Annotated in this window: 56 protein-coding genes, 2 pseudogenes and 1 other annotated feature (1 of these 59 only partly in view); of the genes and pseudogenes, 45 read left to right on the top strand and 13 right to left on the bottom strand. The window is 46.7% G+C overall.

The window, feature by feature from the left end; genetic code table 11:
- A protein-coding gene (gene coaE / locus H7F26_RS21565; protein WP_003184302.1) for a dephospho-CoA kinase crosses the window boundary here: on the top strand, positions 1-271 show its 3' portion. The gene continues 335 nt to the left of window position 1, outside the view; 271 of the gene's 606 nt are visible here — the last part of the coding sequence; its start codon lies beyond the left edge, outside the window; the stop codon is at positions 269-271.
- A gap of 26 nt (positions 272-297) precedes the next feature.
- Here the strand turns inward: coaE and H7F26_RS21560 are convergent, their stop codons facing one another.
- The gene (locus tag H7F26_RS21560) at positions 298-1,518 is read right to left on the bottom strand and encodes a pectate lyase family protein (protein ID WP_229107162.1); all 1,221 of its coding nucleotides are present in this window, start codon (positions 1,516-1,518) and stop codon (positions 298-300) included.
- A gap of 515 nt (positions 1,519-2,033) precedes the next feature.
- Here H7F26_RS21560 and H7F26_RS21555 point away from each other — a divergent pair.
- The 9 genes from H7F26_RS21555 (at position 2,034) to thrS (ending at position 11,084) form a co-directional block, all read left to right on the top strand.
- Positions 2,034-3,056: a glyceraldehyde-3-phosphate dehydrogenase gene (locus H7F26_RS21555; protein WP_003184298.1), complete on the top strand. Its 1,023-nt coding sequence runs from the start codon at positions 2,034-2,036 to the stop codon at positions 3,054-3,056.
- Positions 3,057-3,292: 236 nt separating this feature from the next.
- Positions 3,293-3,679, top strand: coding sequence for an adenosylmethionine decarboxylase (speD, locus tag H7F26_RS21550; protein ID WP_003184296.1), 387 nt, complete (start codon positions 3,293-3,295; stop codon positions 3,677-3,679).
- A gap of 181 nt (positions 3,680-3,860) precedes the next feature.
- The gene (locus H7F26_RS21545) at positions 3,861-4,253 is read left to right on the top strand and encodes a hypothetical protein (RefSeq protein ID WP_003184295.1); all 393 of its coding nucleotides are present in this window, start codon (positions 3,861-3,863) and stop codon (positions 4,251-4,253) included.
- A 15-nt stretch (positions 4,254-4,268) separates the two neighbouring features.
- Complete coding sequence (gene nrdR / locus H7F26_RS21540; RefSeq protein WP_003184292.1) at positions 4,269-4,727, top strand: transcriptional regulator NrdR; 459 nt, start codon at positions 4,269-4,271, stop codon at positions 4,725-4,727.
- Between the two features lie 116 nt (positions 4,728-4,843).
- Positions 4,844-6,268, top strand: coding sequence for a replicative helicase loading/DNA remodeling protein DnaB (locus H7F26_RS21535; RefSeq protein WP_003184290.1), 1,425 nt, complete (start codon positions 4,844-4,846; stop codon positions 6,266-6,268).
- Between the two features lie 17 nt (positions 6,269-6,285).
- A complete protein-coding gene (dnaI, locus tag H7F26_RS21530; RefSeq protein WP_011198187.1) occupies positions 6,286-7,218 on the top strand; it encodes a primosomal protein DnaI in 933 nt (310 codons plus the stop codon).
- Between the two features lie 38 nt (positions 7,219-7,256).
- Positions 7,257-7,889 carry a TVP38/TMEM64 family protein gene (locus H7F26_RS21525; protein ID WP_016885583.1) on the top strand — a complete coding sequence of 211 codons (633 nt, stop codon included), beginning with the start codon at positions 7,257-7,259 and terminating at the stop codon, positions 7,887-7,889.
- Positions 7,890-7,966: 77 nt separating this feature from the next.
- Entirely contained in the window at positions 7,967-8,809 is an 843-nt protein-coding gene (ytxC, locus tag H7F26_RS21520; protein ID WP_009329355.1) for a putative sporulation protein YtxC, read from the top strand.
- A gap of 343 nt (positions 8,810-9,152) precedes the next feature.
- On the top strand, positions 9,153-11,084 hold the full coding sequence (gene thrS / locus H7F26_RS21515) for a threonine--tRNA ligase (protein WP_003184282.1): 1,932 nt from the start codon (positions 9,153-9,155) through the stop codon (positions 11,082-11,084).
- A gap of 31 nt (positions 11,085-11,115) precedes the next feature.
- Here the strand turns inward: thrS and H7F26_RS21510 are convergent, their stop codons facing one another.
- Complete coding sequence (locus H7F26_RS21510) at positions 11,116-11,928, bottom strand: HAD family hydrolase (RefSeq protein WP_025807586.1); 813 nt, start codon at positions 11,926-11,928, stop codon at positions 11,116-11,118.
- A 252-nt stretch (positions 11,929-12,180) separates the two neighbouring features.
- Between H7F26_RS21510 and H7F26_RS21505 the strand changes: the two genes are divergently transcribed.
- The 3 genes from H7F26_RS21505 to H7F26_RS21495 all read left to right on the top strand — a co-directional run bounded on the left by H7F26_RS21505 (position 12,181) and on the right by H7F26_RS21495 (position 15,049).
- Complete coding sequence (locus H7F26_RS21505; protein ID WP_003184279.1) at positions 12,181-12,408, top strand: DUF3923 family protein; 228 nt, start codon at positions 12,181-12,183, stop codon at positions 12,406-12,408.
- 159 nt (positions 12,409-12,567) lie between these two features.
- Positions 12,568-14,352 (top strand): sensor histidine kinase, encoded by a 1,785-nt coding sequence (locus H7F26_RS21500; RefSeq protein WP_003184277.1) that lies wholly within the window; start codon positions 12,568-12,570, stop codon positions 14,350-14,352.
- The gene (locus H7F26_RS21495; protein ID WP_003184275.1) at positions 14,327-15,049 is read left to right on the top strand and encodes a LytR/AlgR family response regulator transcription factor; all 723 of its coding nucleotides are present in this window, start codon (positions 14,327-14,329) and stop codon (positions 15,047-15,049) included. The genes H7F26_RS21500 and H7F26_RS21495 overlap by 26 nt, the downstream gene beginning before the upstream one ends.
- 55 nt (positions 15,050-15,104) lie before the next feature.
- Here H7F26_RS21495 and H7F26_RS21490 read toward each other — a convergent pair whose 3' ends face one another.
- A complete protein-coding gene (locus H7F26_RS21490) occupies positions 15,105-16,661 on the bottom strand; it encodes an alkaline phosphatase D family protein (RefSeq protein WP_017474651.1) in 1,557 nt (518 codons plus the stop codon).
- 236 nt (positions 16,662-16,897) lie between these two features.
- Here H7F26_RS21490 and lrgA point away from each other — a divergent pair, with 236 nt between their 5' ends.
- From lrgA to H7F26_RS21460, 6 genes are all read left to right on the top strand, one after another.
- Positions 16,898-17,311 carry an antiholin-like murein hydrolase modulator LrgA gene (gene lrgA, locus H7F26_RS21485; protein WP_003184272.1) on the top strand — a complete coding sequence of 138 codons (414 nt, stop codon included), beginning with the start codon at positions 16,898-16,900 and terminating at the stop codon, positions 17,309-17,311.
- Positions 17,312-17,334: 23 nt separating this feature from the next.
- Positions 17,335-18,018 (top strand): antiholin-like protein LrgB, encoded by a 684-nt coding sequence (gene lrgB / locus H7F26_RS21480; RefSeq protein ID WP_003184270.1) that lies wholly within the window; start codon positions 17,335-17,337, stop codon positions 18,016-18,018.
- 135 nt (positions 18,019-18,153) lie between these two features.
- Positions 18,154-18,286, top strand: a sequence feature (ribosomal protein L20 leader region).
- Positions 18,287-18,353: 67 nt separating this feature from the next.
- A complete protein-coding gene (gene infC / locus H7F26_RS21475) occupies positions 18,354-18,872 on the top strand; it encodes a translation initiation factor IF-3 (protein ID WP_111304963.1) in 519 nt (172 codons plus the stop codon).
- A 17-nt stretch (positions 18,873-18,889) separates the two neighbouring features.
- Positions 18,890-19,090 (top strand): 50S ribosomal protein L35, encoded by a 201-nt coding sequence (gene rpmI / locus H7F26_RS21470; RefSeq protein WP_003184267.1) that lies wholly within the window; start codon positions 18,890-18,892, stop codon positions 19,088-19,090.
- Between the two features lie 33 nt (positions 19,091-19,123).
- Positions 19,124-19,483 (top strand): 50S ribosomal protein L20, encoded by a 360-nt coding sequence (gene rplT / locus H7F26_RS21465; RefSeq protein ID WP_003184266.1) that lies wholly within the window; start codon positions 19,124-19,126, stop codon positions 19,481-19,483.
- 116 nt (positions 19,484-19,599) lie between these two features.
- The gene (locus tag H7F26_RS21460; protein WP_003184264.1) at positions 19,600-19,863 is read left to right on the top strand and encodes a DUF1294 domain-containing protein; all 264 of its coding nucleotides are present in this window, start codon (positions 19,600-19,602) and stop codon (positions 19,861-19,863) included.
- A gap of 16 nt (positions 19,864-19,879) precedes the next feature.
- On the opposite strand, the gene H7F26_RS21455 is transcribed toward H7F26_RS21460, so the two are convergent.
- Positions 19,880-20,281: a hypothetical protein gene (locus H7F26_RS21455; protein ID WP_009329349.1), complete on the bottom strand. Its 402-nt coding sequence runs from the start codon at positions 20,279-20,281 to the stop codon at positions 19,880-19,882.
- A 173-nt stretch (positions 20,282-20,454) separates the two neighbouring features.
- Here H7F26_RS21455 and H7F26_RS21450 point away from each other — a divergent pair, with 173 nt between their 5' ends.
- The 12 genes from H7F26_RS21450 to cstA all read left to right on the top strand — a co-directional run bounded on the left by H7F26_RS21450 (position 20,455) and on the right by cstA (position 35,069).
- A complete protein-coding gene (locus H7F26_RS21450) occupies positions 20,455-21,540 on the top strand; it encodes a M42 family metallopeptidase (protein ID WP_061876390.1) in 1,086 nt (361 codons plus the stop codon).
- A gap of 157 nt (positions 21,541-21,697) precedes the next feature.
- Positions 21,698-22,660, top strand: coding sequence for an arabinan endo-1,5-alpha-L-arabinosidase AbnA (locus H7F26_RS21445; RefSeq protein ID WP_003184259.1), 963 nt, complete (start codon positions 21,698-21,700; stop codon positions 22,658-22,660).
- Positions 22,661-22,924: 264 nt separating this feature from the next.
- The gene (gene araA, locus H7F26_RS21440; RefSeq protein WP_185855203.1) at positions 22,925-24,406 is read left to right on the top strand and encodes an L-arabinose isomerase; all 1,482 of its coding nucleotides are present in this window, start codon (positions 22,925-22,927) and stop codon (positions 24,404-24,406) included.
- A 14-nt stretch (positions 24,407-24,420) separates the two neighbouring features.
- Positions 24,421-26,112, top strand: coding sequence for a ribulokinase (gene araB / locus H7F26_RS21435; RefSeq protein ID WP_025805113.1), 1,692 nt, complete (start codon positions 24,421-24,423; stop codon positions 26,110-26,112).
- 15 nt (positions 26,113-26,127) lie between these two features.
- A complete protein-coding gene (araD, locus tag H7F26_RS21430; RefSeq protein WP_009329345.1) occupies positions 26,128-26,814 on the top strand; it encodes an L-ribulose-5-phosphate 4-epimerase in 687 nt (228 codons plus the stop codon).
- A gap of 16 nt (positions 26,815-26,830) precedes the next feature.
- Positions 26,831-28,030, top strand: coding sequence for a sn-glycerol-1-phosphate dehydrogenase (locus H7F26_RS21425; RefSeq protein ID WP_003184251.1), 1,200 nt, complete (start codon positions 26,831-26,833; stop codon positions 28,028-28,030).
- A gap of 30 nt (positions 28,031-28,060) precedes the next feature.
- Positions 28,061-29,338, top strand: coding sequence for an arabinooligosaccharides ABC transporter substrate-binding protein AraN (locus tag H7F26_RS21420; protein ID WP_061576903.1), 1,278 nt, complete (start codon positions 28,061-28,063; stop codon positions 29,336-29,338).
- Positions 29,339-29,368: 30 nt separating this feature from the next.
- Positions 29,369-30,313, top strand: a complete 945-nt coding sequence (locus H7F26_RS21415; protein WP_003184249.1) for an arabinooligosaccharides ABC transporter permease AraP — start codon at positions 29,369-29,371, stop codon at positions 30,311-30,313.
- The gene (locus tag H7F26_RS21410) at positions 30,313-31,155 is read left to right on the top strand and encodes a carbohydrate ABC transporter permease (protein ID WP_009329343.1); all 843 of its coding nucleotides are present in this window, start codon (positions 30,313-30,315) and stop codon (positions 31,153-31,155) included. The genes H7F26_RS21415 and H7F26_RS21410 overlap by 1 nt, the downstream gene beginning before the upstream one ends.
- Before the next feature lie 35 nt (positions 31,156-31,190).
- On the top strand, positions 31,191-32,699 hold the full coding sequence (locus tag H7F26_RS21405; protein ID WP_003184245.1) for an arabinosylfuranosidase ArfA: 1,509 nt from the start codon (positions 31,191-31,193) through the stop codon (positions 32,697-32,699).
- A 93-nt stretch (positions 32,700-32,792) separates the two neighbouring features.
- The gene (locus tag H7F26_RS21400; RefSeq protein ID WP_003184237.1) at positions 32,793-33,068 is read left to right on the top strand and encodes a hypothetical protein; all 276 of its coding nucleotides are present in this window, start codon (positions 32,793-32,795) and stop codon (positions 33,066-33,068) included.
- A gap of 204 nt (positions 33,069-33,272) precedes the next feature.
- A complete protein-coding gene (gene cstA / locus H7F26_RS21395) occupies positions 33,273-35,069 on the top strand; it encodes a carbon starvation protein CstA (RefSeq protein WP_003184236.1) in 1,797 nt (598 codons plus the stop codon).
- Positions 35,070-35,100: 31 nt separating this feature from the next.
- Here cstA and sspI read toward each other — a convergent pair whose 3' ends face one another.
- Positions 35,101-35,313 carry a small acid-soluble spore protein SspI gene (sspI, locus tag H7F26_RS21390; protein WP_011198181.1) on the bottom strand — a complete coding sequence of 71 codons (213 nt, stop codon included), beginning with the start codon at positions 35,311-35,313 and terminating at the stop codon, positions 35,101-35,103.
- A 117-nt stretch (positions 35,314-35,430) separates the two neighbouring features.
- Between sspI and H7F26_RS21385 the strand changes: the two genes are divergently transcribed.
- The 3 genes from H7F26_RS21385 (at position 35,431) to pheT (ending at position 40,003) form a co-directional block, all read left to right on the top strand.
- Positions 35,431-36,177 (top strand): TrmH family RNA methyltransferase, encoded by a 747-nt coding sequence (locus H7F26_RS21385; protein WP_003184231.1) that lies wholly within the window; start codon positions 35,431-35,433, stop codon positions 36,175-36,177.
- Positions 36,178-36,538: 361 nt separating this feature from the next.
- On the top strand, positions 36,539-37,573 hold the full coding sequence (pheS, locus tag H7F26_RS21380; RefSeq protein ID WP_003184229.1) for a phenylalanine--tRNA ligase subunit alpha: 1,035 nt from the start codon (positions 36,539-36,541) through the stop codon (positions 37,571-37,573).
- Between the two features lie 15 nt (positions 37,574-37,588).
- Complete coding sequence (gene pheT / locus H7F26_RS21375; protein WP_021837637.1) at positions 37,589-40,003, top strand: phenylalanine--tRNA ligase subunit beta; 2,415 nt, start codon at positions 37,589-37,591, stop codon at positions 40,001-40,003.
- Positions 40,004-40,174: 171 nt separating this feature from the next.
- Here pheT and H7F26_RS21370 read toward each other — a convergent pair whose 3' ends face one another.
- The 5 genes from H7F26_RS21370 to H7F26_RS21350 all read right to left on the bottom strand — a co-directional run bounded on the left by H7F26_RS21370 (position 40,175) and on the right by H7F26_RS21350 (position 43,741).
- Positions 40,175-40,723 (bottom strand): hypothetical protein, encoded by a 549-nt coding sequence (locus tag H7F26_RS21370; RefSeq protein ID WP_003184223.1) that lies wholly within the window; start codon positions 40,721-40,723, stop codon positions 40,175-40,177.
- Between the two features lie 10 nt (positions 40,724-40,733).
- The gene (locus H7F26_RS21365) at positions 40,734-41,270 is read right to left on the bottom strand and encodes a stage II sporulation protein M (protein ID WP_003184221.1); all 537 of its coding nucleotides are present in this window, start codon (positions 41,268-41,270) and stop codon (positions 40,734-40,736) included.
- The gene (locus H7F26_RS21360) at positions 41,227-41,919 is read right to left on the bottom strand and encodes an ABC transporter ATP-binding protein (protein WP_009329341.1); all 693 of its coding nucleotides are present in this window, start codon (positions 41,917-41,919) and stop codon (positions 41,227-41,229) included. The genes H7F26_RS21365 and H7F26_RS21360 overlap by 44 nt, the downstream gene beginning before the upstream one ends.
- A gap of 8 nt (positions 41,920-41,927) precedes the next feature.
- Complete coding sequence (locus tag H7F26_RS21355; RefSeq protein WP_003184216.1) at positions 41,928-43,370, bottom strand: hypothetical protein; 1,443 nt, start codon at positions 43,368-43,370, stop codon at positions 41,928-41,930.
- 71 nt (positions 43,371-43,441) lie between these two features.
- The gene (locus H7F26_RS21350; protein WP_003184214.1) at positions 43,442-43,741 is read right to left on the bottom strand and encodes a hypothetical protein; all 300 of its coding nucleotides are present in this window, start codon (positions 43,739-43,741) and stop codon (positions 43,442-43,444) included.
- A gap of 306 nt (positions 43,742-44,047) precedes the next feature.
- Here H7F26_RS21350 and H7F26_RS22320 point away from each other — a divergent pair.
- A pseudogene (locus tag H7F26_RS22320) lies at positions 44,048-44,131 on the top strand (hypothetical protein); the annotation flags it as partial.
- Between the two features lie 59 nt (positions 44,132-44,190).
- Here the strand turns inward: H7F26_RS22320 and H7F26_RS21345 are convergent.
- From H7F26_RS21345 to rnhC, 3 genes and pseudogenes are all read right to left on the bottom strand, one after another.
- Entirely contained in the window at positions 44,191-44,994 is an 804-nt protein-coding gene (locus H7F26_RS21345; RefSeq protein WP_009329340.1) for a hypothetical protein, read from the bottom strand.
- Between the two features lie 205 nt (positions 44,995-45,199).
- A pseudogene (locus H7F26_RS22315) lies at positions 45,200-45,406 on the bottom strand (hypothetical protein).
- 334 nt (positions 45,407-45,740) lie between these two features.
- A complete protein-coding gene (rnhC, locus tag H7F26_RS21340) occupies positions 45,741-46,682 on the bottom strand; it encodes a ribonuclease HIII (protein WP_003184208.1) in 942 nt (313 codons plus the stop codon).
- Between the two features lie 149 nt (positions 46,683-46,831).
- On the opposite strand from rnhC, the gene zapA reads away from it, so the two are divergent.
- The 10 genes from zapA to H7F26_RS21290 all read left to right on the top strand — a co-directional run bounded on the left by zapA (position 46,832) and on the right by H7F26_RS21290 (position 57,529).
- The gene (gene zapA, locus H7F26_RS21335) at positions 46,832-47,089 is read left to right on the top strand and encodes a cell division protein ZapA (protein WP_003184205.1); all 258 of its coding nucleotides are present in this window, start codon (positions 46,832-46,834) and stop codon (positions 47,087-47,089) included.
- A gap of 8 nt (positions 47,090-47,097) precedes the next feature.
- Entirely contained in the window at positions 47,098-47,634 is a 537-nt protein-coding gene (locus H7F26_RS21330; protein WP_003184204.1) for a CvpA family protein, read from the top strand.
- 143 nt (positions 47,635-47,777) lie between these two features.
- Positions 47,778-49,493 carry a DNA polymerase/3'-5' exonuclease PolX gene (polX, locus tag H7F26_RS21325; RefSeq protein ID WP_003184202.1) on the top strand — a complete coding sequence of 572 codons (1,716 nt, stop codon included), beginning with the start codon at positions 47,778-47,780 and terminating at the stop codon, positions 49,491-49,493.
- A 16-nt stretch (positions 49,494-49,509) separates the two neighbouring features.
- Positions 49,510-51,867 (top strand): endonuclease MutS2, encoded by a 2,358-nt coding sequence (locus H7F26_RS21320; RefSeq protein WP_009329338.1) that lies wholly within the window; start codon positions 49,510-49,512, stop codon positions 51,865-51,867.
- Positions 51,868-51,885: 18 nt separating this feature from the next.
- Positions 51,886-52,290: a DUF350 domain-containing protein gene (locus tag H7F26_RS21315; RefSeq protein WP_003184198.1), complete on the top strand. Its 405-nt coding sequence runs from the start codon at positions 51,886-51,888 to the stop codon at positions 52,288-52,290.
- Positions 52,291-52,499: 209 nt separating this feature from the next.
- Positions 52,500-54,179, top strand: coding sequence for an AMP-binding protein (locus tag H7F26_RS21310; protein ID WP_003184197.1), 1,680 nt, complete (start codon positions 52,500-52,502; stop codon positions 54,177-54,179).
- A 136-nt stretch (positions 54,180-54,315) separates the two neighbouring features.
- Entirely contained in the window at positions 54,316-54,918 is a 603-nt protein-coding gene (locus tag H7F26_RS21305; RefSeq protein ID WP_003184196.1) for a fatty acid metabolism transcriptional regulator FadR, read from the top strand.
- Between the two features lie 2 nt (positions 54,919-54,920).
- Positions 54,921-55,697 carry an enoyl-CoA hydratase gene (locus H7F26_RS21300; RefSeq protein WP_003184194.1) on the top strand — a complete coding sequence of 259 codons (777 nt, stop codon included), beginning with the start codon at positions 54,921-54,923 and terminating at the stop codon, positions 55,695-55,697.
- A 31-nt stretch (positions 55,698-55,728) separates the two neighbouring features.
- Complete coding sequence (locus H7F26_RS21295) at positions 55,729-56,502, top strand: electron transfer flavoprotein subunit beta/FixA family protein (RefSeq protein ID WP_003184191.1); 774 nt, start codon at positions 55,729-55,731, stop codon at positions 56,500-56,502.
- Between the two features lie 49 nt (positions 56,503-56,551).
- Complete coding sequence (locus H7F26_RS21290) at positions 56,552-57,529, top strand: electron transfer flavoprotein subunit alpha/FixB family protein (protein ID WP_003184190.1); 978 nt, start codon at positions 56,552-56,554, stop codon at positions 57,527-57,529.
- Positions 57,530-57,671: the final 142 nt, after the last annotated feature.

Below are 57,671 nucleotides of genomic sequence, written 5' to 3'. Positions count from 1 at the left end.
TCTCGATATTCCGCTTTTATATGAAAGCGGGCTCGAACATTTGACAGATAAAGTGATCGTTGTCTGGGTTCCGATGGAGCTTCAGCTTGAGCGGCTGATGAAAAGAAACCGGCTTAATAAAGACGAGGCGCTGAACAGAATTCACGCCCAGCAATCTCTTGACGAAAAAAAGAAAAGGGCAGACGCGGTGATCGATAACAGCGGCAGTCTGAAAGATACAGAAGCGCAGCTTCATCAGCTGCTTGATACATGGTCAAATATTGAAAAGTGAGCGCAATGTCGCGCTCACTTTTTTGATTAGTCTTTTTTAAACTGGCTGTAATTCGCATAGTACAGAGCGGTGCGCTGCGCACCTGCGTACCGTTTGGCAAAAGCTTTGGCATTGCCGGCCTTCATCGTCCGATAGCTGTAGTTGGATGAAGGTGTCCAGCTTGTCTCAGGCGATTTCTGCCCCTTTATCGCCGGATATGACCCGACATCTTTAAACGCGCCGTCTCCGTAATCATCCAGTATGCCTTTCTCATTGCCCGTGCCGAAGTAATTGGCTTCAGAATATATTTTCGCCAATGTCGTAATCGTGAAGCCAAGGTGGTAATTGTTGATATAATTGCTTTTCACGTGATAATAGCCGTAACGCATCAACCCGGGCGCCCTGACATAGAGATTCTCAAAGCGATTGTGGCTGATTGTCATCCGCGGATAGCCATTATATATACTGTGGTATTGCTTGTCATCTTGAGGCCAGCCGAGAATCAGGCCGTACCTGTGGTCTGTGAATGTGCTGTGCGACAGTGTGACGTAATCGGCTTTAGCGCCGACGTATAAGAGCTTGTCGAGATCGTGGCCGTTTGCCGTATAGCTGTGGCCTTGGAATGTGACGTGGTCAATCCAGTAGTTTCTCGAATCGGTAATGTAAACAGGGATGTCATTGTTTTCATTTATGGATGCATCATGTGCAATGACCAGATTTTTGAAAATAACGTTGCCAGAGTCCGCTTTTGTTTTAAAGTAAATGTTATTCAGCTTATGTTTTTCATACGAGCCGATGATTGTTTTATTGGCGCCCACCGTTAATACCGTTTTGGCTGAAGCGCCGATATTGCTGGAGACGACAATCGTGCGCGGCGTTGAATCTTCAATATTGGCCTTCAGTTCGCCCAGATTATTGACATAGACGACTTTTCCAAGCAGGCCGCCGGTTGTGCCTGTTTTCTGCTTGCCGTTCGTTTCCCTTGCATAGCCTGCGAAACCTTCGAGCCCGTCGCTTGGAAGCTTCCACTTTTGGACGGAGCTGCCCGTATATTTGGCAAGCTTCACTCCGCTGCCGTCCAGTGTCAGTGCAAGGCTGCTGTTTTGTGCACTGACGATTTTATACGTGATAAAATCTCCGTTTCCGTCTTTGTCGGCCCCGATGATATTCCACAACTCTTCCTTCCGTGAATTGTCATAGTAGACCACAGCCGGATTATTGTCTGACAGTGCGTAATGGGCAGGGATGATAATTTTGCCGCTATCCATATTTCTGATTTTGAATTGTTTGCCGTCAGACGTATCAAGCCTCCATCTTTCTTCTTTTTCTCCGCTCGTCTGTTTTGCTGTTAGCGGTGCGTTGTCTTGATTCCCGGCGGGCGTAATATTTAAGCCTGATGAGCTTTCCAGCCTGATCATCTGTTCCGGATAATCTTCGTTTGCCGCAGAAGCAGCGACTGTACCTAATAAAAAATAAATGCCGGCCTCAGCCAAAAAAGAAATGATAAAAGATGCGTTTTTGATCAGTTTCATGGTTGTCCTTCCTTGAAGACACTGCCTTCTGTCGGTGAAAATTTAGCGCTGTTGCAAATTGTAGCACCAAAGGTGTATTTGAAATATATGCTTTAGGGCCGATTTTTTTTAGTCTTTTGTTCACGATTTCACAAAAGTGCGTAAATTTGCTGTGAAAGCAACAAATGGTATGGCTAATTAAAAATAATGTGTTATACTTATTTTGAATAAATCATGATGTGGAATGACATAAAATAAGGGGTGCATATTTGATGAAAGTGAAAGTTGCGATAAACGGATTCGGCCGAATCGGCAGAATGGTGTTTAGAAAAGCGATGCTTGATGAACAGATTGACATTGCGGTGATCAATGCGAGCTATCCTCCGGAAACGCTCGCTCATTTAATAAAGTATGACACAAATCACGGCCGTTATGAACTTGATGTAAAGGCTGGAGACGACTGCCTGTTCGTTAACGGTAAAAAGGTCATGCTGACCAATCAGAGGGACCCTAAGCTTCTTCCATGGGGACAATACGGGATCGACATCGTCGTGGAAGCGACGGGGAAATTCAACTCAAAGGAAAAAGCGGAAGCACATATTGAAGCCGGCGCGAAAAAAGTTATTTTGACGGCGCCGGGCAAAAATGAAGACATCACAATTGTAATGGGTGTCAACGAACGCGATTTTGATGCGGAGCGTCATACGATTATTTCAAACGCTTCCTGTACGACGAATTGTCTCGCTCCAGTCGCAAAAGTGCTTGATGATGCATTCGGCATTGAAAACGGCCTGGTGACAACCGTACACGCTTTTACAAATGATCAAAAAAATATTGATAATCCGCACAAAGACTTGAGGAGGGCGCGCGCCTGCGGATCTTCGATCATTCCGACAACGACAGGCGCCGCGAAAGCGCTGTCACTTGTCATGCCCCATTTAAAGGGTAGAATGCACGGCCTGGCCCTGCGCGTTCCCGTCTCAAATGTGTCGCTCGTTGACCTTGTGGCTGATTTGAAAAGCGATGTGACGTCGGAGGATATTAATGAGGCGTTCCGCATGGCGGCGGCAGGCTCCATGTCCGGGATCATCGATGTATGCGATGAACCGCTCGTTTCATCCGATTTTAATACGAATCCATACTCGGCGGTGATCGACAGTCTTTCGACAATGGTGCTTGAAAACAGAAAGGTGAAAGTGCTCGCATGGTATGACAATGAATGGGGATATTCGTGCAGGGTTGTCGATTTGATCAGATACGCGGCTTCAAGAATGAAACACCCCTCAGCTGTATAAAATAAGAGCATGGACGGATAAAAAAATAAATACCCCTTAACCATCAAATGATAAAACCGCCTTGCAAAAAATATTCAAACAAAGTATACTATTTTTCGTGAACTTCTAGTTCGTGAGCGCTTCGGCATTACTTAAAGGGTTAGGACCTCTCCGGACTAACTTTCCCCCGTGGTAATTGACCGGTTCAGTTGCTTGGAAATTCACTTTTTTAATTCTTGTTAAGGGGGGTCCATGCTATGGAAACAATGGGGCGTCACGTTATCTCCGAACTGTGGGGATGCGATTTTGATAAGCTGAATGACATGGATTTTATTGAAAAAACGTTTGTAAATGCGGCACTGAAGTCAGGTGCTGAGGTACGTGAGGTAGCCTTTCATAAGTTTGCGCCTCAAGGTGTAAGCGGAGTCGTGATTATTTCAGAATCTCACTTGACCATTCACAGTTTTCCTGAACACGGATATGCCAGCATTGATGTTTATACTTGCGGAGATTTAGATCCGAACGTAGCTGCCGATTATATCGCAGAAGAGTTAAGAGCGGAAACAAGAGAGAACATTGAAATACCGAGAGGCATGGGACCTGTTCAGGTGAAACAGGCCAAAGCCAAAGCACAGGCACTTTAATGCCGATAGAGGAGCTGGATGAAAAAGCGGACACCGCTTTTAAAATCCGCTCCTTTTTCTTTCCTCTCCCGAAAATCCCCAAACCATATTCCCCGGCATTCTCTTGCTGTTTTGTTTTCCCTTGGAAATCAACCATTTTTTTAATAAAATATAGAGAAGAAAGACAAAGGGGACAGGGGATATGAGTCTTTTTCAAAACATTCAACGGTTTTTTTCTACACACGCCGAAACGTCTGACCGCCATCCTTCGGAAGAGCTGAAGAGCCGCTATTATAAAGCGGCGTCAAAAGAAGCGCTCAATGCTGTAAAGGAAGTGCTGGAAGGCCTTGACGGCTGCAAGGTGACGTCAGTGTCGGAGGAAAGAGGAGAAATCAGCGCCGAAGTTAAAAAAACGAGAAAAGCTTTTGTGGTGGCGACAGTCGTTTCGATTCGGCCTTTTGATACAGCGGTGGACTTTAATGTGTCAACTGAAACGTTTTTGCCGACCGATTTTGGCTACAGCCGCGGGCTTGTCTCGACGCTATACAGCGAACTGGACGGAAAGCTGCAGGAATCTGTACATTCAAACAATTGAATAGGAGCTGAAAAAATGAAATGTCCAGCATGTCAGCATAATGGGACGAGGGTTTTGGACTCCCGTCCGGTTGACGAAGGCAGATCGATTCGCAGAAGACGCGAATGCGAATCGTGCAACTATCGATTTACTACATTTGAAAAAGTGGAAGAAATTCCGCTCATCGTCGTAAAAAAAGAAGGAATCCGGGAAGAATTCAGCCGCGAGAAAATGCTCCGCGGTTTGATCAAAGCGTGCGAAAAGCGCCCTGTCGCCTTGAAGCAGCTTGAGGATATTTGCTTTGAAATTGAAAAAGAGCTTAGAAATCAAGGCGTTTCTGAAGTGAAAAGCGACATGATCGGAGAAATGGTGATGGACAGGCTTGCGAAAATCGACGAAGTCGCATATGTACGGTTTGCTTCAGTATACCGCCAATTTAAAGATATTAACGTATTTATCGACGAGCTGAAAGATTTAATAAAGAAAGAACGGTAAAGAGCTGTAAATTGATCCAGCTCTTTTCTCATGACAAAAACACAGTCGTGTGACATGAAAGCCTGAAAAAGGTGTAAAATGAGGACAAGAAACAAAGTGGAAGGTTGACAAAAGATATGAGTAATTATTGGAAAGATTTGCTTCCTGTCGATCCGTATGTTGTCAAAAGCAGCGGATTGCTGCAGGACTTGGACCGGCAAATTGTCACGCTATTGTATCAGCCTTTAATCGGCTCTTTTTCGTTCAGCTTGTTTCTCACGCTGTGGGGAGAGCTGGAGCAAAACAGAGTCTGGGGAAAAAGCTCGACTCACAGACAGCTGATGGCGGCGATGCAGACCAGCCTGAAGACGATTCACTCAGAAAAGGAAAAGCTTGAGGGGATCGGACTGTTGAAAACTTATATAAAAGAAACGGAACACGAACGTTTGTTTATATATGAATTGATTCCGCCGCTCAGACCGGACGAGTTCTTTCAGGACGGCATGCTGAATGTCTTCTTGTACAACCGCGTCGGAAAGGCGAGGTTTCAGCAGCTGAAAGAATATTTTTCCCACCCGTCTGTTCCTGAAGAAGCACGGGACATCACCCGTTCTTTCAATGAAGTTTTTGCATCTGTCCAGCCGAGCGAATGGAAGATGTCCGACGATATGATCGAAGCGATGGAGCTTCGCGAAGATCATGAATGGATGAAAGAAGGGAATAGCCAACCGGCAGCAGTCACAGACGGCGCCTTTGACTTTCAACTGTTTCTCGCCGGTTTATCTGACACGCTTATCCCGAGAAAAGCGCTGACAGACCAAGTAAAGGAAACGATTAAAAAGCTGGCCTTTCTCTACGGTATCGAACCGCTTCAGATGCAAAACGTCGTCATGTCAGCCGTTGACGAACACGATATGATCACGACAGAGGCGCTCAGAAAAGCGGCGAGCGACTGGTATCAGATCGAGCGCGGCGGCCCGCTTCCGGAACTCGTCGACAAAGTGCAGCCGATGAATCTCCGCGAACAGCCGAATCAACAGTCGTCCACAAACGCCAAGGAAGACAATTTGATCGCTTTGCTTGAGCAAGTATCGCCAAGAAAGCTGCTGCAGGATATTGGCGGCGGAGCGGAACCATCCAAAGCCGATCTGAAAATTATAGAAGAAATTATGCTTGACCAAAAATTAGAGCCCGGCGTCATCAATGTTCTGATTTATTATGTCATGCTGAAAACCGATATGAAGCTTTCGAAAAATTACACGCAAAAAATCGCTTCCCACTGGGCCAGAAAAAAAGTTCGTACGGTTAGAGAGGCCATGAAGCTTGCGAAAGAAGAAAACCGCCAATATCTTGAATGGGCGGAAGGGAAGAAAAAGACTTCCCGGAACAAGAAAGTCATCAGAGAAGAAAAGCTGCCTGATTGGCTTCGGGAAAGTGACGATGCTGACAGCAAACCGCTGGAAACAGAGCAGGCTGGTCCTGCAACCAGAGAAGGCTTTGACCAGCAGAAACAGAAGCTGCTCGAAGAAGTAAAAAAACTGAAAAACCATTCCGCTCTTTAATGTGAGGTGACAAGATGATGGAGCCGATTAAACGCGCTTTGCAAGGCGTGACGACGAGACCCGATTTTAAAAAACGCCTTGAAGATATGAAAGAAAAAGTGCTCTCTGACAAGGATGTTCAGGCGTTTTTAAACAGCCGCCAGTCAGAAGTGGATCAAGGAATGATCGACAGGAGCCTTAACAAGCTTTATGAATATACACAGCAAAGCAAAGCATGCCAAGACTGCCCGGGTCTGAAAGAATGCAAAAACCTGATACAGGGTTATCATCCAAAGCTTGTGCTGAACGGAAAAACAATCGATGTTCAATACGATAGGTGTCCGGAAAAAAAGAAAGCGGACGAGAGGGAAAGACAGAGGTCGCTGATTAAAAGCATCTATATTCAACAGGATCTTCTGAATGCTACGTTTGCCGATATTGACGGAGATGACCCGAGCAGATTGAAGGTCCTTCAGCTTGTGACGGGATTCTTGCATGACTATAACGAAACGGGAAAGGGAAAAGGCATTTACGTCTACGGGAAGTTCGGGGTCGGAAAGACCTTTATGCTGGCCGCCATTGCAAATGAGCTTGCCGCAAAGGATCATCCGTCCATTCTCGTCTATGTTCCTGAATTTGTCAGGGAGCTGAAAAATGCGATACATGATCAGTCGCTTGAGGAAAAGCTTGATATGGTCAAGTCTACGCCGATTCTGATGCTCGATGACATCGGTGCGGAGTCCATGTCAAGCTGGGTGAGGGATGAGGTGCTCGGCGCCATCCTTCAGCACAGAATGTCCCAGCAGCTGCCGACGTTTTTCTCTTCAAACTTTGATCCTGATGAACTGAAACACCATTTCACCTATTCGCAAAGGGGAGAAAAAGAAGAAGTAAAAGCGGCAAGGCTGATGGAAAGGGTGCTGTATTTAGCGACGCCTGTCCGGCTGGACGGGAAAAACCGGCGTCAGTAATCATTTGACACCGAGCTTCAATCACGGAGATGAAGAAGATGCGAAAAAGAACCTTGGCCAAATGGACGGTAATCGCCGTAATCGCGGCGGCCGGACTATGGCTGAATGCGAAATACCTGAATCTGAGCCCTGCTCATATAAGAGAAGGCGTCTTATCCTTTGGGATTTTCGCCCCGTTGATCTATATCGGACTATTGATGATCCGGCCGTTTTTGCTGCTTCCTGCTTCCGTTTTCGCCGTCAGCGGCGGCCTCGCATTCGGTCCGCTGTTTGGCTCTTTGTATTCTTTTATCGGTGCGGCAGGCGGTGCATTTTTATCATTCGCTCTTGCATACAGGCTCGGCGGATACTTTCAGCACATGCCGCTGAAGCTCGACAGCCTGCGGACGCTTTTGCGGAAAAACGGCTTTTTCTGCATTTTGCTCTTGAGGCTGGCGCCGATTCATTTTGACGCGGTCAGCTATGCGGCAGGCGTTTCCAAAGTGAAGCCTCTGTCGTTTGCCCTGGCGACGGCCGCGGGTATCATACCGGGCACCATTATTTTAAACGTGCTCGGGTCAAGCCTCTTGACCGGCGACATCATAGCGATTGCGGTTACAGCCGCAATTTACCTGATATTCATTACAGTGCCGCTTTTGTTCAGAAAAAAAGTGCAGGCGCTCCTCGATTAAGGGCTCATCCTTTTTTTACGTCTATTTTATTTGTCACCCCCATATACATGTAACAGATGTTGTTAGGGGGGACAAACATGCTTGAAATTACATTTGAAGATGATTATGATACAGCCGCGTTTTTGCATCTCCTTCGCAATGCGGATGCGAATCGGCATATCAGGATTCACGAAGCGCCAGGGAAGATCGGAATTGAAAAGACCCATTCCTCTGTCAGTATTCAGGCCTATATTGAGCCGGTTCTGACGAGATTTTTTACAGAATGCAAAGAAGATGAATACATGCTTTCGGTCATTGAAGGCGATTATTACTTTTTGGACCGGGATGAACAGCAGCAGATTCTTCAATTGGCCCACAGCATTATGGAGGGCGAACTTGAAGGGCTTCCTCTCAACAAGGACGACACCCCTCGCGAACATTACATCATTCAGGAGCTCCAAGCGATCTGTCTTGAGGAAAACGTCTTTTCGATTCGGTCATTTATGACGTTTCGCCTTGCGAAGTATTATGAACGCCTCAGATCTTATGTGGAGGCGGCGATCGACGAGTATAAAATGGAGCAGGAATATCAGACATTCATTCAATCGCTGAGAGACTACGTCATGTCGAAAGAGCCGATGCTTGACCATGTCCACATTGTGCACGACGGTTACTTTGTATTGTGGGAATTAAAGTATATTTCTGAACGGGAACAAAAAAAATACATAGACAGGCGGTTCGTAAGAGAACACCCAATGTATATTGATTCCCATCTCCTGGCTCCGCTCGTATCGATTGCGCCGGAAAAAATAGACCTCTATACAGAAGACCGGGAACACGCCATGGTTCAGACCATTCAAAATATTTTTCAGGAGAGGGTGCGGATTCTTCCGCTTGGCGCCTTTCATCCGCGGGAAAACATTTTGGAAGAGCATTCTTGATTTTGCGTGAAAAACAATTTATAATACGGTATAAACTTAAAGATATCATGTATTGATAAGGACATGAAAAGATGAACACCGGTTTGACAGAGAGGGAGACCATGGCTGAAAGTCTCTTATGCCAAGGATCATTTTTTTACCGCCTTTGAACATCAGTTGTGAACGGCAATTTGTCTAGTAATGACTGACGGGACTTCCCGTTACAGAACCGAAAGCCGAGAGCGCGCCGGGTTTTTTGCGTTTTCGGGAAAAAGGGTGGAACCACGAATTCCGTTTATTAATCCTCGTCCCTTTCTTAGGGGGACGGGGATTTTTTATTTTGTAAAAAAAAGGAGTGACTAGGATGTCAGATATGGTAAAAATCAAATTTCCTGACGGAGCGGTTAAGGAGTTTGCAAAAGCGACGACAACAGAAGATATCGCGGCATCAATCAGTCCCGGCTTAAAGAAAAAAGCGATAGCGGGGAAATTAAACGGCAAAGAAATCGATCTGCGCGCACCGATCCTTGAGGACGGCGCCATCGAAATCATTACAGAAGGCAGCGAAGAAGCGCTTGAAATCATGCGCCACAGTACTGCACACTTAATGGCCCAGGCGATCAAGCGCCTGTATAAAAACGTGAAGCTCGGGGTCGGCCCGGTTATCGAAAACGGCTTCTACTACGACGTGGATTTGGAAGAAGCGCTGACTCCGGAAGACCTTCCGAAGATTGAGAAGGAAATGAAAAAAATCGTCGGGGAAAATCTGCCGATCGTAAGAAAAGAAGTCAGCCGAGAGGAAGCCAGAGCCCTGTTTGCCGAAATCGGCGATGATCTGAAATTGGAACTGCTTGATGCGATTCCGGAAGGCGAGACGGTATCGATCTATGAGCAGGGCGAATTCTTCGATCTGTGCCGCGGTGTTCACGTTCCTTCGACGGGCAAAATCAAGGAGTTCAAGCTGCTGAGCCTTGCGGGGGCATACTGGCGCGGAGACAGCAACAACAAGATGCTCCAGCGCATCTATGGGACGGCTTTCTTCAAAAAAGCCGAGCTTGAAGAGCATCTTCGCCTCCTTGAGGAAGCGAAAGAACGCGACCACAGAAAACTCGGAAAAGAACTGAAGCTGTTCGCCAATTCGCAAAAAGTCGGCCAGGGTCTGCCGCTTTGGCTGCCAAAGGGTGCGACCATCAGACGCGTCATCGAGCGCTATATCGTTGACAAAGAGCTCGCGCTCGGCTATGAGCACGTGTACACCCCTGTCCTCGGCAGCAAAGACCTGTATGAAACATCAGGCCACTGGGATCATTATCAAGACGGCATGTTCCCGCCGATGGAGATGGACAATGAAACACTTGTGCTTCGTCCGATGAACTGTCCGCACCATATGATGATTTATAAAAACGACATTCACAGCTACCGTGAGCTTCCGATCCGGATCGCCGAGCTCGGAACGATGCACCGCTATGAAATGTCAGGGGCTCTTTCAGGGCTGCAGCGCGTCCGCGGAATGACGCTGAATGACGCCCACATTTTCGTCCGTCCAGATCAAATCAAAGACGAGTTCATTCGAACTGTCCGCCTGATTCAGGATGTATACGAAGACTTCGGACTGGAAGAGTATTCATTCCGCTTGTCTTACCGCGACCCTGAAGATACAGAGAAATACTACGATGACGATGAAATGTGGAACAAAGCGCAATCGATGCTGAAGGAGGCGATGGACGAGATCGGCCATGATTATTACGAAGCTGAAGGGGAAGCGGCCTTCTACGGACCGAAGCTTGACGTTCAGGTCAAAACAGCAATCGGCAAAGAGGAAACTCTGTCAACTGTTCAGCTGGACTTCCTTCTTCCTGAAAAATTCGATCTGACATATGTCGGGGAAGACGGAAAACCTCATCGTCCGGTCGTCATTCACAGAGGTGTCGTATCGACAATGGAACGCTTTGTCGCTTTCTTAATTGAGGAGCATAAAGGCGCATTGCCGACATGGCTTGCCCCTGTTCAGTTCCAGGTCATCCCTGTATCGCCGTCTGTGCATCTTGACTACGCCAAAAAAGTTCAAGAGCGCCTGCAGCGTGAAGGGCTTCGCGTTGAAGTCGATACCCGCGACGAGAAAATCGGCTATAAAATCCGTGAAGCGCAGATGCAAAAAATCCCTTACATGCTTGTCGTCGGCGACCAGGAAGTTGAAAACGAAGCCGTCAACGTCCGCAAATACGGAGAGCAAAAATCAGAAACGGTTGCAATTGCAGACTTTATCAAAAAAGCCGTTGCTGAAGCAAAGAAATAAACAAGAAAAAAGCATGATTCCCGCCCGGGAGTCATGCTTTTTTGCTTAGCTTGTCCGCTGCTTGTCCGCGGAGGATATCGAACAGTTCGCTTAAATGGCTGATTTCGTGATCAGGTGCAACATCAGTTTCATTCTTTTTGCCTTTGCGGTTGACCCAGACGGTTTGGATGCCTGCTCTGGAAGCCCCGAGAATGTCGGTGTTCAAGTTGTCTCCGACCATCACGGCATCATCTTTTGTCATGCCGAGGAGGGTGAGGCAGTGTTCAAATATGCTTGGATCAGGCTTTCCTTTTCCGAATTCACCGGAAATCACGATTTCATTAAAATAAGGAGCAAGTTCCGGTACGCCTGCCAACTTTTCTTTCTGCAGGCTCGGATCGCCGTTTGTCAGCAAAAGAAGCTCTACTTTTCCTTTCAGCTCATCTAAAACGGCAAATGTTTCTTCATAAACAAAAGGGCTCTTTCGGCGCACTGCCGCAAAATATTCGCCGAGTTCTTCCCCGAAGGCGGGATCGTCGATGCCAAACGCCTTCAATCCGTTTGTCCATGCGTTTCTTCTGTATTCGGGAACAATTTTGTTCAGTTTTTGAAACCCTTCGCTGATCGGCTCGCTGAAGTTTGACCACAGGCCTTCAAATGGGTTGATGCCGATCATGACGGTGTATGGATATGTTTCATAAGACGTGTAAAGCTTTCGCGCTTCTTCGCGCACGGCTGCTTCAAATTCTTCCGCATGGATTCCGTATTTTTCTTCAGCTTTAAGGCACGTTTTGGAAAATGCTGTACTGACGCTTTTTTCATCCCAGAGCAATGTATCGTCTAAATCAAAAAATACGGCTTTCATCATCTTCTCCTCTGCCAATAATTTATAGAATTCTCTCATTTATTTTACAATAGATCAAAGGGATGTGAAAGAAATGATTTAAGAATGTGATGTAATGCAGTATCAAAGTATGAAAGCTTCTTGAATATGATAAAATGAAACGAAATCTATTGTTTGGAAAACGTTTCTAAGATCTATTTGATGATGGTGATGCTGGCCCATGCGCGGGAGGAAGAATCGTTTTATAGTTGAGGAGATGGAAGGAATGGTATTGTGAAAAAACGCTGGGTATTTTGGTGGATTTGCAACATATTGTGGACGGCCGTTTTTGTAATCGGAGCAGCTGTTGTTTGGCTGAGAGATGTTGATGGCGCTGGTGTTGCTCAAACACCTGAACTTAAATTAATAGCATTTATCGTTTTGTTAATTGCATTTATATTTCCATTCATCATTCAAGTTGTGTGGCTGATTGTTAATTTCAAAGTGGGAAGCAGCAAATAAGTAAACGGCGGCAGACAATTGCTGCCTTTTTTATTTTGCTCATGAAGCGGTTTTGGCCGTTAAAAGGTTTTAAAGCCATGCCGTCTCAAAGAGTGAATAAAGAGAGGTATGATAGAATAAGAGCAGATTCCGATTCAGAAAGAAAGCAAGGGGAAGTACATGGTCCAACTCATGATTATGATGCTGGAGAGAGTGGGGATCATCGTCATTCTGGGCTTTATGTTGGCCCATATGAAGGTGTTCCGTCAGCACCTACAGCATCCGGAAGGGTATAAGGGCAAGGGAGTTCTCATCTTTATTTTTTCCTTGTTCAGCATCATCAGCAACTATACAGGCATTGAAATCCGGGAGCGCGAGATTTTGAACAATGACTGGATTTTCGCAATCGACCCGTCAAGCTCGATTGCCAATACGAGAATTCTCGGCGTCGAAATCGGCGGCTTGATCGGAGGGCCGTTTGTCGGAGCGGGTGTCGGACTGCTCTCAGGCATTCACCGTTTTTCACTGGGAGGGACGACGGCTTTGAGCTGCGCGGTTTCTTCACTGCTGGCAGGTGTCATTGCGGGTTATATCGGCAGCTTTTTCAGGAATCGGCACCAGATGGTGACACCGCGGGTAGCCGCTCTTGCGGGCATTTGTATGGAGGGCCTGCAGATGCTTATGATTCTCGTGCTTGCAAAACCGCAGGCTGAGGCACTTGCGCTTGTTCAGATGATCGGCATTCCAATGACGATTGTCAACGGGACGGGCAGCTTTATTTTTCTATCGATCATTCAGTCTATTATCCGCAAAGAGGAACAGGCGCGGGCCGTTCAGACCCATAAGGTATTTTCGATAGCGGATCAGACGCTTCCTTTTTTCCGCCGGGGACTGAATGAGGATTCCTGCAAAAGCGCCGCTCTCATTATACACCGCATGACAGGGACGGATGCCGTATCGATTACGGATAGAGAGAACATTCTCGCTCATGTCGGAGATGGAGCAGATCATCATATTCCTTCGAAAAATCTGATCACCGGTTTATCGAAAAAAGTCATTCAAACCGGAAAGGTCATGAAAGTGAAGTCGCGCGATGAAATCGAGTGTGCGCACCGTTCCTGTCCGCTGCAGGCGGCGATCGTACTGCCGCTCTTCTCCAACCGCGAAACAATCGGCACGCTGAAGCTGTACTTCAAGCACCCGTCCGGTCTTAACCGTGTGACGGAAGAGCTGGCCGAAGGGCTTGCCATGCTTTTTTCCACTCAGCTAGAACTCGGTGAGGCTGAGCTGCAAAGCAAGCTTTTGAAAGATGCCGAAATCAAGGCGCTTCAGGCGCAGGTCAATCCGCACTTTTTATTTAATGCCATCCATACGATTTCTGCTCTGTGCAGGACAGATCCGGAAAAAACGCGAAAACTTCTCTTGCAGCTGAGCGTTTATTTTCGTTCCAATCTGCAGGGAGCCAGGCAGCTGATGATTCCGCTTTCAAAAGAGCTGAACCATCTGGAAGCCTATTTATCATTGGAGCAGGCCCGATTTCCGGGCAAGTATCATATTGATTTTCATATCGAGGACGGCCTTGAAAATATGGAAATCCCTCCTTTTATCTTGCAGCTGCTCGTTGAAAATGCGCTTCGCCATGCATTTCCGAGAAAACAAAAGGTATGCACGGTAAAAGTATGCGCTGTGAGAGAGCGGGACGGCGTTTTGATGAAGGTGTCAGACAACGGCAGGGGAATTAATCCGGAGATGCTTGGACAGCTGGGGCAGGCGCCCGCCCCTTCAAAGGAAGGAAATGGGACGGCGCTTTACAATGTGAACCAGCGGCTCACCGGTTTGTTCGGGCACCAGGCTGCTCTGCAGATTGCCAGCGAACTTGATAAAGGAACAGAGATATCCTTCAAGATTCCTTTTCAAACCGAAAGAGAGGGGAACAGAGATGCTCAAGGTATTAATCGTGGATGATGAAATGTTTGCGCGGGACGAGCTGAGATATTTACTAGAGCAGACTGAAGAAGTGGATGCGATTGACGAAGCTGAACATATCGAAGAAGCGTTTGACAAAATGGCGGATCGCAAACCCGATATCCTCTTCCTGGACATCGATCTGTCAGGGGAGAACGGTTTTGACATTGCGCAGCGGCTGAAAAAAATGTCGGCGCCTCCGGCTGTCGTTTTTGCGACCGCTTATGATGAATATGCGCTGAAAGCATTTGAAGTGGATGCGATTGATTATTTGACAAAGCCGTTTGATGAGGAGCGAATCAGACAGACAATCCACAAATATAAAAGGATGCGCCCCGGCAAACAGGAGGAGCGGCAGCTTGCAGGCCACCACAGGCTGGCTCTCAGCATTGACGAATCGATCGTCGTGCTCGATCCCGATGAAATCGTATACGCCGGGTTAGAAGGCGGACACGTCACAGTGAAGACTTTTGATCAGGCATACACGGTTCACGATACATTGGTTGTACTCGAACAAAAGCTTTCGCAGACGGCATTGATCAGGGTGCACAGAAGTTTTCTCGCAAATATGGATCATATTAAACAGGTCAAACCCTGGTTCAATTCGACATACAACCTCCTGATGAAAGACGGCTCCACGATCCCTGTCAGCCGTACATACGCGAAAGAGCTGAAAAAACGGCTGCATATGGTGTGAAAAAATGATCAGCGGCGGTGAAGGGCTTAATTCGTCTTTCACCGCCGTTTTTTAGCTAAAACATGCGCTGGAGCCCGGGGCGTCCTGCTTCAACGGCGAACTTGGCATAAGTTGAGGCTGGAGCGCCGGGACGTGTGATATAAGGAAGAACCTGAAAGTCGGCTTCGAGCTGCCGGGGCGTCAAGCGGCAGCGAACATAGCCGCGCTGTGCATTGTACAGTTTGACATGCGGGTTTCCGAGCCAGATCGGCGCCAAAGAATCGGTCTCGCTGCCGTCAGCGTCCGAAGATATCGAAGTTGTGATCAGCTCGGTTCCGATTGTCGCTGACCCCGCATCATCGAAGTCCGCTTTTAAGTCGGCGGCGGCATGTCTGTGGATATCCCCTGTCAGTACAACGGGGTTTTGGATGCCGTATGCCTTGTATGCGGAAAAAAGCCTGTCGCGGCAAGCGGGAAAGCCGTCCCACTGGTCTGTGCTGTACTCAACTCCAGGACCTGTGTCGCGGTCGATTTGAGCCAGCACGACTTGCTGGACTAAAAAGTTCCAAATCGTGTCAGACCGGCTCAAGCCGTGAAAAAGCCAGCGCTCCTGGTCAAATCCGAGTATGGAGCGGGATGGCTCAAGCCGTTCAGCCTCATTTGCCGGAAAATTATTGCGGTACTGCCGGGTGTCCAAAACATTGAATTCAGCCAGGTTTCCATAGCGGAACCGCCTGTACATCAGCATGTCAGGCCCCTTTGGAATCGATGTGCTGCGGATCGGGATATTTTCATAGAAAGCTTGATACGCCGCTGCGCGCAGCCGGAGAAAATCGTCCGGAAAAGCGTTGTATTGCGAATGGATGCCGGCATAATTGTTTTCAACCTCATGGTCATCCATCGTCACAACCCAGGGAGCCAGCGCATGAATGGCCTGAAGGTCCGGATCTGTCTTAAAAAGAGAATATCTGAGTCTGTATTGGCTGAGGGTAACGGTTTTTGCGTTGTGGGTAGCGGATAAAGTCACATCGCGGAAAAGATTTTTAGCATTAATGGCATATTCATAAATATAGTCTCCGAGGAAAAAAACAACGTCCGGATGGTCTTCGGCCATATGCCGGTAAGCCGTAAAATACCCGTGGTACCAAGCTTGGCACGAGGCGAGGGCGAACGACATCCCCTTGATGTCGGCGTGCGGGGCAGGCGCGGTTTTTGTACGGCCTGTCCGGCTGATTTCCCTGCCCGCTTTAAACCTGTACCAATAATAGCTTCCCGGCTTTAAACCGTGCACTTCAACATGAACGGAGTGGGCAAGCTCAGCGAGCGCAGAGGACGTCCCGCGCTTCACCACTTTGTGAAAATGTTCATCTTCAGCTACTTCCCACTGAACAGGGACAGCTTTGTCAGGCATTCCCCCTAATCCGTCTTCGGCAAGCGGATCGGGGGCAAGCCTCGTCCAGATGACAAACCCGTCGGGATGCGGGTCTCCTGAAGCCACTCCAAGCTTGAATGGATAATCTGCAAATCGGGGCGCGCCTGCGGCGATTGAAGCGTCTTCAGGCATCAAGCCGCGCCTTGCCAAAGATGCAAATTCGCCAGACGGAACAAAGCGGCCTCCTCTTGAATGGTCCATGGGTCAGGGCCTCCTCATCAATTTCTCATTAACCACTATACGATCAGCTTAGCTTCATTAGCACATTCTGGAATTTAAATAATTGTGAAGAATTTGCAAAGCCGGAAGAGTGATTTGCATTTCAGCTTCCCATTTCTGCAATTGAGGGGCCGTATCCGGCAAGTTATTTTGAAAACGCTTTTTTGGGGAGGCTCTTTTTATATAATGAACCCAACACAGCCAAAGAGGTGAACGAAATGAAGGGTAAAAAAGAATACGGCTTTTTAACTCAGGCATTTATTTTTGCTGTTATGATGTTTATTTCAAACGGAATCGCCGCGGTTCTGCCCATCCCGATTCCTCCATCTGTCATCGGTTTGGTGCTGTTGTTTGCATTGCTGTGTACGAAAGTGCTGAAGCTTGAACAAGTTGAATCGCTCGGCACGGCGCTCACTTCGCTGATCGGCTTTTTGTTCGTTCCGTCGGGAATATCAGTGATGAATTCGCTCGGCGTCATGGAGAAATACGGATTGCCGATCGTCCTCGTGATTTTCCTGGCCACCGTCATTCTGCTTGCAGCGACAGGATTGTTTTCACAGTTCATTCTGTCTGTCGGCAAAAAGGACCGTCAAGACACACGAGTTGAACCAGCCAAAAAAACAGCATCTTGAATCAATAGGAGGTTCTTTACGCTATGACACCTTATTTCGGTATCGTCGTTTCACTGGCCGCATTTGGCACCGGCACTTTTTTATTTAAAAAATCAAATGGTTTTTTCTTATTCACGCCTCTGTTTGTCGCGATGATTCTTGGGATCGCGTTTTTAAAAATCGGCGGTTTTTCATATGAGGACTACAAGAGCGGCGGAGACATCATTAAGTTCTTTTTGGAGCCCGCCACAATTGCGTTCGCCATTCCTTTATATAAACAGGCGGACAAGTTGAAAAAGTATTGGCTGCAAATCCTTGGTGCCATTATTGCAGGCTCCGTCTGCTCGGTTGCCGTCGTCTATCTGATCGCAAACGCGCTCCATCTTGACGGAGCCGTCATGAAAAGCATGCTGCCCCAGGCCGCCACAACGGCGATTGCTCTTCCTTTATCAAAAGGGATCGGCGGGATTCAAGATATTACGGCCTTCGCCGTCATCTTTAACGCAGTGATCGTCTATGCGCTCGGCGCGCTTTTTTTGAAAATCTTCAAAGTGCAGCATCCGATCGCCAAAGGGTTGGCGCTCGGAACATCAGGACATGCCCTCGGCGTCGCCGTCGGAATTGAAATGGGGGAAGTCGAAGCGGCAATGGCGAGTATTGCAGTTGTCGTCGTCGGCGTCGTGACCGTGTTTGTCGTTCCGTTATGTGTTCAAATGATCGGCGGATAGAGCGGCTGAAAGAAAAATAAAAAAATAGCATTGCTATTTGAAATGTGTCCTGATATAATAGCAAATGTTGTGATAAATTTTATATCTTGACTTGCAGGATTTGTTTATGTAAGATGGATAATGAATTGAATATATATCAACAAGCAGAAGCACCCGCTTCTCACCTGATTGACACATTCTTGTAGTTGGCAGGTTAAACGTACATTTCTTATTTTTCTATGCAATGTTCGCAGTGTGGGTGTTTCGATGCCCGCACTTTTTGTTTGCCTGTGGAATGCAAAGAAACGGTCAAAATGAGTTGTGAAATCAATTCAAAGATTCTATGGAGGTGGCTCATTATTAGCAAAGATCAATTGGTTAATGAGGGTATCCGTGCGCGTGAAGTTCGTTTGATCGGACAAAATGGCGATCAGCTTGGGATCAAATCCCGCCAGGAAGCACTGGAAATTGCGGGTCGCGCAAATCTTGACCTTGTGTTGGTTGCAGCGAATGCAAAACCGCCTGTCTGCCGGATCATGGACTATGGAAAGTACAGATTCGAGCAGCAGAAGAAGGAAAAGGAAGCACGCAAAAATCAAAAAATCATTAACTTAAAAGAAGTTCGGCTGAGCCCTGGTATTGAAGAACACGACTTCAATACAAAGCTTCGCAACGCCATCAAGTTCCTGCAAAAAGGGGACAAAGTGAAAGCGTCCATCCGCTTTAAAGGCCGTGCGATCACGCATAAAGAAATCGGGCAGCGCGTGCTGGACCGTTTTTCAGAAGCCTGCGCGGAAGTGGCGACTGTTGAAACGAAGCCGAAAATGGACGGCCGCAGCATGTTCCTGGTGCTCGCGCCTAAAACTGAAAAGTAATTAAGGAGGAAACATCCATGCCAAAAATGAAAACTCACCGCGGATCTGCGAAACGTTTTAAAAAGACAGGTTCCGGGAAACTGAAACGTTCTCATGCATATACAAGTCACTTGTTCGCAAATAAATCTCAAAAACAAAAGCGCAAGCTTCGCAAAAGCGCAGTCGTAAGCGCCGGCGATTTCAAACGCATCAAGCAGCAGCTTGCCAACATTAAGTAATTTCGGAAAAGGTATAATTAGGAGGGAAATCTAATGCCAAGAGTAAAAGGCGGAACTGTTACACGCAAACGTCGTAAAAAGGTTCTCAAATTAGCAAAAGGTTATTTTGGTTCAAAACATACATTATATAAAGTAGCTAACCAGCAGGTTATGAAATCAGGAAACTACGCTTTCCGCGACCGTCGTCAGAAAAAGCGCGATTTCCGCAAACTTTGGATCACTCGTATCAATGCTGCAGCGCGCATGAACGGTCTTTCTTACAGCCGTTTAATGCACGGTCTTAAGCTTTCCGGTATCGAAGTAAACCGCAAAATGCTTGCTGACCTTGCTGTAAACGATCTGAACGCATTCAATCAGCTTGCAGACGCTGCTAAAGCGCAATTGAATAAATAATTGAAAAAAGGCCGGGCTCCGGCCTTTTTCTTTTGTTCTTCGAGCAGGATGTAAAACGATTCGGGGAGGCCGGCCGCAGCAGGCGCCCAAACCGAAAAACAAGGGGAAATGAACAATTGACTCTCATATGGATATACATGATCCTCATAAACGGATACGGTTTTTTCTTAATGAAAGCCGATAAGCAAAAAGCGGTCAGAGGCAAATGGAGGGTGTCTGAGCGCCGCATCTGGCTCGTTGCGGCTGCTTTTGGCTCCGCAGGCGTCTGGTTCGGGATGATGCGGTTCAGACATAAGACAAAACACCTTTCCTTCAGGCTCGGCATTCCTTTTTTGCTCGGCGTGCAAGCTGTTTTGACCGGCTTTTATATGATGAATTAAAAAAGCAGACGAGGCTTTATTGCTCTTCTGCTTTTTTGTTTTTCCACTTTTGGATGTTCGAATCCCAGTCGATTTTGCAATCGGGATAGTGCTCTTTAATATTTTCTTCAAGTTCCGCGAAGTCTTCTTCCGTAAAAGAGCTGAGCTTTTCTTCAGGCGCTTCCGTCCATACAAAAATCGTATGGATGAACAGCGGATGGTCTTTTGAAGGAATGTGTTTTTCTCCTTCGAAAAGCACGCCTTTAAATGTCAGCTTGAGATTTTTGCGTGTATTCTTTTGTTCGTCCAAAACATAAAAGTGCTTTTTTGCCTGTGCTGATTTCAGCCTTCTGTCCGGGCTCCCCAAAAATTGAACGGCCCTGTACACGACGTAGACCAAAAGCGCCAGCAAAGCCAGTCTCAATATGATGACAATCATGTTAAAACAGAACCTCCCTTGAAAGTAATTTTGAGTATATCCCAATATATACGAACCAGTTCCCGCAAGGTTTCATTTTTTAACCAAAAAAGCTGTAAACGATATTGGTCGTATTGAAAAGGGATGTTTCTGTATAATAGTAAATGAGGGTTAATTAAGGAGGCTGTATAGAGATGGCAAAGCTTGATGAAACATTGATGATGCTAAAGGAATTAACTGATGCAAAAGGAATTCCGGCGAATGAAAAAGAACCCAGACAAGTCATGAAATCGTACATAGAACCGTTTGCCGACGAGGTTACGACAGACAGACTGGGAAGCTTAATCGCAAAAAAGACCGGACAGGCTGACGGACCGAAGATTATGATTGCCGGCCATCTTGATGAGGTCGGTTTTATGGTTACGCGGATCGATGACAGGGGCTATCTCCGCTTTCAGACGGTCGGAGGCTGGTGGAGCCAGGTCATGCTGGCGCAGCGTGTGACGGTCGTGACAAAGAAAGGCGACATCACCGGTATCATCGGTTCAAAGCCTCCTCATGTCCTGTCTCAGGAGGCGAGAAAAAAATCGGTCGATATTAAAGATATGTTTATCGACATCGGGGCGTCGAGCAGGGAGGAAGCGATGGAATGGGGTGTTCTTCCGGGAGAACAGGTCGTCCCTTACTTTGAGTTTACGGTGATGAATAATGAAAAAATGCTGCTTGCCAAAGCATGGGACAACCGTATCGGCTGCGCGATCGCAATCGACGTGCTGAAAAACCTGAAAGGAGCCGATCATCCGAATGTCGTCTACGGCGTCGGAACCGTACAAGAGGAAGTAGGGCTGAGAGGCGCGAAAACAGCCGCGCATACGATCAAGCCTGATATCGCTTTCGGTGTCGACGTGGGAATTGCGGGTGATACGCCTGGTATTACCGAAAAAGAGTCGGCAAGCAAAATGGGAAAAGGCCCGCAGATCATACTTTATGATGCATCAATGGTGTCCCATAAAGGGCTTCGCGACTTTGTAACGAATGTGGCAGATGAAGCCGGCATTCCGTATCAATTTGACGCCCTCTCAGGCGGAGGAACAGATTCAGGATCAATCCACCTTACCGCGAACGGAGTGCCTGCCCTGTCGATCACGATCGCGACGAGGTATATCCATACGCACGCGGCCATGCTTCACCGGGATGACTATGAACATGCGGTAAAATTAATTACCGAAGTCATTAAACGACTGGATAAAGAGACGGTTCAAAACATTACGTTTGACTGATGAAAGAGCAGGCTGACAGCTTATCTTACAAGCTGTCAGCTTTTTTTGTTTTTTGGAATGTTAAAGACAGCGCTTACATATATAAACATTGTTCGAAAAATTGACAAAGAAAGGGAGGCATTGTTTTTTTCATTACAAGAACAGGAGTGTGAGCTGAATGAAAAATGTGTTGCGGAAAATGTCTTTGGCGGCCTTGATATTCGGACTGCTGCTGTCTTTTTCGATGCCTGAATCAGGCAAAGCGGCGTTTTGGGACACAAAAGGGGACAATTTCATCCATGACCCTTCTATCATTAAAGAGGGAAATACATGGTATACATTTGGAACAGGGCTCGGCACAGGGCTGCGTGTCATTAAGTCAACAGACGGGAGAAACTGGAGTGCTGCCCCGAGTATTTTTCCAACTCCATTGTCATGGTGGAAGATGTACGTACCAAATCATGAACCGCATCAATGGGCACCGGATATCAGCTACTATAACGGCCGGTATTGGCTGTACTACTCGGTTTCGTCTTTCGGTTCAAACACATCAGCGATAGGGCTCGCATCGACAGACCGGATTTCATCCGGCCAATGGCGGGATGACGGGCTGGTCATCAGGTCGACATCCGGCGATCAGTTTAATGCCATTGACCCTGATCTGGTCATTGACAAAGACGGAAACCCCTGGCTCTCATTCGGTTCCTTCTGGAGCGGCATTAAGCTGACAAGGCTTGATAAAAACACGATGAAACCGACGGGAAGCCTGTATTCGATCGCCTCAAGGCCGAATAACGGAGGAGCGGTTGAAGCCCCGAACATTACCTACAAAGACGGCTACTATTACTTATTTGTCTCGTTTGACAGCTGCTGCAAAGGGGTGGACAGCACATATAAAATAGCCTATGGCCGTTCAACGAGCATTACGGGACCCTATTATGATAAAAGCGGCAAAAATATGATGAACGGCGGAGGGACGATCCTGGACTCCGGCAATGACCGCTGGAAAGGGCCGGGACATCAGGATGTTCTGAACAACTCGATCCTTGTCAGGCATGCTTACGACGCGCTGGACAATGGTGTATCAAAGCTGCTCATCAATGACTTGTACTGGGATTCCCAAGGGTGGCCGACTTATTAACAGCAGATGACGGGCGGTTTCCGCCCGGTTTTTTTGTTCTGAAATCTGTCAAAAAAAATAAAAAACATACCGGAAATTAAATTGACAGTTTTTTTCATAATGATATAATGAAGTTGTTCGTACAAATATGTTTTTGATGTTAGTTGTACGTACATATAATCGCGATACAGTTTGAGATCAAGGTATGATTTATGTTTTTTTGTAAGCGTTTTAATAGTTTGCTATTCTACACAGACACCATAAAGACGAGGAGGAGGAAGCTATTTGATTCAGGCAAAGACGCATGTGTTTTGGTTTGTGACAGGCAGCCAGCATTTATATGGCGAAGAGGCGGTACAAGAGGTAGAAGAGCATTCCAAAATGATCTGCAACGGATTAAATGACGGAGATTTAAGGTTTCAAGTCGAGTACAAAGCGGTGGCCACTTCGCTGGACGGCGTCAGAAAACTGTTTGAAGAGGCGAACCGGGACGAAGAGTGCGCAGGCATCATCACCTGGATGCATACGTTTTCACCGGCCAAAATGTGGATTCCCGGCCTTTCCGAGCTGAATAAGCCGCTGCTCCATTTTCATACCCAGTTTAACCGGGACATTCCGTGGGATAAAATCGACATGGATTTCATGAATATTAATCAGTCTGCCCACGGCGACCGCGAATACGGTTTTATCGGAGCGAGATTGGGCATTCCTCGAAAAGTAATCGCCGGATATTGGGAAGACAGAGAAGTAAAGCGCTCGATCGACAAATGGATGAGCGCAGCGGTCGCATATATTGAAAGCCGCCATATCAAAGTCGCCCGATTTGGGGACAACATGCGGAATGTGGCGGTAACAGAAGGAGATAAGATTGAAGCGCAGATTCAGCTTGGCTGGTCTGTCGACGGATATGGAATCGGCGATCTCGTCACGGAGATCAATGCTGTATCAGAACAGAGTCTAAGCGAGCTCATCTCCGAATATGAGGAGCTTTATGAGTGGCCGGAAGGCGAAGCGGCAAGGGAATCCGTCAAGGAGCAGGCGGGGATTGAGCTTGGATTAAAGCGCTTTCTTTCGAGCGGAGGCTATACGGCCTTTACGACAACCTTTGAAGACCTCCACGGCATGAAGCAGCTTCCGGGTTTGGCTGTTCAGCGGCTGATGGCTGAAGGCTATGGCTTCGGAGGAGAAGGAGATTGGAAAACGGCTGCGCTTGTCAGGATGATGAAAATGATGGCCGGCGGAAAAGAAACGTCATTTATGGAGGATTACACGTACCATTTTGAACCGGGCAATGAAATGATCCTCGGCTCCCACATGCTTGAAGTGTGCCCTTCGATTGCCGAACACAAACCGAGAATTGAAGTCCATCCGCTGTCAATGGGTGCAAAGGATGATCCGGCGCGGCTCGTGTTTGACGGAATTGCAGGTCCTGCGGTCAATGTCTCCCTTATTGATTTGGGCGGACGTTTCAGGCTTGTCATCAATAAAGTGGAAGCTGTGAAGGTTCCGCATGATATGCCGAATCTTCCGGTGGCGCGCGTACTTTGGAAGCCTCAGCCGTCTCTGAGAACATCGGCTGAAGCGTGGATTTTGGCTGGCGGTGCTCACCATACATGCCTTTCGTACCAGCTGACAGCCGAGCAGATGCTCGATTGGGCCGAAATGTCGGGCATTGAAGCGGTGTTGATCAATCGTGATACAACGATTTTAAATCTTCGCAATGAACTCAAATGGAGTGAAGCTGCATATCGGCTTCGCAAGTTTTAAGGGGGTGAGGACTTATCCCTTACACAATCGGAGTTGACTTTGGAACATTGTCAGGGCGTGCAGTTCTCGTCGATGTCCGGACAGGTGAGGAAATCGCGACAGCTGTCAAAGAGTACACGCACGGGGTGATAGACCGGGAGCTTCCGGTCTCAAAGCGAAAGCTTCCGAGAGACTGGGCGCTCCAGCATCCGGCCGATTACATTGAAGTGCTGGAGGAAACGATTCCGAGCCTTTTGAAACAGTCAAAAGCGGATCCGAAAGAAATCATCGGAATCGGAATCGATTTCACGGCTTGCACGATTTTGCCCGTTGACGAGAACGGGACTCCTCTTTGTATGAGGGAAGAGTATGCGTCGGAACCGCACAGCTATGTGAAGCTTTGGAAGCACCATGCTGCACAGGAGCAGGCGAATCGCTTAAATCAAATCGCGGAAGAAAGAAATGAACCTTTTCTTCAAACATACGGCGGGAAAATTTCTTCCGAGTGGCTCGTTCCAAAAGTGATGCAAATCGCGGAAGAAGCGCCTGACATTTATGATGCCGCAGCCGAGATCATGGAAGCGGCCGACTGGATCGTCTATATGCTGTGCGGAACCAGAAAGCGCAACAATTGCACAGCGGGTTATAAAGCGATTTGGAACAATAAGAGCGGCTATCCTTCCGACGATTTCTTCGCAAGCCTGCATCCGAAGCTGAAAAATATCGTTCGGGAAAAACTAACGGAGGATATTTATTCTGTAGGCGAAAAAGCGGGCGGACTGACTGAAGAAATGGCCGGGAAGACAGGGCTTCTGGCAGGTACGGCGGTCGCTGTCGCAAATGTTGATGCTCATGTGTCGGTTCCGGCGGTCGGCATCACAGAGCCGGGCAAGATGCTGATGATCATGGGAACGTCTACCTGTCACATGCTGCTCGGCGAGGATGTCAGGATGGTGCCGGGAATGTGCGGCGTCGTTGAAGACGGGATTCTGCCGGGCTATGTCGGCTATGAAGCGGGCCAATCGTGCGTTGGCGACCATTTTCATTGGCTGATTCAACACTTTGTTCCAGAAGCGTATTTGAAAGAAGCTGAAGCCGAAGGGATTTCCATTTACGAACTGCTGTCTCAAAAGGCCGGCAGTCTCCAAATCGGTGAAAGCGGTTTGCTTGCATTGGATTGGTGGAACGGAAACCGTTCAACACTCGTTGATGCCGATCTGACGGGAATGCTGCTCGGTATGACCCTTGCCACTAAGCCTGAAGAGATATACCGTGCATTGGTTGAAGCGACTGCCTACGGGACGAGGATCATTATTGAAACGTTCAGACAAAGCGGCGTGCCGATCGAGGAGCTGTATGCCGCAGGAGGAATCGCCGAAAAAAATCCGTTTATCATGCAGGTTTACGCGGATGTCACCAACATGGAAATCAAAATTTCCGGATCTCCGCAGGCGCCGGCTTTAGGTTCAGCGATATTCGGAGCGCTCGCGGCCGGAAGCATGAACGGCGGTTACGACCATATCGAAGAAGCAGTCGCACATATGGGCAAGATCAAGGATAAAACGTACAAACCAATTCCTGAAAACGTTTCCTTATACGATCAGCTTTATGCGGAATATAAGGAGCTTTACACGTACTTCGGAAAGCAAAACAATGTGATGAAACGCCTTAAAAAATTGAAAAACATCCAGTCCCTTAGTTCTGACACCGGTAAAGCGATGGCTTAGAGGGAGGAGAAAACTGTGCTGGAATCTTTGAAAGAACAAGCATTAAAAGCGAATTTGCAGCTTGAAGAATACCGGCTTGTCACCTTTACATGGGGAAATGTCAGCGGTATTGACCGGGAGAATAAGCTGGTCGTCATCAAGCCGAGCGGTGTCAAATACAGCGATTTGAAAGCCGAAGATTTAGTGGTTCTGAATATGGACGGCGAGATTGTGGAAGGGGATCTGAAGCCATCTTCCGATACGCCGACACACCTCTATCTTTACCGGCAGTTTCAATCGATCGGCGGGATCGTCCATACGCATTCCCCGTGGGCGACAAGCTGGGCTCAGTCAGGGAAGGACATTCCGTCGCTCGGAACGACTCATGCCGACTACTACCACGGCGACATTCCGTGTACACGGGAAATGGATCCCGATGAAATCAGGAGTCAATACGAGCTGAATACAGGAAAAGTGATTGTAGAGACGTTCCGGCATCTTGACCCCCTGGCGGTGCCCGCCGTTCTCGTGAACAATCACGGGCCGTTTTGCTGGGGAAAAGACGCCTTAACTGCCGTACACAATGCCGTCGTCCTAGAAGAAGTCGCCAAGATGGCGTACCGCTCCCTGATGCTGAATCCGTCTCTTAAGCGGATTAAGAGCGCTTTGCAGGATAAGCATTATTTTCGAAAGCACGGGGCAGACGCCTATTACGGCCAATAGAGGAGGGAAGCTGCCAATGAATGACTTGATCTCTTATGTGAAAAAAACTTTGGGCGCATGCGAATGCGGAACCGTCCACCACCCGCTTACAGTCGAAAAAATCGCGATCGGCGACAATGCTGTTGAGCAAGAGCTGCCCGCTTTCGTGAAATCGGCTTCCTATAAAAAAGCCGCTGTCATTTATGATGAAACGACCGGACGGTTAGCCGGCAAGCGGATTGCCTCTCTTCTTGAGGAAACGGCTGAAACGGTTCCGGTGCTGCTGGAAGCTAATGAAGCGGGCGATGTGACGGCGGATGAGCAAACATTGGTGAGTGCATTGATCGGTGTACCGATTGATGCGGATGTACTAATTGCGGCCGGAGCGGGCACGATTCACGACATCGTCAGGTTTTGCGCCTATCAGCGCGGCATTCCGTTTATTTCAGTTCCTACGGCTCCGTCGGTTGACGGTTTTACTTCAGCCGGCGCACCGCTGATTTTAAAAGGAAAGAAACAGACGGTTCAAACGACAGCGCCGATCGCGCTTTTTGCCGATTTGGAGCTCTTGTGTCAAGCGCCGCAGAACATGGTAGCCGCAGGTTTTGGCGATATGCTCGGCAAGGTGACGTCGCTTGCGGATTGGGAGATTTCCCGCTTGCTTGCCGGCGAGCCGTATTGTCCGGCCGCCAGCCGGCTCACGAGGGAAGCGCTTGATCAATGTCTTGACCGAAAAGATGACATCGCCGCCAAGATGCGGGATGGGATTGAGAAATTGATGGAATCGCTGATCCTTTCTGGCCTAGTCATGCTGGTTCTCGACCATTCAAGGCCGGCTTCCGGCGGCGAGCACCATCTTTCCCACTACCTTGAAATGAAAGCGCTGGAGAACAATAAGCGGCAAGTGCTCCACGGTGCTAAAGTCGGCTGCAGCGCGATTATGCTGACTGACATTTACCGATCTCTTATCGGTGCAAGCCTGGGTGATCAACACGCTGAGCAAGCGATTCGCTCCGTTTATGAAAAGCTCCCTGACGGTAAGAAAATGGCAGAGTGGATGAGGCGTATCGGCGGGCCTGTATCATTCAAAGAACTCGATGTTGAAGAAGAGCTGGTGAGAGAAGCGCTCGCATACGCCCATCAGCTCAGAGACCGGTATACGGGACTGAAAATCATCAATCAATACGGCCTTTTGCCGGGGCTTTTAGGCAAAGGACCAGGCGTGAAAGGGGGTTAAAATGTGAAAAGGTTCCTTTCATCTATCTTTATGGTCACGGTCGCTGTATGTTTGCTTTTATCGGGGTGCAAGGCGAGTCCTGCCTCCGATCAAGCGGACGGCACCGAACTGACATTTTGGACATTCAACGGCCTTCATGAACAGTTTTATGCTGAGATGGTGAAAGAATGGAACAAAAAGTATCCCGAGCGAAAAATCAAATTAAATACAGTGGTGTATCCGTATGGACAGATGCATGACAATTTATCTATCTCGCTTTTAGCCGGGAAAGGGGTTCCAGATATTGCCGATGTTGAGCTGGGGCGCTATTCGAACTTTTTGAAGGGCTCTGACATTCCTCTTACCGATTTAACGCCGCTTGTGGAGGACGAACGCGACAAGTTTGTTGAAGCGAGGCTGACGCTCTACAGCAAGAACGGCAAGCTTTACGGACTTGACACACATGTCGGAACAACCGTGATGTATTACAACATGGAAATGATGAATAAAGCAGGCGTTGATCCGGACGACATCAAAACATGGGAAGATTACAGGGAAGCGGGCAAAAAGGTCGTCAAAGCTCTCGGAAAGCCGATGACGACGATTGAAACGACCGACCCGAATTCATTTCTGCCGCTGGTTTCCCAGCAGGGATCCGGTTACTTTGATGAGCAGGGGCGGTTGACATTAAACAATGAGACAAACGTGAAAACGCTCGAATTTTTAAAGACTTTAATTGAGAAAGACAAAATTGCCGTCACAACGCCCGGAGGCAATCATCACAGTGAAGAGTATTACGGATTTATGAACCAAGGCGGCGCGGCGTCTGTCTTAATGCCGATCTGGTATATGGGCCGTTTTTTGGATTATATGCCTGACTTGAAAGGGAAAATCGCGATCAGACCGCTGCCGGCATGGGAAGAAGGGGGAGACCGCTCAGCGGGAATGGGCGGAACGGCCACCGTGATTCCAAAACAGGCGAAACAGGTCGATCTGGCCAAGGATTTCTTGAAATTTGCCAAAGCGTCAAAAGAAGGCAACATCAAGCTGTGGACCGTGCTCGGGTTCGATCCGCTCAGATGGGATGTGTGGGACTCGGACGAATTGAAAAAACCAAATCAATATACAGAATACTTTCAAAACGGACAACACATCTTTTCCGTGCTTCTTGACATAAAGGATGAGATCAATCCGCTTTACCTTACTGAGGATTATGCGAAGACTTCCGATCTCGTCAACAGAAACATACTGTACGAAGCGCTCAAAACGAAGAGCAAAACACCGAAAGAAGCATTGGACAAAGCAGCAGCTGAAGTGAAAGGGCAATAGTCTTTCATTACTGTAAAGCGAGGCGATAACTTGAAGACTGTTAAAACAGATACAGTGCATTCGTTTCCGCCGGTGAGCAGAAAAAGAAAGATCAGACGTTTATTATATTCAGCAAAAGCCGCACCCTACATTTTTACAGCACCTTTTGTACTCTCCTTTTGCATATTTTTTCTTTATCCGCTTATCAGCGTCGTCATCATGAGTTTTCAAAGCATTCTCCCCGGGGAAGTCCGCTTCATCGGGACGGAGAACTATAAAGCATTAAACAATCCTACATTTTATACCGCACTATTCAACACCGTAAAATACACCTTTTGGACATTGCTGATTTTAATACCTGTTCCTCTTATTCTGGCAGTCTTTTTAGATTCTAAACTCGTAAAGGTTAAAAACGTGTTCAAATCGGCTTTATTCATCCCGGCTCTGACTTCAACCATTGTGGCGGGGATTATTTTCAGGCTGATTTTTGGAGAAATGGATACATCCCTGGCGAATTCGATATTGGCTAAGCTCGGAGGTTCGCCGTACAACTGGCTGAACAATGAACATACCGGCATGTTTTTAATGGTGATGCTCGCATCTTGGAGATGGATGGGGATCAATGTCCTGTACTTTTTGGCGGGCTTGCAGAACGTTCCGAAAGAATTGTATGAAGCTGCCGAAATCGACGGGGCAGGCACGTTCAAGAAGTTTTACCATATTACGCTTCCGTTTTTAAAGCCCGTCAGCGTCTACGTGCTGACGATCAGCATCATCGGCGGCTTCCGGATGTTTGAAGAAAGCTACGTGCTGTGGCAGAACAACTCTCCGGGCAACATCGGCCTGACGATGGTCGGATACATTTATCAGCAGGGGCTTGCCTATAACAACATGGGCTACGGATCGGCGCTCGGCATCGTGCTCTTGATCATCATTTTCATCTGCAGCCTCATTTCATTAAAGCTGTCTGGATCTTTTAAAAAGGAGGGCTATTAATGCGTCCTGCCGGAGGCCTCAACATTGCGAAAGTAGCTCTGTTTCTGCTGTTTGCGATATTAAGCTTTTTGTTTGTGTTTCCGCTCTTCTGCCTTGTACTCGGCTCGCTCAAGCCATCTTCGGAATTGCTGCGCTTCGGCCTGAATTTAAAGCTGAGCCCTGAAATCCTGAGCCTTGACAATTACACTTACTTGTTTAACGGAGGCAGCATTTATTTTCAATGGTTTTCGAACAGCTTGATTCTCGTGGTGATATCCACCGTGCTGACGCTCTTGTTTTCTTCAATGGTCGGATACGGGCTTGCCGTCTACGACTTTAAAGGAAAAAATCTCTTGTTCGTAGCCGTGCTCCTGATCATGATGGTGCCGATCGAAATTCTCATGCTGCCTTTATTTAAAATGACGGTTTCTCTTCATATTGTCGACACATACGCCGGTGTGATCCTGCCGTTTATCGTCTCGCCTGTAGCCGTGTTTTTCTTCAGACAGTATGCGCTCGGCCTGCCGAGAGATTTGCTTGATTCCGCGAGAATGGACGGCTGCACAGAGTTCGGCATTTACTTCAGGATCATGGCGCCCTTGATGAAGCCGGCATTTGGAGCGATGATCATTCTTCAATCCTTAAACAGCTGGAACAACTTCTTATGGCCGCTGATCGTTTTGCGATCGAAAGAAATGTTTACGCTCCCAATCGGACTGTCCGCTTTGCTCAGTCCGTACGGGAACAATTATGACATGTTGATTTCGGGTTCTGTGCTGGCGATTCTGCCCGTGATTCTCATCTTCCTGTTCTTCCAGAAGTACTTTATATCAGGTTTGACGGCGGGCGGAATCAAAGGCTGATCCACTATATATCATCTTGAAAGGAATGATTTAACATGACTGTACACAAAGCGAAGATGACGATTGACAAGGAATATAAGGTGGCAGAGATTGATAAGCGAATTTACGGCTCCTTTATCGAGCATCTCGGCAGAGCCGTTTATGAAGGCATTTATGAGCCTGATCATCCTGAAGCTGACGAATCAGGCTTTCGGAAAGATGTCATTAAACTAGTCAGAGAACTAAAGGTGCCGTTTATCAGGTATCCCGGCGGAAACTTTGTATCTGGATATAACTGGGAGGATGGAGTCGGACCTGTCGAACAGCGGCCGACAAGACTTGATTTGGCGTGGGCGACAACCGAGCCGAACTTAATCGGTACGAACGAATTTATGGATTGGGCAAAGCTTGTCGGGGCAGAGGTGAATATGGCCGTCAACCTCGGAACGAGAGGAATTGATGCCGCACGCAACCTAGTAGAATATTGCAACCATCCGTCAGGATCGTACTACAGCGACTTGAGAAAATCCCACGGATATAAGGAACCGCATAAAATTAAAACATGGTGCCTCGGCAATGAAATGGACGGTCCATGGCAAATCGGCCATAAAACAGCGGCCGAATACGGAAGACTTGCTGCTGAAGCCGCGAAGGTGATGAAATGGACGGACCCGTCGATCGAGCTTGTCGCCTGCGGAAGTTCGGGAAGCGGAATGCCGACATTCATCGACTGGGAAACGACCGTGCTTGACCATACGTACGAACACGTCGAGTACATCTCGCTTCACTCGTATTACGGCAACCGCGACAATGATCTTCCAAACTATTTGGCGAGATCGCTAGACATGGATCACTTTATCAAAACGGTCATCTCAGTCTGCGACTATATGAAAGCGAAAAAGAAAAGCAAGAAAACGATTCACCTTTCATATGATGAGTGGAATGTCTGGTATCACTCGAATGAAAAAGACAAAGAAGCTGAACGCTGGGCGAAAGCGCCGCACCTTCTTGAAGACATCTACAACTTTGAGGATGCGCTTCTCGTCGGCTGTATGCTGATTACGATGCTCAAGCATGCCGACCGCGTGAAAATCGCCTGTCTGGCTCAGCTTGTCAATGTCATCGCGCCGATTATGACAGACAAAGGGGGAGAAGCATGGCGTCAGACCATTTTCTATCCGTTTATGCACGCTTCCGTCTACGGCAGAGGAACGGTACTGCAGACGGCGGTATCGTCTCCAAAGTATGATGCGAAAGACTTTACGGATGTGCCGTACTTGGAGTCCGTGTCTGTTTTCAATGAAGAAGCCGAGGAATTAACCGTTTTTGCCGTCAACCGCGCAACAGACGCCGGCCTTGAAATGGAAGCCGATATGAGAAGCTTTGAAGGGTACAGTGTCTCTGAGCACATCGTTCTGGAACACGAAGATCATAAAGCGACGAATGAAAAAGACCGCAACAACGTCGTTCCGCACAGCGGCGGAGACGCCAAAGTATGTGACGGCAGGCTGACGGCTCACCTTCCGAAGCTTTCCTGGAATGTGATCAGAATGAAGAAACAATGATTGAAAAACCGGCCCGAAGAGGCCGGTTTTTTCAGATGAAAAAAAGGCTTCAGCAAATATGCCGAAGAATAAGTTAAAACGGGAAGAGGATTTATGAAGACGTTTTTTTCGGCTGCGTACTGTTTTTTGATGTACGCATTTTTAGCATACCTTTGGCTTCTGTTTATCACGGCGATCCTTGACCGGCCCCGGTTTCTTAATCACTCACTTTTAGAGGCGGGCGTCATCTTGATCGGCACCATTTTGTTTTTTTCGCTGTCCCACCATTTCTCAGCTTCGCTTGTCAAAACAAATGTCAATCGAATCGCGGGGACCGCCGCTTTTTGTCTAGTGATGGCCGTTCATTTTTTTATCGTTCCGTTATGCTGACAGAAAAAAGGCGGATATCCGATGATACCCGCCAATTACGCCTTAAAAAAGGCAGCAGATGAAGCTTGTGTCTATTTTATTCTTATTATTCCTATTAGTCAACTATGTTTTAATTATCGGGACTGAAAAAACGCGCAAAAGATGATTGCGCTTACAAAAAATATGAGCTATGTTAAAAAAGAGACAAAGGGGGGGAGGAATTGGATGAATGCAATAACAATTGTGATCGCTTCCATCTGTATTTTGGCGATCGCCTATCGTTTGTACGGAACATTTATGATGGTGAAAGTGTTGAAGGTTGATGACGACAAGCCGACTCCTGCCCATCTTCAGAAAGACGGCAAAGATTATGTGCCGACGAACAAATGGGTGTCTTTCGGCCACCACTTTGCGGCCATCGCAGCCGCGGGGCCGCTTGTCGGGCCGATCTTGGCGGCGCAGTTCGGCTACTTGCCGGGGCTGTTGTGGCTCCTGATCGGAGCGGTCATCGGGGGCGCCGTGCATGATATTGTTGTTTTATTTGCGTCGATGCGGAGGAAGGGAAAGTCGCTTTCAGAAGTGGCGAAAGAAGAGCTCGGGCCTGTTGCGGGATTTTGCACGGGGCTTGCGATGCTGTTTATTATTACAATCACGATGGCGGGGCTGTCGATGGTTGTGCTTCATGCGCTTGAACGCAATCCGTGGGGGACGTTCGCCGTTGCGATTACAATTCCGATCGCGATGGGGGTCGGCTTATTTTATAAAAAGACAGGCAACTTAAAATTAGCGTCTACCGGCGGATTTATTTTGCTGATGGCCGGTGTCTTCATCGGGCCCTCCATTGCAGAGACGCCGCTTGGAGACGCCTTGACGCTCGATACGAAAACGCTTGCTGTCGCACTTCCTGTCTATGCATTTTTTGCAGCGGCGCTGCCTGTATGGCTGCTGCTCGCACCGCGCGATTATTTGAGCAGCTTTATGAAAATCGGGGTGTTTATCGCTTTGATTGCCGGGGTTTTCGTTGTCAATCCGGCGATTCCGTTTCCGGCGTTTACCGAGTTCACGGGCGGAGGGGGACCTGTTTCGCCTGGTCCGGTCTGGCCGTTCATTTCAATTACGATCGCCTGCGGTGCGATTTCCGGTTTCCATGCGTTTGTCGGTTCAGGCACGACGCCGAAGATGCTTGACAAGTGGAGCGACATGAAATTCGTCGGCTTCGGAGCGATGCTCGTTGAGTGTCTTGTCGGCATCATGGCTTTAATCGCGGCAACGGCGTTGCAGCCGGGCGATTATTTTGCCATCAACAGTTCGCCAGAAGTCTTTCGGACGCTTGGCATGAATGTCGTCCATCTGCCTGAACTCAGCCGCGAAATCGGTCTCGATCTTGAAGGAAGAACAGGCGGAGCTGTTACCCTTGCCGTCGGCATGGCTTATATTTTCACGGATATTCCGTTTTTCAGCCATTTGGCCTCTTACTTTTTCCAATTTGTCATCATGTTTGAAGCTGTCTTTATTTTAACGGCGATCGATGCCGGTACAAGGGTGGCGCGTTATTTGATTCAAGACTTTTTCGGGGAAGTGTACAAACCGCTGAAAAAAACGGACTGGCTTCCGGGTTCGGTCGCAGCGAGCGCCCTTGCCTGTTTCATGTGGGGATATTTGCTGTACTCAGGCGATATCAGCTCGATTTGGGCGCTGTTTGGCGTATCCAACCAGCTGATGGCATCCGTCGGTTTAATTATCGGAGCGACGGTCATTTTAAAAATTGCGGACAAACGGCGTTATATGCTGACATGTCTCATTCCGCTCGCTTATTTGTATGTGACGGTCAACTATGCGGGATACTGGATGATCAAAAACGTTTATTTTAATGCGGAAGCTGCCGGTTTCAGCGTTTTAAACGGCATTTTATCGATCATTATGCTTGTGTTGGGACTTGTGATCATGGCTGCAGCCATTAAAAAATGGACGGAGATTTGGCGCGATCCGGCATTGCGGATGGAGCCTTCTATACCTGGATGATCAAATAAACCGGGGCCGTTTGGCCGCCGGTTTATTTCGCTTTTAATCCTTGTTCCAATGTCTCGAGCATTTCGGTTTTGTCTGATTCAGTTGCGTGCTGCCAGATGACCTCGAACAACACACCCAATCCCGGAAGCATTTTTTCTTCACCGCTTTGGATCGCATCGACGATCGTATGTTCAAGCTCTTCTTGCGAGTTCCCTGATACATTGGCAATAACGGCATGGCGCAAATTCAAATCCATCATTTTTCACTCCATTTCATCATCTGTTTTTCTATATTCTGCCTCGCTTTCGGGTTTATTATGTATCATTGATGAGATATAATGTGACTATTGCGAGACAAAAGGAGTCAAAACGATTTGAAACGAATTGAATCAGCCAAAAATCAAAAAGTGAAGGACTGGAAAAAACTTCATGCAAAAAAAGAGCGGACAAAAACGAATACTTTCTTAATAGAAGGCGAGCATCTCGTTGAGGAAGCGCTGAAGACACCGGGTGTTGTGAAAGAAATCATGGTCGCAGACGAAGCGGACTTCCCGGCTATGATTGATGAGTCTGTTGCCCGCTATGTTTTGAGCGCCGATGCTTTTTCAGCGATTGCCGAAACGGAGACGCCTCAGGCGGTCGCCGCTGTATGCCGAATGCCCGAAAGCGGACCTTTTCAATACGAAAAGCTGCTGCTAGCTGATGCTGTGCAGGACCCGGGCAATTTAGGGACGATCATCCGGACGGCAGACGCGGCGGGGATCGATGCCGTTGTTATCGGACAAGGGACTGTCGACCCTTACAATGCCAAAACGCTCAGGTCGGCTCAAGGCTCGCATTTTCACATCCCGATTTTAAAACGCGAGCTTTCAGAGCTGATTGAAGAGCTGAAGGGAAAAAGCGTCCCGGTTTACGGCACAGCGCTGCAGGGTGCCGTGCCATTTAGAGAAGCGGAGCCGTCGCAGTCGTTTGCGCTATTGATCGGAAACGAAGGATCTGGGGTCGATCCGGCCCTCCTCGCACAGACCGACCAAAATCTGTACGTTCCGATCTACGGAAAAGCGGAGTCGCTCAATGTGGCGGCCGCAGCCGCGGTCCTTCTTTATCATCTCCGCGGATAACCGGTTGCACAGGATCATGTAATTCACTATAATGAATTTAATATGTTTAAAAACAGTGATAGAGGCTCCGTTTTTTCACATGCCGCCATTCAGGGAGAAAATGCCTGAGACTGCAAGCATTTTTATGGCAGGCCGGAAAAACGCTTCACCTCTTGAGTTGTCACCGGGACCACGTCCCTCGAGGGATGTGTAAAGGTGAACCGGATTTATTCCGTTATGCCAATGAAGTAAGCAGCAAAGCTTTTTTGCTTTGTTTTAAAAAAGGGTGGTACCACGGCCACGATTCGTCCCTTTCATTATAAAAGGGGCTTTTTTTATTGCCTAAAAAACAGGTTGCTACATAAAAGGAGGAGTTTTTAAGATGCAGGAAGAGCTGAAACGGCTTGAAAAAGAAGCGGTTGAAAAAGTGGAAGCCGCTGGTTCATTAAAAGAAGTCAACGATGTCCGCGTTGCGTATCTGGGAAAAAAGGGACCGATCACAGAAGTGCTTCGGGGAATGGGAAAGCTGTCCGCTGAAGAAAGGCCGAAAATGGGGGCCTTGGCGAACGAAGTAAGAGAGAAAATCGCCGCGGCGATCGCCGAAAAAAATGCCCGCCTTGAGGAAGAAGAGGTGAAAAGGAAGCTGAAAGAGCAGACGATTGACGTGACGCTTCCGGGAAGCCCTGTGAAAACAGGAGCGCGGCATCCGCTGACGATCGTTATTGAAGAAATCGAAGACTTGTTTATCAGCATGGGATATTCGGTGGAAGAGGGGCCTGAAGTGGAAACCGACTATTATAACTTCGAAGCGCTCAACCTTCCGAAAGAGCACCCGGCCCGGGATATGCAAGACAGCTTTTATATTACGGAAGATACGCTGATGAGAACACAGACATCTCCTGTTCAGACGCGCACGATGGAAAAACATAAAGGCAAAGGCCCTGTCAAAATCATCTGCCCCGGCAAAGTGTACCGCCGCGACAACGATGATGCGACACATTCCCATCAGTTTATGCAGATTGAAGGGCTCTGCGTTGACCGTGATATCAGCATGAGCGACTTAAAAGGAACCCTGGAAACGGTCGCGAAAAAGATGTTCGGCGAAGAGCGCGAAATCAGACTGCGTCCAAGCTTCTTCCCGTTTACAGAGCCGTCTGTCGAAGTCGATGTTTCCTGCTTTAAATGCGGAGGCAAAGGCTGCTCCGTTTGTAAACAAACGGGCTGGATCGAAATTCTCGGCGCCGGAATGGTGCATCCGAACGTGCTCGAAATGGCCGGATTCGATTCCAAACAATATCAGGGATTTGCTTTTGGGATGGGCGTTGAACGGATCGCAATGCTGAAGTACGGCATTGACGACATTCGTCATTTCTATACGAACGATGTCAGATTTTTATCTCAATTTAAACAAGCTTAAAGAGGAGGACGCGTGATGTTTGTTTCATATAAATGGCTGCAAGAATACGTGAATTTAGACGGGATGACTCCCGAGATTCTCGCTGAAAAGATTACAAGAAGCGGAATTGAAGTGGAAGGCATCGAATATAAGGGAGAAGGAATTAAAGGTGTTGTCATTGGACATGTGCTGGAGCGCGAACAGCATCCGAACGCCGACAAATTAAACAAATGCCTCGTCGATATCGGCGAAGAAGAGCCTGTCCAGATCATCTGCGGGGCTCCGAATGTGGACAAAGGGCAAAAAGTAGCCGTCGCCACGGTTGGCGCGGTATTGCCCGGCGATTTTAAAATCAAAAAGGCTAAGCTCCGCGGGGAAGCGTCTAACGGCATGATCTGCTCTTTGCAGGAGCTTGGCATTCAAGGCAAGCTTGTGCCGAAAGAATATGCGGAAGGCATCTTCGTTTTCCCGGGCGATGCTGAAACCGGGGCGGACGCCCTTCAAAGCCTGGCGCTCGACGATGCGGTTCTCGAACTGGGACTGACGCCAAACCGCGCCGACGCCATGAACATGCTCGGTGTTGCCTATGAAGTGGCTGCGATTCTCGGCCGCGAAGTCAAGCTCCCTGAGACGGCTTATCAGGCAGGCGCCGAAAAAGCGGCGGACTATATTTCCGTCAAAATTGAAGATACAGAAGCCAATCCTTTATACGCGGCGAAAATCATTAAAGACGTCAAAATCGGCCCGTCGCCGCTTTGGATGCAGACGAAGCTGATCAACGCCGGCATCAGACCGCACAACAATGTCGTCGACATTACGAACTTTGTGCTGCTCGAATACGGCCAGCCGCTCCACGCGTTTGATTATGACCGCTTCGGCTCAAAAGAGGTCGTCATCCGCAAAGCGTACGAGAACGAAACGATAACGACGCTCGACGAACAAGAAAGAACGCTGACCCCTGAGCACCTTGTCATCACAAACGGCTCTTCTCCGCAGGCTGTCGCAGGCGTAATGGGCGGAGCGGAATCAGAAGTCCGCGAAGATACGGCGACAGTGCTGCTGGAAGCGGCGTATTTCAACGGCCAGACCGTTCGCAAAGCATCAAAGGACCTAGGTCTTCGCAGCGAATCAAGCGTCCGCTTTGAAAAAGGCATCGATCCTGCACGGGTGCGCCTCGCTGCAGAACGCGCGGCAGATTTGATCAGCCGGTATGCCGGAGGAACCGTCTTGGAAGGTACGGTCGAAGAAAACCATCTTGACATCAAAGAGAATGTCATCCGCCTTTCCGTTGATAAAGTGACGAAGGTTCTCGGCATGTCCATCAGCAAAGAAGAAATGGTCAACATTTTTGAAAGGCTCGGCTTTGCAGTTGAAGACGCTGAACGTGAACTGGTCGTGACGGTTCCGTCAAGAAGAGGCGATATTGCGATTGAAGAAGATTTGATCGAAGAGGTCGCAAGACTGTACGGATATGACAACATTCCGTCGACACTGCCGGAAGTAACAGGCTTTGCGGGCGGACTGACACCTTATCAGGACAAGCGCAGAAAAGTAAGACGCTTCCTGGAAGGAGCAGGGCTTTCCCAGGCGATCACATACTCATTAACAAACGATAAAAAAGCGACGGCTTACGCATTGGAAAAATCGTTTAAAACGATCCTTTCACTGCCGATGAGCGAGGAAAGAAGCGTGCTGAGGCACAGCCTGCTCCCTAATCTGCTCGATTCGGTTGCATACAACTTGGCAAGGCAGGCCGATTCAGCTGCTTTTTATGAAATCGGTTCTGTTTTCTTGAAAGCCGAAGAACATACGAAACCGGTCGAAAAAGAACACGTCGCCGGAGCCGTGACAGGCCTGTGGCACAAAAACCTCTGGCAGGGCGAGAAAAAGCCGGTTGATTTCTTCGTCGTAAAAGGCATCGTCGAAGGTCTGTTGGAAAAGCTCGGAATCACCGAAGGCATCGAATTCGCTCAATCTGAAAGAAAAGAGCTTCATCCTGGGCGGACAGCCAATATTTTGCACAACGGCTCATTAGTCGGCTTCATCGGCCAGCTGCATCCGTCAGTTGAAAAAGAGCTGGACCTGAGCGACACGTATGTGTTTGAACTGGACCTGCACGAGCTCCTCCGATTGGATGTACCGGAGATCACGTATACACCAATTCCGAAGTATCCTTCTGTTACAAGGGACATCGCGCTTGTTGTAGACAAACAAACAACGGCCGGCCAGCTTGAGGACGTCATCAAAACAGCAGGCGGCAAATGGCTGAAAGAAGTCCATGTCTTTGACGTCTATGAAGGCGAGCACATGGAAGAAGGCAAGAAGTCCGTCGCCTTCAGCCTGCAATATTTGAATCCTGAACAGACATTGACAGAAGAAGAAGTGACAAAAGTCCACGACCAAGTGCTGAAAGCGCTGGAAGATAAATATCAGGCTGTATTGAGAGGATAAAGAAAAACCGGTCCCCGATCATTTGGGAACCGGTTTTTTTGCATTGGAAAAATTGTCGGCCTATTGTAAGTTTTAATTATTTTAGGATGGCAAGAATATTTATGTAAAATATTTTGAATTAAGTTGTATCGAATTCTCATATGTTATTTAATGAGTCTATACGAAGGTAATCTATGCAAGAATATCGGAGAAAATAGATATGGCAATAGAAAATAAAAACAATATGAAAAAAGAAAAAGAGTATTTAATTTTTAGTGAGTTTTCTTTCTTTTCTAGACATAAATAGCACCAAAAAAATAACGAAATTAAAGAAAAAATGTTTAAATTTCTTAAAAAAGGAATAGAAAAAAGACTTTCAGCATCTTTTAAGCCAAATAGATAAAAGACAATAACTAAGACACTGCCTACAAGATTGAAATAGTAGGAAAGAACACCTTTTGAAAAAATGTTTTTAAAGGAATCCTTTGCTCCAAAAATCATAATAGCGAGCCAAATGATTAAAGTGAAAAATAAAAGCTCAAGAAGGGGTTTTATCGCTTCGCCAATTACTGCTATTGTAATGCCAATCCATTTACTGATAGTAATAAGATTTCCATATTCATCTTCGTTTAATTCATGTAAGCTAGCATCGATCTCATTCATTTTTAAAATGGAAACACATAAGGCTGCAGCTCCAGATAATAGACAAATACATATTAAGTTGAATTTAGTCTTCTTCATATTGAACTCCTTATTTTAGTAATATTACGTAGTATTCGACAATAGATGCTAAGATTAGAAGGCCTACTGCACTTATCATTATTATTGTGTACTCTTTTACTTTCGGCTTAATCATTAGGTTTATTTCAGACTTTTTTAGAAATCTTAAAAAACGGGAAGAAATATCAAGAGATATTACATAAAAAGCAAGAAGGGCAAGGATTTCAAAGGGGCCGTGAAATAAGAGATATTGTAGTGATTTCCAAAAACCTAAAGACTTCTCATATGAAAAGAAAATTGCCCCTGAGAAATAACCGTTTAAAAACACTACTACACTAGATAGGAAACCAACACTGATTAATCCAAGAAAGAAAATAGTTAGTCCTACAATTAAGTTATTTGTAAAAATCTCTAAAGCGTTGGATATTTTAAAGCTATCATAGTAAGTCTCGTGTATTTCTTGAAATACAAAAAAGCTAAGAGAAAAACCGAAACCAAAAATAATAATGAACAAAATAGAGTATTTAGCATAGGTATTCAAGGAATTTTTTTTCAAGGCTGGCTTCATTAAATGTCTCCCCGGCTAATTTTTTTTCAGTGTGGATAATATTTCCGTTATTAATAAATAATATCTCATCACAAAGATCTGCTGCAAACTGTAAGATATGCGTGGATAAAATAATAATTCTATTTTGATTTCTAATATTAATTAAAATCTTTTTCATATCCGCCATGTTTTTTGGATCAAGTCCTGTAAAAGGCTCATCAAGCAAGATAACATCAGGTTGATGCAAAGTGGAAAGAATAAAAGACATTCTTTGACGCATTCCTCTTGATAGCGAAGATGCCATTTGGTCTTTTTGTTCTTTTAGACTGAACATGTCTAAGGTTTCAATGATTTGTTCTTGGGATAATGGTTTTTCAATTAATAAAGATTGGTACTTGATTAATTCATAACACGTTAAATTCTCAAATAATTTTGGATCGTCTTCTAGGTATCCGATTTTCTCTAAATAATTGGTAAGATGTCCATCAACGACTACCTCACCGCTATCCGGAGGAATGAGGCCTGCAATAATTTCTAATAGGGTCGTTTTTCCTGCTCCGTTTTTACCGAGCAATCCAATAATCTGATTTCGCCCGCAAGCGAATTCTAAATTCTTCATGCTAAAATTGGATTGAGGATATTCTTTTGATATATTTTGCAGTTTAAGCATATAATCACTCACTCGAATAAAGATTTTATTGATATGTAATTTTTGTTGATTGTTGATTTCCATATTTGCTTGTTTATGGAGTGCAGTAGCGTTATGATACATAACAAAGTGATAAAAATAACAACATACAAAACTTTGTTGTAAGTTGAAACAATGGCTAACCCTATTAGTAATCCAAATACTAAATTAAGAAAGATTTTGCTTAAAGTACTGGGAACTTGATAAATGTAATCCCATTTAAAATATGGAAACAATATAGTTGAAGTGAGACAGCTTAACCCCAAAGTAACAGCTATCATCAATAAGATAATGGATAATGCAATAAAATGATCCGGTTTTATATAAAAATTTGAAATCGCAGCATAGATTAAAACAAATAACACATGTGCTAAGACAGAGATTTTGGTTTTTGCTTTTATTTTGTTTTTAATAAAGTTTGGCTTGTGCTGATTCAAAGGTATAATAAGACCATCAATATCAAAAGAAACCAATGATTGAATCATGATAGAGATAAAGACTAACGGGAACAGCACGCTGAACATAAAGCTGAATTCGTTGGAAATTCCAGTGTCTGCAAATCGATCAGTGTTAAAACCATACAAAATGATTGTTAGTAAACCTGCTGATAAACTTAAAATAAATAATAAAACCGACCACCTTACAGGCGGGTTCCTATATAGAAGGATCAGCTCGTAATATAGAAGGCTTCTGCTCTCTCTAGACTTCTTCAAATTTGTATCAGTCTTGCTATTTAAATGATCATTAAAAATGGAAAGGTTTCTTAAACTTTTATACCACACTATAATTAACAGGATTGTTAAAGATACCATTATTGGTATAGATATTGAAAAAATTCGCATATTATTGATGTTTAGAAATAACAAATTATATTTGAGTATAAAAAAGATCCAAAGAATTAAAATTCCATTTGTGAAAAAGCCAATAATGCTTGAGACATTTATGAATTTAGGCAATACTAATAGCCTTATAAAATGAAGTCTAAGCAAATATCCTAGTATAGCGGACAATAAACCAATCACAGCAATCGCGAAGACTTCTTCCAAAGACTGATGAATGAGATAATATACAATCGATGAACCAACATAAAAAGATATTAAAGATAAAAATGAACTATAAAATTTACTAATATCTTTTCCTAATATAAATTGATCCAATTTGATTCCCAGAATGGCCATTTGTTTTTTGTCGGAGGAAAACATAACTCTGAAAATACTTTTATCAATATTTACAGTAAGGATAAACAGAAAAAAAGAAAGATGAATGATGACTAGATTTTTAATGATGTACCCAGCAAAGCTGCCAATTATTAAAGGGAAAACAACGAATGACAATATCAATACGAATAATGCAAGCCATTTGCTTTTAGTATTAAATTTTCGAATGTCGTTGGTTAAAAGAATTTTTGAATAAATTAAGTATTTATTATTCATTGAAAACCATCCTGACTTAAATGTGGAGGAAAGGGCATTTTAAATAATACCCTTTCCTAAATTAAAACTTATTAGTAAGCGATAGCATATCTAATTCCGTATTTTTTTGCATAGGAAAAAACTAGGGATGCAATCGCTCCGAGTCCAAAAGTCCCTAGAACCGCTGCAATTGCTCCAACAGTGCCAGCAGCATTTAAGATGGCACTAATTGAAGTAAGAGCCCATCCCGGAATCTGAGGATAGGTTGCTGCTAGGTCTGCAATCGGTAAAACTGGTGCTGTTGTTGCGTATAACATTGTGAAAAATGTAAGTGTAAAAAGTAGACCTAAGGCTAAAGAAGCGTTGATGCGTTGTTTTTTAGAAATTGTCATATTTTCACCCCCTTTGTCTCTTGTAGGGCTATTATTACACTTATGGTTATTTTAGTAAATATAACGGATTATCTATTCTATTTTTATTGATATATAAATCAAAAGTTTCTTTTTAGAAAGGAATTACAATCTCATTTTCTTATTTTTATTGGTTGAATATATCGAATATACTGTGTTTAGATAGAATGTTAGTAGTTTAATATAGTCTTGTTAGGGGGGGCGATATCTCCTCTGTATAGAACGAAATTCATGACTCAATTCTCAAGAATTCTGGAAAAAGGCATTTATAGCCCGCATATTAAAATCCTAGCCAAGGAAGAAGTGACAAAAGTTCACGACCAAGTGCTGAAGGCACTTGAGGATACGTATCAGGCTGTATTGAGAGGATAAAGAAAAACCGGTACCCGATCATTCGGGAACCGGTTTTTTATCTTCAACATGGTCATAAGCTATTGACGCTTCAGCATCCGTTCGATTTTCTCTTCATCGGAGTCTAAAGCTCCGTACAGTACACCGGGCATGCTGTATTGATTCCGCTTCCCTGCTGCAGTATAACGTAAAACAGGGGTGACCGTATAAAAATCATATTCGCCTGTCATATGAAAAGACGGGACGACGATGTGTTTGCTTTGTTTCGCTTGAATGGCGGTCCCCTTGTCAAATGTATACGCCATGACGCCGTTTAGATCGGTGATCTTTTCAAGGGAAATATCTTTTGCGAGATTGTTTTTCAGCCGAACGTCCAAGGACGGTTTTGGATATCCTGCAGTATATTGACCGGCAGGCGACAGATCGCCGCTTCGAACATTGTGATGGTTTTGAAGGGTGATCTTTCCGATTTGAAATGCTTCTCTATCACGTCCGTTAAAAGATATCAGCAGCTGATCCGCTTTTTCCGGTTTATCGCTTGAGACCCGGACATCTACGATGATGTTGACGAGCGTATAGCCTTTATGGCGAATCCCTGTTTCAACCTTGTAATCGCTGATTTGTATATGATTGTTATCAAAAGCGAGCGACGTAACCGTCTCACCGCTTAGAGGAACGCCGGCGTTTGCTTTTTGCAGGCCGAAAATGTTAAACGACATCGTCTCGTTTTCCATCATATGGCTGATGTAGTTTCGGGCAAAGAAAAGCCCGGTTTCTTTATTTTCGCTGGCCTCTGTAAAGTTCGCCTTGTTGAAGAAAATAAAGAGAGAAAATGCCAGAGCTGTGCATATGGTGAGCGTGATGATCCATTTTATTTTTGACATGGTGATTCCTTTCTGAGTCTGTCGATTTGTATGGAAGGAATGCGGAGATATTCGCAATAATCATCCATAGAGGTCCAATGATTTCGCCATATAAAGAAGAGAAGGTTCAAACATTTCACAGCCGGTCAAAATTCAGCAGGGTGTCTGAATTTCAGTTTGCTTGAAAAAAGGTGTAGCAAATATATTAAAGATTAGCTCGATTAAGCTAATCTTTTTTATTTAGAAGAAAATATCCCAATTTAGAAAGTAAGTACAAAGTGAACACAATCATTAAAGTTCTTGAAATCACGAGATTCCATGAATGGCTAAGTCATATCCTGAAGATCAAAGCCTTTGTATTTAACATAAAATACATTGATATTATGAGAGCTGAAATAATTAAAAGAATGCCAAATGAACCTGATTTCTTCATCCAAATCCCCGCCTTATATCTTAGAAGTATCCAGAAACAAAGGAGTACACATTCAAAAGCCATCTGGTGTGCAGTAAGCTGAAAATTGAGATAATTGAATATGGGCCATATTAAAAGACAATATCATGAAGCAATTCAGCCTAGCGCTTGATATCGCTTTGCCTCTGTTGGAACAATTAAAGCCCCTGTATATGGGGCTTCAATTCTAAGTTTGTTCAATATACTACAATTAATTTGAATTTTCAATCCTTATTTTTCATTTATTGTTAATGTTTTAGTGAAATATGCGGGTCTAGTTGCAACGGACCCGCTTATCCAGCCTAGTCCGCACCGCTTACCGTTTCGACGCAATCCGCTTCGCCTTCTGCGTATTGGCAAAATGCAGCTTTGTGAATACCCGCAATGCGTCTTCGCCGTGTTTCTTGATCAGCTTGGCGCCGGCTTCATCGACGAGCGGGCCCGCTCCTTTCGGAAGCGTAATGCCGGCTTGTTTTGACAGCTTATCCATTTCCATTAAAAATGAATAGCGTGCAATGATCGAGGCTGCTGCAACTGAAAGATGGATGCCTTCCGCTTTTGTGCTGAAATATGTACGTTCTTTGACGGCGGTTTTGCCTGCCAGATGCTTGAAGTATACGGCCGGTTCGGCGAACTGGTCGATTAAAATCGCTTCAGGCCGGGTTCCGTCCAATTTTTTGAGAAGGTTGCCGATCGCCTGGTTGTGGAGAAGAGCTTTCATTTTTCCTTGGCTCATCCCTTTTTCCTGCATTTCATTATACTTTTCGTTTCTTAAAACGAGCAGGCTGTAAGGGACTGTCTTGATTAAGTCGCGCGCGATCTGAACGATTTGCGGATCTTTTAAGTTTTTCGAGTCTTTAACACCGAGTTCTTTTAACAGCGGAAGCTTCGCCTTGTCAGCGTATACGCACGCGACGGTGATCGGGCCGAAATAATCGCCTGTCCCGACTTCATCGGAGCCGATCACAGACATGGAACCGATGCCTTCAGGCGGCTGATAGACGGACGGGATGCTTTTTTTCGATGCGGGCTTTTTGGGAGCCGGTGTTTCAGCATCCGCCGTCCAGCGCTCCGCTTCCTTTTCCGCGTTTTTTCCTTGGAACAGCACCTTCCCCGACCGGTATGCTGTAATGGTGCACCCTTGGGGTTTGGCTTGGAAAACTGCGCCCTGTACGGAAAGTGAAGTAATGTCAGGCCCGTAGTGGCTTTGCATCCGTTCAATAACAGACGGGGGAACTTTTAAAACAGAATGTGACACGTTCTAATCTCCTTTATTAGCTTTAAATACGCTAAATCATTGTTTTCATAAGTGTATCATAACAGCGGAGGGCTCGTCTTTCCATTCAATCTGTAAACATGTTATGATATAGACTAGGATTCTCGCATAATTGGAATGGAGGAGAAACGTTGTCTGATGGTCAAAAAACGAAAACAACAGTTGACATCTACGGTCAGCAATTCACAATTGTCGGCGATGAGAGCAAGAGCCATATGAGGCACGTTGCCTCGATTGTGGATGATAAAATGAGAGAAATCAACGAAAAAAATCCGTATCTTGATATAAATAAACTGGCCGTTTTGACGGCTGTAAATGTGGTTCACGATTATTTGAAGCTTAAGGAAGAGCTTGAGAGATTAAAAGGACAAATAAAAGAAAAGGATTGAACATCACGATGTTAGATATCATCATTATCATTTTGCTTTTGTCCGGTTTGTTTATTGGACTCAAAAGAGGGTTTATCCGCCAGTTTATCCGTTTGGTTACGTTTATCGCAGCGATCGCTGTGGCCGCAACCTATTACGGCGACCTTGCGCCTAAGCTCGGCTGGATTCCGTCTCCCGACTTTACGGGCGGCCAGGCTGCGCTGGCGTTTGTAAACGGAAGCCTTGAAGGCGCTTATTACAATATGATTGCGTTTTTGATTCTCTTTATCCTGACGATTATCCTTTTGAGAGTTGCCGCATCGTTTTTGGATGCCGTCGCAAGCATACCGGTTCTCAAACAGATCAACCAAATACTCGGAGCCGTGCTCGGTTTTGCGGAAATCTATCTGTTCGTGTTTGTCGTTCTGTTCATCGGAACGCTTCTGCCGATTGATGTCCTGCAAAGCATGATGGCCGGTTCAGTCATGGCTGATTTGATCATTCATAAAACACCGTTTTTATCAAACATGTTAAACAATCTGCTGCATCAGTACGGATCTTTGTAAAAACTTCTCTGTTTGTAGGGAAGTTTTTTTTCGGGGCTCTTGAGAACCCCGGAAGCTGTCGGATATGCCTGTTTGTTGTAGGATCAGCCAAAAATTTGTATGATTGAAGCAGGATGAACGAGGGGAAACAAGAGGTGAACAACATGCATAAAAAAGATATCATCAAATTGCTTGAAACGATTGCGATATATATGGAACTAAAAGGGGACAACCCGTTTAAAATCTCCGCTTTCAGAAAGGCTGCGGCAGCTCTTGAACAAGACGACCGGAGCCTCTCGGAAATCGATGATATGACGTCCCTGTCCGGGATCGGCAAAGGCACATACGCTGTCATCAAGGAATATATGGACACGGGAGCATCCGGAACGCTGGAACGATTAAAGGAAGAGGTTCCGGAAGGACTTGTCCCGCTTTTGAAGCTTCCGGGTCTCGGCGGCAAAAAAATCGCCAAGCTGTATCAGGAGCTCGGCGTCTGTGATGCGGCATCTTTAAAAGAGGCCTGCGAACAGCAAAAGGTTCAGGGGCTTGCCGGATTCGGCAAAAAGACGGAGGAAAAAATCCTGCAGGCTTTGGGTGAAGCGGGAAAACGCCCTGAACGGTACCCGATCGCGGTCGCTTTGGCCGTCGCTGACATCATCGAAGAGCAGCTTGAAGGGCTCCCGGGCCTCATTAAGTTTTCACGGGCCGGAAGCCTGCGCCGCGCCAAAGAAACGGTGAAAGACCTCGATTACATTATGGCTGTCACTGATCCGGAACTTGTCCGGGAAGGGCTCTTAAAGCTTTCGAACATCAAGGAGGTCATTGCCGCAGGAGATACGAAAGTGTCTCTCACATTTGCGTTTGAATACGAAATCAGTGCGGATTTCCGGCTGGTGACAGAGGAACAGTTCCCAACGACGCTTCATCATTTTACCGGATCAAAAGACCACAATATCAAAATGCGCCAGCTTGCCAAAGAAAAAGGCGAAAGAATCAGTGAATACGGCGTCGAAACCGTTGAAACTGGAGAAATTAAAACTTTCTCAAGCGAAAAAGAGTTTTTCGCCCATTTCGGGCTTCCGTTTATTCCGCCCGAACTGCGGGAGACAGGAAGAGAAGTCGAGGACTACAGCGTTGACATCGGACTCGTTTCCGCCGAGGATATTCAAGGAGACCTTCACATGCACTCGGCTTGGAGCGACGGTGCTTTTTCGATCAGGGAAATGGCGGAAGCATGCATGGCAAAAGGGTACCGCTATATGGCGATCACAGACCATTCCCAATATTTAAAAGTCGCAGGCGGTTTGACGCCTGAGCGCCTTCGCATGCAGGCGAAGGAAATTGATGAACTGAATAAGGAATTTACCGATTTTCATATTTTTAAAGGCGTGGAAATGGACATCCTGCCTGACGGAACACTGGATTATGACGACGAGCTGCTGGCGGAAATGGATCTTGTCATTGCTTCCATCCATTCAAGCTTTTCACAGCCGCAGCATGTCATCATGAAGCGGCTTGAAACCGCGCTGCTGAATCAGCACGTTGACATTATCGCTCATCCGACCGGCCGTCTGATCGGAAGAAGGGCGGGGTATGAAGTCGATATTGACCAGCTGATCGAACTTGCGAAAAAAACGAATACAGCATTGGAGCTGAACGCAAATCCAGCGCGGCTCGATCTCAGAATGGAGCACTTGATCAAAGCGAATGCTGCCGGAGTGACACTCGTTATTAATACGGATGCCCACAACACAGCGATGCTTGATGATATGAAAACGGGCGTTACGGCAGCGAGAAAAGGATGGACGCCAAAGGCCAATGTATTAAACACCCGCTCCTTTGAAGAAGTCCAGGCATTTTTGTCGCGCCATCGATCTTAAGGAGGTTTAATGGACGTTGCAGCAAAAAGCGCTATCAGCACTTGAATTTCATAAAGTAAAAGAACAGCTCACAGAGCATGCGGCATCTTCTTTGGGGAAGGAAATGCTTTTGGAACTCAAACCTTCCCGTTCGCTCGAAGAAGTTAAAAAGCTGCAGGAAGAAGTCGATGAAGCAGGAACCGTCCTGCGTTTAAAAGGAAGCGCCCCTTTCGGCGGCCTTACGGACATTAGAAAAGCGTTAAGAAGGGCAGAAATCGGCAGCATTTTAAGCCCGGCGGAATTGACTGAAATATCGGGTCTGCTATACGCAGCAAAACAGATGAAGCACTTTCTTGAAGGCCTGTTCGAAGACGGGGTTGAGATTCCTTATCTTCATCAATATGCAGAAAAGCTCATACCGCTTTCCGAATTGGAAAGGGACATCAATTCGTGCATCGATGATCATGGGGAAGTGCTTGATCATGCATCAGAGACGTTAAGGGGAATCAGGACCCAGCTGCGGACGCTTGAATCAAGAATCAGGGACCGGCTGGAATCGATGCTGCGTTCTTCATCTGCGCAAAAAATGCTGTCGGATACGATCATCACGATTCGCAACGACCGCTTCGTCATCCCTGTCAAACAGGAGTACAGATCAAGCTACGGAGGAATCGTGCACGATCAGTCTTCTTCCGGTGCGACATTGTTTATCGAGCCTCAGGCGATTGTCGATATGAACAATGCGCTTCGCCAGGCAAAAGTAAACGAAAAACAGGAGATTGAACGGATTTTGCGCGTCCTGACAGAAAAGACGGCAGAGCACACAAATGAGCTCTTTCACGATGTCAAAGTGCTTCAGACGCTGGACTTTATTTTTGCAAAAGCAAAATATGCAAAAGCGACAAAAGCGGTTAAACCGGCTGTCAACGCTGACGGCTATGTCCGCCTGATTCAAGCCCGCCACCCGCTTTTGCCCCTGGATGAGGTCGTTCCGAATGATATTGAGCTCGGCGGAGAGTATACGACAATTGTCATCACGGGCCCGAACACGGGGGGGAAAACGGTGACGCTCAAAACGCTCGGGCTTTTGACCATGATGGCGCAGTCGGGATTGCACGTACCGGCGGAAGAAGGATCAGAGACCGCCGTATTTGATCAAGTATTTGCCGATATCGGCGATGAACAGTCAATCGAACAAAGCTTAAGTACGTTCTCGTCGCATATGGTCAACATCGTCGATATTTTGAAAGACATGACGGAAAACAGCCTTGTGCTTTTTGACGAGCTCGGTGCCGGAACAGACCCGCAGGAAGGCGCGGCCCTTGCGATCAGCATCCTTGATGAGGTGTGCCAGACAGGCGCACGCGTCATTGCCACGACCCATTACCCGGAGCTGAAGGCATACGGCTACAATCGCGAAAATGTCATTAATGCAAGCGTCGAATTTGATATCGATACACTATCACCGACATACAAGCTTTTAATTGGAGTGCCCGGCCGAAGCAATGCGTTCGAAATCTCGAAGCGCCTCGGGCTGCCTGATTACCTGATCGGCCGCGCAAAAGCGGAGATGACGGCCGAACATAATGAAGTTGATACGATGATCGCATCGCTGGAAGACAGCAAAAAGCGCGCAGAAGCGGAGCTCAAGGAGACCGAAGCCATCCGCGCGGAAGCTGAAGCCCTTCACCGCGACCTGCAGCAGCAGATCAGCGAATGGCAGGAGAAAAAAGACAAGCTCTACGAAGAAGCGGAGCAAAAAGCGGCTGAAAAAGTCAAAGCAGCGATGAAAGAAGCAGACGACATCATCCAGTCGCTCCGCATGATCAAAGAAGACCATAAAGCATTTAAAGACCATGAGCTGATCGAGGCGAAAAAGCGCCTTGAAGAAGCCGTGCCTTCGTTTGAAAAAGCGAAAAAGCCGGCTCAGAAAAAAACGGACAAGCGCGAATTAAAACCGGGCGATGAAGTCAAAGTTTTAACCTTTGGCCAAAAAGGGACGCTGCTCGAAAAAACGGGTGCGGCCGAATGGAATGTGCAAATCGGCATCCTGAAAATGAAGGTCAAGGAAAAGGATCTGGAATTCCTGAAATCGGCACCCGAACCCGAGAAACAAAAAACGATCGCCGCCGTCAAAGGGAAAGATTATCACGTCTCGCTCGAACTCGACCTTAGGGGGGAGCGGTATGAAAATGCGCTTCACCGGGTTGAAAAATACTTGGATGATGCGGTGCTTGCGGGCTATCCGAGAGTCTCGATCATTCACGGAAAAGGAACCGGCGCCCTCCGAAAAGGCGTCCAGGACCTATTGAAATCCCACCGCAATGTGAAAAACTCCCGGTTCGGCGAAGCGGGAGAGGGAGGATCAGGAGTCACCATTGTCGAATTAAAATAATAAAGGGAGTCTAAAAGGATGAAAGAGTTTTGGGAGAACAACCTTGTGGAAATCGCCGCGTACTACAGTGTTTCCGTTTTGTGTCTTGTGATATTTTTATCTGTGTTTGAACTCGTCACCACGTATAAAAATTGGGAGGAGATTCAAAAAGGAAACATGGCGGTTGCGATGGCAACAGGCGGAAAAATTTTAGGCATCGCCAACGTGCTGCAAAAATCGATCAGCCAGCATAATTCCCTGCTGCAAATGATGGGGTGGGGGCTGTTCGGTTTTATCCTGCTTTTGATCGGCTACTTCATTTTTGAATTTCTGACGCCGCGCTTTAAAATTGACAAGGAGATTGAAAACGACAACCGCGCAGTCGGCTTCATTTCATTCGTCATTTCAGTAGGCCTGTCATTTGTCGTGGCTTCGGGTATCTAAAGGGGATCAACATGGAGAAATTAGCGAAAGTCCTGTTTTTTACAGCTGGGGTATTTGTGGTTATCGGCCTGATTTATATGATCTTTTATGCTTGAAAAAGGTGTCCTAAAAAAGGGGCGCCTTTTTAAAAATGAAAAAATATCATTACTTTCTGAATATTGTTTTGATATACTCAAATCAAGAATATATTGTTTAAAAGGGGGGAGCTTATGCCGACTGAAAAACCGTGGCTGCGTCATTATCCCGAACAAATTCCTCACGAGCTGCAATTTGAAGATCAAACACTCCATTCCATCCTGCAACAATCCGCCCAGCAGTTTTCAGAAAAAACAGCGATTCATTTTCTCGGAAAAAAACGTTCGTACCGGGAAGTTTACGAGGATGCTTTAAAAATGGCAGATTACCTGCTGTCGCTCGGCATTCAAAAAGGAGACAGAGTATCGATCATGCTGCCGAACTGCCCGCAGGCGGTTATCGCGTATTACGGCGTTCTTTTCTCCGGCGGCATCGTCGTCCAGACAAATCCGCTGTATACGGAAAGGGAGCTTGAACATCTGCTTCATGACAGCGGGGCAACCATCATCATTACGCTCGACATGCTGTACCCGGCGGCATATAAAATGAAAGCGCTAACAAGCATTAGGCACATCATTGCGACAAGCATAAAAGATTACCTGCCTTTCCCTAAAAATCTGCTGTACCCGATCGTTCAAAAAAAAGAGAATCAAATGTCCGTTGAGATCAATGAAAATGAGACGACCCACCTTTTCCGCACCATCATGAAACGCCCCGTTCCAAGCGGACCGCCCGGTATTGAAATTGATCCGGCCCACGACATTGCCGTCCTGCAGTATACCGGAGGAACGACAGGCACGCCAAAAGGCGTCATGCTCAGCCACCGCAACATACTAGCCAACATGGAGATGTGCGCCGCCTGGTTTTATCAATTGAATAAAGGGGAGGAGAAGGTGCTGGGGATCGTTCCGTTTTTTCACGTCTACGGAATGACGGCCGTCTTGAATTTCACGATCAGGCAGGGGTATGAAATGATCCTGCTGCCGAGATTTGACGCGCGCGCAGCGCTGAAAACGATCGATAAAGAAAAGCCGACGATATTTCCGGGGGCGCCGACGATTTATATCGCCCTGTTGAACCATCCCGACCTTCACCAATACGATCTGTCATCGATTAAGAGCTGTTTGAGCGGATCTGCGGCGCTTCCTGTTGAAGTCAAACAGCAGTTTGAAAAGGTGACGGGCGGAAGGCTTGTCGAAGGTTATGGAATGTCTGAAACGTCGCCGGTCACTCACGCCAATTTTATTTGGGATTTGAATAAAGCGGGCAGTATCGGGTGTCCTTGGCCTGGTACAGACGCTGCTATCTATTCGGAAGAAACCGGCGGTTTTCTCGGGCCTTATGAGCATGGAGAAATCGCCGTCAAAGGACCGCAGGTGATGAAAGGCTACTGGAACAATGATGAAGAAACCGCTCAGAGTCTAAGGGACGGCTGGTTTTTTACCGGAGACATCGGCTACATGGATAAAGACGGCTTCTTTTATATCGTCGACCGCAAAAAAGACGTGATCATTGCCGGGGGATACAACATCTACCCGCGCGAAATCGAAGAAGTGCTCTACGAGCATGAAGCCGTTCAGGAGGCGGTCGTTGCCGGCATCCCTGATGAATACAGGGGGGAAACGGTTAAGGCTTTTGTTGTGCTGAAAGATCATGTTACAATAACGGAGAAGGAATTGGACGAATATGCCAGATCGCGTCTCGCTCCTTATAAAGTGCCAAAAGTATACGAGTTCAGGGACGAACTTCCGAAAACGGCGGTCGGAAAGATTTTAAGAAGAGCGCTCGTTCAAGAGGAAAAGACCGGCGTCTGAAAAAGCATGCCGTCGATTTTGACGGCATGCTTTTGTGATGCGATTTACTTTTAGCTTCTTGACAAAGCGTCCATTTTTATTTACGATTAACTCATGAATGAGTATTCATTCATTAATTTGAAAGGAACGAAGCCAATTGAAACAAAAGAGACCAAAGTATATGCAGATTATCGACGCAGCTGTCATTGTGATTGCAGAAAACGGATACCATCAGGCGCAGGTTTCAAAAATCGCCAAGCAGGCCGGGGTGGCGGACGGCACCATTTATCTTTATTTTAAAAACAAAGAAGACATTCTCATCTCATTATTCAAAGAGAAAATGGGACAGTTTATCGAGCAGATGAGCGAAGAAATGACAGCGAAAAATTCGGCGACAGAAAAGCTTTCGCTGTTCATCAAAAAGCACTTTGAACTGCTCAGCAGCGATCGCCACCTCGCGATTGTCACCCAGCTTGAGCTGAGGCAGTCGAATCTTGAGCTGAGGCTGAAAATCAATGAGATTCTCAAAGGGTACTTAACGATCCTGGAAGACATCATCACCGAAGGAAAAGAAGCTGGAGAATTTAAAAGCACGCTTGACGTCCGCCTTGCGAAGCAGATGATTTTCGGTACGGTGGATGAGACGGTTACAACCTGGGTGATGAATGATCAAAAATACGATCTCCCAAACCTGGCAGACAGCATTCATGAATTGCTGATCCACGGGTTCAGCAGCCAAAAGACGAAGGAGGAGGAATAAAAATGGCAGCATTATCATACGCCGTAGACGGCCATGTTGCGACGATTACGATTCAGCACCCGCCGGCAAATGCGCTATCGACGCAAGTGCTTGAAGATCTTTCTGCATGCCTTGATGAACTTTCAGAACGTCAGGATGTCAGAAGCGTCGTTATTCACGGGGAAGGAAGATTTTTCTCGGCAGGCGCTGATATTAAAGAGTTTACATCATTGATGGACGGGTCTGATTATGCAAATTTGGCTGATAAGGGCCAGCAGATTTTCGAAAAAGTAGAATCTTTTCCAAAACCGGTGATCGCCGCGATTCACGGGGCCACTCTTGGAGGCGGTCTTGAGCTAGCGATGGCATGCCACATCCGGATTGCCGAGGAAAGCGCAAAGCTCGGCCTTCCCGAACTGAATCTCGGAATCATTCCCGGCTTTGCGGGAACGCAGCGCCTTCCCAAGTATGTGGGCACCGCCAAAGCGCTTGAAATGATCGGGACATCAGAGCCGATATCCGGCAAGGAAGCTTTTGAATACGGTCTTGTCACGATTTTGGCGGCGAATGAAGAAGAAGTGCTGCAAAAGGCAAAAGAGCTCGCACAAAAATTCGCTGAAAAAAGTCCGCAGACGATGGCTTATGTCATTGAACTCCTGAATTCGAGCAAAGTGTATTCGTATGAAGGAGGCCTCAAGCTAGAAGGGAAATACTTCGGCGAAGTGTTCCAATCCGAGGATGCGAAGGAAGGGATTCAGGCATTTCTTGAAAAGCGGAAGCCGCATTTTAAAGGGAAATAACAAACGTGAAAACAAAGGGGATGAACAGAACATGAACATTTATGTCTTAATGAAGCGCACGTTTGATACAGAGGAGAAAATTCAGATCGAACAAGGGGAAATCAACACGGACGGAGCGGAATTCATCATCAATCCGTACGATGAGTACGCCATTGAAGAAGCGCTCCAGTTGAAAGAGAAGCACGGCGGTGAAATTACGGTCGTGACAGTCGGCGAGGAAGAAGCTGAAAAAGAACTCAGGACGGCTCTGGCGATGGGGTGCGACAAAGCCGTTCTGATCAACATTGAAGACGACGTGGAAGAAGCGGACCAATATACGGCTTCAGCCATCCTTTACAACTATTTGAAAGACCGCGAGTACGACATTATACTCGGCGGGAATGTGGCGATCGACGGGGGATCGGGACAGGTTGCGCCTCGTTTGGCCGAACTGCTGGGCATTCCTTGTATTACGACGATTACAAAGCTGACGGTAAACGGCGGAGATGTTGAAGCGGAACGCGACGCCGAGGGCGATCTTGAAGTGATCCAAACATCGCTTCCAATCGTAGCGACTGCACAGCAGGGGTTGAACGAGCCGCGTTATCCGTCTCTTCCGGGAATCATGAAGGCAAAGAAAAAGCCTCTCGAGGAGCTTGAGCTTGATGATCTCGACATCGACGAAGAAGACGTGGCTGCGAAAACAAAAACGATCGAACGGTTCCTGCCTCCGAAAAAAGAAGCCGGGAAAATCCTTGAAGGGGAGCCGGAGCAGCAGGCGGCAGAACTTGTATCACTGCTGAGAAGCGAAGCAAAGGTCGTATGAAGCCGAAGGGAGAAATAACACGGTCATTAAAATACAGGGGGAAATGGACATGAGCAAAAAAGTTATCGTATTGGGAGAGTTCAGAGACGGTTCGTTGAGGAATGTGACTTTCGAAGCGATAGCCGCAGGAAAAACGGTTGCCGAAGGGGGAGAGGTGATCGGCGTACTGTTCGGTGAAAGCGTTTCAAGTCATGCGGCAGAACTGATCCATTACGGCGCTGACAGAGTGCTTACAGCCGAAAACCCGCTCTTGAAAAACTATACGTCTGACGGCTATGTTCAAGCCTTGTTGCCGATCATAGAACGCGAGAATCCGGACGTCATCATTTTCGGACATACGTCAATGGGAAAAGACTTGTCGCCGAAGCTTTCAGCCCGTATGGGAACAGGGCTGATATCGGATGCCGTCGATGTCGAAGTGGCCGGCGGCAACATCGTGTTTACAAGGCCGATTTACTCGGGCAAAGCGTTTGAACGGATCATTTCCGAAGATGAAACGATTTTTGCAACGATCAGACCGAATAATATCGCCCCGCTTGACAAAGATGAGACGCGGACAGGAGCGGTCGAAAGCATCGAAGCAGATATTCGGGACATCAGAACGGTCATCAAGGATATTGTCAAAAAAACGTCCGAAGGCGTCGATTTGTCTGAAGCGAAAATTATCGTAGCCGGCGGTCGCGGCGTCAAAAGCGAGGAAGGCTTTAAACCGCTGCAGAAGCTCGCCGATGTATTGGGCGGGGCGGTCGGCGCTTCAAGGGGAGCCTGTGACGCAGACTACTGCGACTATTCGCTTCAAATCGGCCAGACCGGCAAAGTTGTGACACCTGACTTATATATCGCCTGCGGCATTTCAGGAGCGATTCAGCACCTCGCAGGGATGTCAAACAGCAAAATCATCGTTGCCATCAACAAAGATCCGGAAGCTGATATATTTAAAATTGCCGACTACGGGATCGTCGGCGACTTATTTGAAATCGTTCCGCTGCTCACGGAGGAATTTAAAAAGCTGAGCGTCAGCACATGATCAAAAGCCGGCCTGAAATGGCCGGCTTTTGACATAGGCACATTTCCGCCTTCTGCAAAATAACATGGGATATGGACATTTTCAGAAAGGCTAAAATCCCGATGTGTAAAACTGTGCAGATAGGGAAACGTATAATCAAGCA

Origin of the sequence: Bacillus sp. PAMC28748, from assembly GCF_014250415.1 — a bacterium.
GTDB classification, from domain to species: Bacteria; Bacillota; Bacilli; order Bacillales; family Bacillaceae; genus Bacillus; species Bacillus licheniformis.
This window is presented reverse-complemented; position numbering and strand designations above follow the sequence as displayed.

Excerpts from the sequence above, each read along its gene's own strand:
- H7F26_RS21560 (WP_229107162.1), bottom strand. The coding sequence starts at position 1,518 with ATGGATAGCGGCAAAATTATCATCCCTGCCCATTACGCACTGTCAGAC.
- H7F26_RS21555 (WP_003184298.1), top strand. The coding sequence starts at position 2,034 with ATGAAAGTGAAAGTTGCGATAAACGGATTCGGCCGAATCGGCAGAATG.
- speD (WP_003184296.1), top strand. The coding sequence starts at position 3,293 with ATGGAAACAATGGGGCGTCACGTTATCTCCGAACTGTGGGGATGCGAT.
- H7F26_RS21545 (WP_003184295.1), top strand. The coding sequence starts at position 3,861 with ATGAGTCTTTTTCAAAACATTCAACGGTTTTTTTCTACACACGCCGAA.
- nrdR (WP_003184292.1), top strand. The coding sequence starts at position 4,269 with ATGAAATGTCCAGCATGTCAGCATAATGGGACGAGGGTTTTGGACTCC.
- H7F26_RS21535 (WP_003184290.1), top strand. The coding sequence starts at position 4,844 with ATGAGTAATTATTGGAAAGATTTGCTTCCTGTCGATCCGTATGTTGTC.
- dnaI (WP_011198187.1), top strand. The coding sequence starts at position 6,286 with ATGGAGCCGATTAAACGCGCTTTGCAAGGCGTGACGACGAGACCCGAT.
- H7F26_RS21525 (WP_016885583.1), top strand. The coding sequence starts at position 7,257 with ATGCGAAAAAGAACCTTGGCCAAATGGACGGTAATCGCCGTAATCGCG.
- ytxC (WP_009329355.1), top strand. The coding sequence starts at position 7,967 with ATGCTTGAAATTACATTTGAAGATGATTATGATACAGCCGCGTTTTTG.
- thrS (WP_003184282.1), top strand. The coding sequence starts at position 9,153 with ATGTCAGATATGGTAAAAATCAAATTTCCTGACGGAGCGGTTAAGGAG.
- H7F26_RS21510 (WP_025807586.1), bottom strand. The coding sequence starts at position 11,928 with ATGAAAGCCGTATTTTTTGATTTAGACGATACATTGCTCTGGGATGAA.
- H7F26_RS21500 (WP_003184277.1), top strand. The coding sequence starts at position 12,568 with ATGGTCCAACTCATGATTATGATGCTGGAGAGAGTGGGGATCATCGTC.
- H7F26_RS21495 (WP_003184275.1), top strand. The coding sequence starts at position 14,327 with ATGCTCAAGGTATTAATCGTGGATGATGAAATGTTTGCGCGGGACGAG.
- H7F26_RS21490 (WP_017474651.1), bottom strand. The coding sequence starts at position 16,661 with ATGGACCATTCAAGAGGAGGCCGCTTTGTTCCGTCTGGCGAATTTGCA.
- lrgA (WP_003184272.1), top strand. The coding sequence starts at position 16,898 with ATGAAGGGTAAAAAAGAATACGGCTTTTTAACTCAGGCATTTATTTTT.
- lrgB (WP_003184270.1), top strand. The coding sequence starts at position 17,335 with ATGACACCTTATTTCGGTATCGTCGTTTCACTGGCCGCATTTGGCACC.
- rpmI (WP_003184267.1), top strand. The coding sequence starts at position 18,890 with ATGCCAAAAATGAAAACTCACCGCGGATCTGCGAAACGTTTTAAAAAG.
- rplT (WP_003184266.1), top strand. The coding sequence starts at position 19,124 with ATGCCAAGAGTAAAAGGCGGAACTGTTACACGCAAACGTCGTAAAAAG.
- H7F26_RS21455 (WP_009329349.1), bottom strand. The coding sequence starts at position 20,281 with ATGATTGTCATCATATTGAGACTGGCTTTGCTGGCGCTTTTGGTCTAC.
- H7F26_RS21450 (WP_061876390.1), top strand. The coding sequence starts at position 20,455 with ATGGCAAAGCTTGATGAAACATTGATGATGCTAAAGGAATTAACTGAT.
- H7F26_RS21445 (WP_003184259.1), top strand. The coding sequence starts at position 21,698 with ATGAAAAATGTGTTGCGGAAAATGTCTTTGGCGGCCTTGATATTCGGA.
- H7F26_RS21425 (WP_003184251.1), top strand. The coding sequence starts at position 26,831 with ATGAATGACTTGATCTCTTATGTGAAAAAAACTTTGGGCGCATGCGAA.
- H7F26_RS21420 (WP_061576903.1), top strand. The coding sequence starts at position 28,061 with ATGGTCACGGTCGCTGTATGTTTGCTTTTATCGGGGTGCAAGGCGAGT.
- H7F26_RS21410 (WP_009329343.1), top strand. The coding sequence starts at position 30,313 with ATGCGTCCTGCCGGAGGCCTCAACATTGCGAAAGTAGCTCTGTTTCTG.
- H7F26_RS21405 (WP_003184245.1), top strand. The coding sequence starts at position 31,191 with ATGACTGTACACAAAGCGAAGATGACGATTGACAAGGAATATAAGGTG.
- H7F26_RS21400 (WP_003184237.1), top strand. The coding sequence starts at position 32,793 with ATGAAGACGTTTTTTTCGGCTGCGTACTGTTTTTTGATGTACGCATTT.
- cstA (WP_003184236.1), top strand. The coding sequence starts at position 33,273 with ATGAATGCAATAACAATTGTGATCGCTTCCATCTGTATTTTGGCGATC.
- sspI (WP_011198181.1), bottom strand. The coding sequence starts at position 35,313 with ATGGATTTGAATTTGCGCCATGCCGTTATTGCCAATGTATCAGGGAAC.
- pheS (WP_003184229.1), top strand. The coding sequence starts at position 36,539 with ATGCAGGAAGAGCTGAAACGGCTTGAAAAAGAAGCGGTTGAAAAAGTG.
- pheT (WP_021837637.1), top strand. The coding sequence starts at position 37,589 with ATGTTTGTTTCATATAAATGGCTGCAAGAATACGTGAATTTAGACGGG.
- H7F26_RS21370 (WP_003184223.1), bottom strand. The coding sequence starts at position 40,723 with ATGAAGAAGACTAAATTCAACTTAATATGTATTTGTCTATTATCTGGA.
- H7F26_RS21365 (WP_003184221.1), bottom strand. The coding sequence starts at position 41,270 with ATGAAGCCAGCCTTGAAAAAAAATTCCTTGAATACCTATGCTAAATAC.
- H7F26_RS21360 (WP_009329341.1), bottom strand. The coding sequence starts at position 41,919 with ATGCTTAAACTGCAAAATATATCAAAAGAATATCCTCAATCCAATTTT.
- H7F26_RS21355 (WP_003184216.1), bottom strand. The coding sequence starts at position 43,370 with ATGAATAATAAATACTTAATTTATTCAAAAATTCTTTTAACCAACGAC.
- H7F26_RS21350 (WP_003184214.1), bottom strand. The coding sequence starts at position 43,741 with ATGACAATTTCTAAAAAACAACGCATCAACGCTTCTTTAGCCTTAGGT.
- H7F26_RS21345 (WP_009329340.1), bottom strand. The coding sequence starts at position 44,994 with ATGTCAAAAATAAAATGGATCATCACGCTCACCATATGCACAGCTCTG.
- H7F26_RS21330 (WP_003184204.1), top strand. The coding sequence starts at position 47,098 with ATGTTAGATATCATCATTATCATTTTGCTTTTGTCCGGTTTGTTTATT.
- polX (WP_003184202.1), top strand. The coding sequence starts at position 47,778 with ATGCATAAAAAAGATATCATCAAATTGCTTGAAACGATTGCGATATAT.
- H7F26_RS21315 (WP_003184198.1), top strand. The coding sequence starts at position 51,886 with ATGAAAGAGTTTTGGGAGAACAACCTTGTGGAAATCGCCGCGTACTAC.
- H7F26_RS21310 (WP_003184197.1), top strand. The coding sequence starts at position 52,500 with ATGCCGACTGAAAAACCGTGGCTGCGTCATTATCCCGAACAAATTCCT.
- H7F26_RS21300 (WP_003184194.1), top strand. The coding sequence starts at position 54,921 with ATGGCAGCATTATCATACGCCGTAGACGGCCATGTTGCGACGATTACG.
- H7F26_RS21295 (WP_003184191.1), top strand. The coding sequence starts at position 55,729 with ATGAACATTTATGTCTTAATGAAGCGCACGTTTGATACAGAGGAGAAA.
- H7F26_RS21290 (WP_003184190.1), top strand. The coding sequence starts at position 56,552 with ATGAGCAAAAAAGTTATCGTATTGGGAGAGTTCAGAGACGGTTCGTTG.